The 55,195-nt window shown below is 68.2% G+C and carries 60 protein-coding genes and 2 pseudogenes (2 of these 62 running past the window's edge); 44 read left to right on the top strand and 18 right to left on the bottom strand.

From position 1 onward, the window contains the following. Nucleotides 1–600, top strand: partial view of an HNH endonuclease signature motif containing protein gene (locus AC5Y4C_RS13855; RefSeq protein WP_499963634.1) — the end only. It extends 774 nt beyond the left edge of the window; the window shows 600 of its 1,374 coding nt (coding positions 775–1,374); its start codon lies off the left edge, out of view; the stop codon is at nucleotides 598–600. Between the two features lie 10 nt (nucleotides 601–610). Here the strand turns inward: AC5Y4C_RS13855 and AC5Y4C_RS13850 are convergent, their stop codons facing one another. Next, entirely contained in the window at nucleotides 611–1,462 is an 852-nt protein-coding gene (locus AC5Y4C_RS13850) for an alpha/beta fold hydrolase (protein WP_499909660.1), read from the bottom strand. A gap of 105 nt (nucleotides 1,463–1,567) precedes the next feature. Between AC5Y4C_RS13850 and AC5Y4C_RS13845 the strand changes: the two genes are divergently transcribed. Further along, nucleotides 1,568–2,041, top strand: coding sequence for a VOC family protein (locus AC5Y4C_RS13845; protein ID WP_499947562.1), 474 nt, complete (start codon nucleotides 1,568–1,570; stop codon nucleotides 2,039–2,041). A 26-nt stretch (nucleotides 2,042–2,067) separates the two neighbouring features. After that, nucleotides 2,068–2,988 carry an alpha/beta fold hydrolase gene (locus AC5Y4C_RS13840; protein ID WP_499963632.1) on the top strand — a complete coding sequence of 307 codons (921 nt, stop codon included), beginning with the start codon at nucleotides 2,068–2,070 and terminating at the stop codon, nucleotides 2,986–2,988. Here AC5Y4C_RS13840 and AC5Y4C_RS13835 read toward each other — a convergent pair. Next, entirely contained in the window at nucleotides 2,985–3,791 is an 807-nt protein-coding gene (locus tag AC5Y4C_RS13835) for an SDR family NAD(P)-dependent oxidoreductase (RefSeq protein ID WP_499963630.1), read from the bottom strand. The genes AC5Y4C_RS13840 and AC5Y4C_RS13835 overlap by 4 nt on opposite strands. Nucleotides 3,792–3,795: 4 nt before the next feature. Between AC5Y4C_RS13835 and AC5Y4C_RS13830 the strand changes: the two genes are divergently transcribed. From AC5Y4C_RS13830 to AC5Y4C_RS13810, 5 genes are all read left to right on the top strand, one after another. Beyond that, nucleotides 3,796–5,040 (top strand): WS/DGAT/MGAT family O-acyltransferase, encoded by a 1,245-nt coding sequence (locus tag AC5Y4C_RS13830; protein WP_499963628.1) that lies wholly within the window; start codon nucleotides 3,796–3,798, stop codon nucleotides 5,038–5,040. 22 nt (nucleotides 5,041–5,062) lie between these two features. Next, complete coding sequence (locus AC5Y4C_RS13825; RefSeq protein WP_499909670.1) at nucleotides 5,063–6,796, top strand: DUF3556 domain-containing protein; 1,734 nt, start codon at nucleotides 5,063–5,065, stop codon at nucleotides 6,794–6,796. 67 nt (nucleotides 6,797–6,863) lie between these two features. Further along, nucleotides 6,864–8,009, top strand: coding sequence for a thiolase family protein (locus tag AC5Y4C_RS13820; RefSeq protein ID WP_499909672.1), 1,146 nt, complete (start codon nucleotides 6,864–6,866; stop codon nucleotides 8,007–8,009). Beyond that, nucleotides 8,006–8,794: a crotonase/enoyl-CoA hydratase family protein gene (locus tag AC5Y4C_RS13815; protein WP_499947549.1), complete on the top strand. Its 789-nt coding sequence runs from the start codon at nucleotides 8,006–8,008 to the stop codon at nucleotides 8,792–8,794. Before AC5Y4C_RS13820 ends, AC5Y4C_RS13815 begins: the two co-directional genes overlap by 4 nt. A gap of 3 nt (nucleotides 8,795–8,797) precedes the next feature. Beyond that, nucleotides 8,798–9,313 (top strand): gamma carbonic anhydrase family protein, encoded by a 516-nt coding sequence (locus AC5Y4C_RS13810; protein WP_499909676.1) that lies wholly within the window; start codon nucleotides 8,798–8,800, stop codon nucleotides 9,311–9,313. Here AC5Y4C_RS13810 and AC5Y4C_RS13805 read toward each other — a convergent pair. Further along, nucleotides 9,310–9,654, bottom strand: coding sequence for a DUF7882 family protein (locus tag AC5Y4C_RS13805; protein WP_499963626.1), 345 nt, complete (start codon nucleotides 9,652–9,654; stop codon nucleotides 9,310–9,312). The two genes, AC5Y4C_RS13810 and AC5Y4C_RS13805, sit on opposite strands and share 4 nt — an antisense overlap. Nucleotides 9,655–9,748: 94 nt before the next feature. On the opposite strand from AC5Y4C_RS13805, the gene AC5Y4C_RS13800 reads away from it, so the two are divergent. The 4 genes and pseudogenes from AC5Y4C_RS13800 to AC5Y4C_RS13785 all read left to right on the top strand — a co-directional run bounded on the left by AC5Y4C_RS13800 (nucleotide 9,749) and on the right by AC5Y4C_RS13785 (nucleotide 13,723). After that, nucleotides 9,749–10,897, top strand: coding sequence for an NAD(P)H-binding protein (locus tag AC5Y4C_RS13800; RefSeq protein ID WP_499963624.1), 1,149 nt, complete (start codon nucleotides 9,749–9,751; stop codon nucleotides 10,895–10,897). Beyond that, nucleotides 10,894–11,631, top strand: coding sequence for a CPBP family intramembrane glutamic endopeptidase (locus AC5Y4C_RS13795; RefSeq protein WP_499909682.1), 738 nt, complete (start codon nucleotides 10,894–10,896; stop codon nucleotides 11,629–11,631). Before AC5Y4C_RS13800 ends, AC5Y4C_RS13795 begins: the two co-directional genes overlap by 4 nt. Before the next feature lie 7 nt (nucleotides 11,632–11,638). After that, nucleotides 11,639–13,415, top strand: a pseudogene (locus AC5Y4C_RS13790) (N-acyl-D-amino-acid deacylase family protein). 44 nt (nucleotides 13,416–13,459) lie between these two features. Next, nucleotides 13,460–13,723, top strand: a complete 264-nt coding sequence (locus tag AC5Y4C_RS13785; protein ID WP_499909686.1) for a hypothetical protein — start codon at nucleotides 13,460–13,462, stop codon at nucleotides 13,721–13,723. Here AC5Y4C_RS13785 and AC5Y4C_RS13780 read toward each other — a convergent pair. After that, nucleotides 13,720–14,538, bottom strand: coding sequence for an enoyl-CoA hydratase (locus AC5Y4C_RS13780; RefSeq protein WP_499914360.1), 819 nt, complete (start codon nucleotides 14,536–14,538; stop codon nucleotides 13,720–13,722). The two genes, AC5Y4C_RS13785 and AC5Y4C_RS13780, sit on opposite strands and share 4 nt — an antisense overlap. 78 nt (nucleotides 14,539–14,616) lie before the next feature. Between AC5Y4C_RS13780 and AC5Y4C_RS13775 the strand changes: the two genes are divergently transcribed. After that, a complete protein-coding gene (locus AC5Y4C_RS13775; RefSeq protein ID WP_499909690.1) occupies nucleotides 14,617–15,390 on the top strand; it encodes a 3-hydroxyacyl-CoA dehydrogenase in 774 nt (257 codons plus the stop codon). 5 nt (nucleotides 15,391–15,395) lie between these two features. After that, nucleotides 15,396–16,394 (top strand): NAD(P)H-dependent flavin oxidoreductase, encoded by a 999-nt coding sequence (locus AC5Y4C_RS13770; RefSeq protein WP_499947541.1) that lies wholly within the window; start codon nucleotides 15,396–15,398, stop codon nucleotides 16,392–16,394. Between the two features lie 65 nt (nucleotides 16,395–16,459). On the opposite strand, the gene AC5Y4C_RS13765 is transcribed toward AC5Y4C_RS13770, so the two are convergent. Continuing rightward, nucleotides 16,460–16,591, bottom strand: coding sequence for a hypothetical protein (locus AC5Y4C_RS13765; protein ID WP_499909694.1), 132 nt, complete (start codon nucleotides 16,589–16,591; stop codon nucleotides 16,460–16,462). Between the two features lie 162 nt (nucleotides 16,592–16,753). Here AC5Y4C_RS13765 and AC5Y4C_RS13760 point away from each other — a divergent pair, with 162 nt between their 5' ends. Genes AC5Y4C_RS13760 through AC5Y4C_RS13750 form a run of 3 tightly spaced genes read left to right on the top strand, consistent with a single transcriptional unit; the run spans nucleotide 16,754 to nucleotide 20,331 of the window. After that, entirely contained in the window at nucleotides 16,754–19,015 is a 2,262-nt protein-coding gene (locus AC5Y4C_RS13760; RefSeq protein ID WP_499963622.1) for an MMPL family transporter, read from the top strand. Beyond that, complete coding sequence (locus tag AC5Y4C_RS13755) at nucleotides 18,996–19,697, top strand: TetR/AcrR family transcriptional regulator (RefSeq protein ID WP_499909698.1); 702 nt, start codon at nucleotides 18,996–18,998, stop codon at nucleotides 19,695–19,697. Before AC5Y4C_RS13760 ends, AC5Y4C_RS13755 begins: the two co-directional genes overlap by 20 nt. Then, the gene (locus AC5Y4C_RS13750) at nucleotides 19,690–20,331 is read left to right on the top strand and encodes a class I SAM-dependent methyltransferase (RefSeq protein ID WP_499963620.1); all 642 of its coding nucleotides are present in this window, start codon (nucleotides 19,690–19,692) and stop codon (nucleotides 20,329–20,331) included. Before AC5Y4C_RS13755 ends, AC5Y4C_RS13750 begins: the two co-directional genes overlap by 8 nt. Nucleotides 20,332–20,335: 4 nt before the next feature. Here the strand turns inward: AC5Y4C_RS13750 and AC5Y4C_RS13745 are convergent, their stop codons facing one another. Further along, nucleotides 20,336–21,049: an NAD-dependent deacylase gene (locus AC5Y4C_RS13745; protein WP_499947536.1), complete on the bottom strand. Its 714-nt coding sequence runs from the start codon at nucleotides 21,047–21,049 to the stop codon at nucleotides 20,336–20,338. 39 nt (nucleotides 21,050–21,088) lie between these two features. On the opposite strand from AC5Y4C_RS13745, the gene AC5Y4C_RS13740 reads away from it, so the two are divergent. Next, on the top strand, nucleotides 21,089–21,463 hold the full coding sequence (locus AC5Y4C_RS13740) for an Rv1152 family transcriptional regulator (RefSeq protein ID WP_499914370.1): 375 nt from the start codon (nucleotides 21,089–21,091) through the stop codon (nucleotides 21,461–21,463). Here AC5Y4C_RS13740 and AC5Y4C_RS13735 read toward each other — a convergent pair. Together AC5Y4C_RS13735 and AC5Y4C_RS13730 are read right to left on the bottom strand one after the other, a co-directional pair. Continuing rightward, nucleotides 21,460–22,299 (bottom strand): class I SAM-dependent methyltransferase, encoded by an 840-nt coding sequence (locus AC5Y4C_RS13735; RefSeq protein WP_499909706.1) that lies wholly within the window; start codon nucleotides 22,297–22,299, stop codon nucleotides 21,460–21,462. The two genes, AC5Y4C_RS13740 and AC5Y4C_RS13735, sit on opposite strands and share 4 nt — an antisense overlap. Before the next feature lie 12 nt (nucleotides 22,300–22,311). Further along, a complete protein-coding gene (locus AC5Y4C_RS13730; protein WP_499909708.1) occupies nucleotides 22,312–22,830 on the bottom strand; it encodes a DUF1697 domain-containing protein in 519 nt (172 codons plus the stop codon). A 41-nt stretch (nucleotides 22,831–22,871) separates the two neighbouring features. Between AC5Y4C_RS13730 and AC5Y4C_RS13725 the strand changes: the two genes are divergently transcribed. Further along, nucleotides 22,872–23,315, top strand: coding sequence for a PPOX class F420-dependent oxidoreductase (locus AC5Y4C_RS13725; protein ID WP_499914374.1), 444 nt, complete (start codon nucleotides 22,872–22,874; stop codon nucleotides 23,313–23,315). On the opposite strand, the gene AC5Y4C_RS13720 is transcribed toward AC5Y4C_RS13725, so the two are convergent. Next, on the bottom strand, nucleotides 23,312–24,499 hold the full coding sequence (locus AC5Y4C_RS13720; RefSeq protein WP_499909854.1) for an MFS transporter: 1,188 nt from the start codon (nucleotides 24,497–24,499) through the stop codon (nucleotides 23,312–23,314). The two genes, AC5Y4C_RS13725 and AC5Y4C_RS13720, sit on opposite strands and share 4 nt — an antisense overlap. Before the next feature lie 46 nt (nucleotides 24,500–24,545). Here AC5Y4C_RS13720 and AC5Y4C_RS13715 point away from each other — a divergent pair, with 46 nt between their 5' ends. Both AC5Y4C_RS13715 and AC5Y4C_RS13710 read left to right on the top strand, forming a co-directional pair. Continuing rightward, nucleotides 24,546–25,115, top strand: a complete 570-nt coding sequence (locus AC5Y4C_RS13715) for an HhH-GPD-type base excision DNA repair protein (RefSeq protein ID WP_499909711.1) — start codon at nucleotides 24,546–24,548, stop codon at nucleotides 25,113–25,115. 4 nt (nucleotides 25,116–25,119) lie between these two features. Continuing rightward, nucleotides 25,120–25,266 carry a DUF1059 domain-containing protein gene (locus AC5Y4C_RS13710; RefSeq protein ID WP_499909713.1) on the top strand — a complete coding sequence of 49 codons (147 nt, stop codon included), beginning with the start codon at nucleotides 25,120–25,122 and terminating at the stop codon, nucleotides 25,264–25,266. Between the two features lie 107 nt (nucleotides 25,267–25,373). Here the strand turns inward: AC5Y4C_RS13710 and AC5Y4C_RS13705 are convergent, their stop codons facing one another. Next, nucleotides 25,374–26,558, bottom strand: a complete 1,185-nt coding sequence (locus AC5Y4C_RS13705; protein ID WP_499909856.1) for an Rv1157c family protein — start codon at nucleotides 26,556–26,558, stop codon at nucleotides 25,374–25,376. Between the two features lie 150 nt (nucleotides 26,559–26,708). Here AC5Y4C_RS13705 and AC5Y4C_RS13700 point away from each other — a divergent pair, with 150 nt between their 5' ends. Next, entirely contained in the window at nucleotides 26,709–27,953 is a 1,245-nt protein-coding gene (locus AC5Y4C_RS13700; protein ID WP_499963618.1) for a mannosyltransferase, read from the top strand. Here AC5Y4C_RS13700 and AC5Y4C_RS13695 read toward each other — a convergent pair. Further along, the gene (locus AC5Y4C_RS13695; protein WP_499963616.1) at nucleotides 27,898–28,182 is read right to left on the bottom strand and encodes a 4a-hydroxytetrahydrobiopterin dehydratase; all 285 of its coding nucleotides are present in this window, start codon (nucleotides 28,180–28,182) and stop codon (nucleotides 27,898–27,900) included. The two genes, AC5Y4C_RS13700 and AC5Y4C_RS13695, sit on opposite strands and share 56 nt — an antisense overlap. Before the next feature lie 26 nt (nucleotides 28,183–28,208). Here AC5Y4C_RS13695 and AC5Y4C_RS13690 point away from each other — a divergent pair, with 26 nt between their 5' ends. After that, entirely contained in the window at nucleotides 28,209–28,616 is a 408-nt protein-coding gene (locus AC5Y4C_RS13690; RefSeq protein ID WP_499914382.1) for an NUDIX domain-containing protein, read from the top strand. On the opposite strand, the gene AC5Y4C_RS13685 is transcribed toward AC5Y4C_RS13690, so the two are convergent. Both AC5Y4C_RS13685 and AC5Y4C_RS13680 read right to left on the bottom strand, forming a co-directional pair. Then, nucleotides 28,603–29,136: a DUF488 domain-containing protein gene (locus AC5Y4C_RS13685; protein ID WP_499963614.1), complete on the bottom strand. Its 534-nt coding sequence runs from the start codon at nucleotides 29,134–29,136 to the stop codon at nucleotides 28,603–28,605. The two genes, AC5Y4C_RS13690 and AC5Y4C_RS13685, sit on opposite strands and share 14 nt — an antisense overlap. Beyond that, a complete protein-coding gene (locus tag AC5Y4C_RS13680) occupies nucleotides 29,130–29,345 on the bottom strand; it encodes a globin family protein (RefSeq protein ID WP_499963717.1) in 216 nt (71 codons plus the stop codon). The genes AC5Y4C_RS13685 and AC5Y4C_RS13680 overlap by 7 nt, the downstream gene beginning before the upstream one ends. A 16-nt stretch (nucleotides 29,346–29,361) precedes the next feature. Between AC5Y4C_RS13680 and AC5Y4C_RS13675 the strand changes: the two are divergent. The 11 genes and pseudogenes from AC5Y4C_RS13675 to AC5Y4C_RS13625 form a co-directional block, all read left to right on the top strand. Beyond that, nucleotides 29,362–29,481 (top strand): annotated as a pseudogene (locus AC5Y4C_RS13675) (hypothetical protein); the annotation flags it as partial. An 11-nt stretch (nucleotides 29,482–29,492) separates the two neighbouring features. Continuing rightward, nucleotides 29,493–29,774 (top strand): MarR family transcriptional regulator, encoded by a 282-nt coding sequence (locus tag AC5Y4C_RS13670; RefSeq protein ID WP_499963612.1) that lies wholly within the window; start codon nucleotides 29,493–29,495, stop codon nucleotides 29,772–29,774. 236 nt (nucleotides 29,775–30,010) lie between these two features. Continuing rightward, entirely contained in the window at nucleotides 30,011–31,894 is a 1,884-nt protein-coding gene (gene typA, locus AC5Y4C_RS13665; protein WP_499909725.1) for a translational GTPase TypA, read from the top strand. A 77-nt stretch (nucleotides 31,895–31,971) separates the two neighbouring features. After that, nucleotides 31,972–33,765, top strand: coding sequence for an ABC transporter family substrate-binding protein (locus AC5Y4C_RS13660; protein ID WP_499963711.1), 1,794 nt, complete (start codon nucleotides 31,972–31,974; stop codon nucleotides 33,763–33,765). A 14-nt stretch (nucleotides 33,766–33,779) separates the two neighbouring features. Then, a complete protein-coding gene (mshB, locus tag AC5Y4C_RS13655; protein WP_499909727.1) occupies nucleotides 33,780–34,661 on the top strand; it encodes an N-acetyl-1-D-myo-inositol-2-amino-2-deoxy-alpha-D-glucopyranoside deacetylase in 882 nt (293 codons plus the stop codon). A 128-nt stretch (nucleotides 34,662–34,789) separates the two neighbouring features. Further along, nucleotides 34,790–35,239, top strand: coding sequence for a hypothetical protein (locus tag AC5Y4C_RS13650; protein WP_499909729.1), 450 nt, complete (start codon nucleotides 34,790–34,792; stop codon nucleotides 35,237–35,239). Between the two features lie 52 nt (nucleotides 35,240–35,291). Further along, a complete protein-coding gene (locus tag AC5Y4C_RS13645) occupies nucleotides 35,292–37,865 on the top strand; it encodes a bifunctional FO biosynthesis protein CofGH (protein WP_499963611.1) in 2,574 nt (857 codons plus the stop codon). Nucleotides 37,866–38,027: 162 nt separating this feature from the next. Next, nucleotides 38,028–38,915, top strand: a complete 888-nt coding sequence (locus AC5Y4C_RS13640) for a type IV toxin-antitoxin system AbiEi family antitoxin (RefSeq protein ID WP_499963609.1) — start codon at nucleotides 38,028–38,030, stop codon at nucleotides 38,913–38,915. A gap of 158 nt (nucleotides 38,916–39,073) precedes the next feature. Continuing rightward, nucleotides 39,074–39,400, top strand: coding sequence for a ferredoxin (fdxA, locus tag AC5Y4C_RS13635; protein ID WP_499909736.1), 327 nt, complete (start codon nucleotides 39,074–39,076; stop codon nucleotides 39,398–39,400). Between the two features lie 37 nt (nucleotides 39,401–39,437). Next, nucleotides 39,438–40,526, top strand: a complete 1,089-nt coding sequence (gene dapC, locus AC5Y4C_RS13630) for a succinyldiaminopimelate transaminase (protein ID WP_499947528.1) — start codon at nucleotides 39,438–39,440, stop codon at nucleotides 40,524–40,526. Between the two features lie 41 nt (nucleotides 40,527–40,567). Next, the gene (locus tag AC5Y4C_RS13625; RefSeq protein WP_499963607.1) at nucleotides 40,568–41,737 is read left to right on the top strand and encodes an MFS transporter; all 1,170 of its coding nucleotides are present in this window, start codon (nucleotides 40,568–40,570) and stop codon (nucleotides 41,735–41,737) included. Between the two features lie 2 nt (nucleotides 41,738–41,739). Here the strand turns inward: AC5Y4C_RS13625 and AC5Y4C_RS13620 are convergent, their stop codons facing one another. Then, nucleotides 41,740–42,243: an Rv2253 family sensor-like surface protein gene (locus tag AC5Y4C_RS13620; protein WP_499963605.1), complete on the bottom strand. Its 504-nt coding sequence runs from the start codon at nucleotides 42,241–42,243 to the stop codon at nucleotides 41,740–41,742. A gap of 120 nt (nucleotides 42,244–42,363) precedes the next feature. Then, on the bottom strand, nucleotides 42,364–42,894 hold the full coding sequence (locus tag AC5Y4C_RS13615) for an NUDIX domain-containing protein (protein ID WP_499909744.1): 531 nt from the start codon (nucleotides 42,892–42,894) through the stop codon (nucleotides 42,364–42,366). A 41-nt stretch (nucleotides 42,895–42,935) separates the two neighbouring features. Between AC5Y4C_RS13615 and AC5Y4C_RS13610 the strand changes: the two genes are divergently transcribed. Next, nucleotides 42,936–44,339 carry an acyl-CoA synthetase gene (locus AC5Y4C_RS13610; protein WP_499963603.1) on the top strand — a complete coding sequence of 468 codons (1,404 nt, stop codon included), beginning with the start codon at nucleotides 42,936–42,938 and terminating at the stop codon, nucleotides 44,337–44,339. A gap of 81 nt (nucleotides 44,340–44,420) precedes the next feature. On the opposite strand, the gene dapD is transcribed toward AC5Y4C_RS13610, so the two are convergent. Beyond that, the gene (gene dapD / locus AC5Y4C_RS13605) at nucleotides 44,421–45,374 is read right to left on the bottom strand and encodes a 2,3,4,5-tetrahydropyridine-2,6-dicarboxylate N-succinyltransferase (RefSeq protein WP_499963601.1); all 954 of its coding nucleotides are present in this window, start codon (nucleotides 45,372–45,374) and stop codon (nucleotides 44,421–44,423) included. Between the two features lie 55 nt (nucleotides 45,375–45,429). On the opposite strand from dapD, the gene dapE reads away from it, so the two are divergent. Further along, nucleotides 45,430–46,491 (top strand): succinyl-diaminopimelate desuccinylase, encoded by a 1,062-nt coding sequence (gene dapE, locus AC5Y4C_RS13600; protein ID WP_499909860.1) that lies wholly within the window; start codon nucleotides 45,430–45,432, stop codon nucleotides 46,489–46,491. Here dapE and AC5Y4C_RS13595 read toward each other — a convergent pair. After that, on the bottom strand, nucleotides 46,476–47,732 hold the full coding sequence (locus AC5Y4C_RS13595) for a hypothetical protein (protein ID WP_499963599.1): 1,257 nt from the start codon (nucleotides 47,730–47,732) through the stop codon (nucleotides 46,476–46,478). The genes dapE and AC5Y4C_RS13595 overlap by 16 nt on opposite strands. Nucleotides 47,733–47,756: 24 nt before the next feature. Here AC5Y4C_RS13595 and log point away from each other — a divergent pair, with 24 nt between their 5' ends. The 7 genes from log (at nucleotide 47,757) to AC5Y4C_RS13560 (ending at nucleotide 53,206) form a co-directional block, all read left to right on the top strand. After that, nucleotides 47,757–48,323: a cytokinin riboside 5'-monophosphate phosphoribohydrolase gene (gene log, locus AC5Y4C_RS13590; protein ID WP_499909752.1), complete on the top strand. Its 567-nt coding sequence runs from the start codon at nucleotides 47,757–47,759 to the stop codon at nucleotides 48,321–48,323. Nucleotides 48,324–48,370: 47 nt separating this feature from the next. Continuing rightward, nucleotides 48,371–50,161 (top strand): long-chain-acyl-CoA synthetase FadD6, encoded by a 1,791-nt coding sequence (gene fadD6, locus AC5Y4C_RS13585; RefSeq protein ID WP_499963597.1) that lies wholly within the window; start codon nucleotides 48,371–48,373, stop codon nucleotides 50,159–50,161. A 136-nt stretch (nucleotides 50,162–50,297) separates the two neighbouring features. Beyond that, on the top strand, nucleotides 50,298–51,122 hold the full coding sequence (gene folP / locus AC5Y4C_RS13580) for a dihydropteroate synthase (protein ID WP_499909862.1): 825 nt from the start codon (nucleotides 50,298–50,300) through the stop codon (nucleotides 51,120–51,122). After that, nucleotides 51,119–52,060 (top strand): glucosyl-3-phosphoglycerate synthase, encoded by a 942-nt coding sequence (locus AC5Y4C_RS13575; RefSeq protein WP_499909756.1) that lies wholly within the window; start codon nucleotides 51,119–51,121, stop codon nucleotides 52,058–52,060. Before folP ends, AC5Y4C_RS13575 begins: the two co-directional genes overlap by 4 nt. Before the next feature lie 28 nt (nucleotides 52,061–52,088). Further along, nucleotides 52,089–52,406 carry a DivIVA domain-containing protein gene (locus AC5Y4C_RS13570; RefSeq protein WP_499963595.1) on the top strand — a complete coding sequence of 106 codons (318 nt, stop codon included), beginning with the start codon at nucleotides 52,089–52,091 and terminating at the stop codon, nucleotides 52,404–52,406. Further along, nucleotides 52,399–52,995: a DNA-3-methyladenine glycosylase I gene (locus AC5Y4C_RS13565; protein WP_499909863.1), complete on the top strand. Its 597-nt coding sequence runs from the start codon at nucleotides 52,399–52,401 to the stop codon at nucleotides 52,993–52,995. The genes AC5Y4C_RS13570 and AC5Y4C_RS13565 overlap by 8 nt, the downstream gene beginning before the upstream one ends. A 43-nt stretch (nucleotides 52,996–53,038) precedes the next feature. Further along, nucleotides 53,039–53,206, top strand: coding sequence for a DUF3117 domain-containing protein (locus tag AC5Y4C_RS13560; protein ID WP_003931055.1), 168 nt, complete (start codon nucleotides 53,039–53,041; stop codon nucleotides 53,204–53,206). A gap of 31 nt (nucleotides 53,207–53,237) precedes the next feature. On the opposite strand, the gene glgA is transcribed toward AC5Y4C_RS13560, so the two are convergent. Further along, nucleotides 53,238–54,401 carry a glycogen synthase gene (gene glgA, locus AC5Y4C_RS13555; RefSeq protein ID WP_499909763.1) on the bottom strand — a complete coding sequence of 388 codons (1,164 nt, stop codon included), beginning with the start codon at nucleotides 54,399–54,401 and terminating at the stop codon, nucleotides 53,238–53,240. A 117-nt stretch (nucleotides 54,402–54,518) separates the two neighbouring features. Between glgA and glgC the strand changes: the two genes are divergently transcribed. Beyond that, on the top strand, nucleotides 54,519–55,195 hold the 5' portion of the coding sequence (glgC, locus tag AC5Y4C_RS13550; RefSeq protein WP_499909765.1) for a glucose-1-phosphate adenylyltransferase. 538 nt of this gene lie beyond the right edge of the window; only the first 677 of its 1,215 coding nucleotides appear in the window; its start codon is at nucleotides 54,519–54,521; the stop codon falls past the right edge of the window.

The following is a 55,195-nucleotide window of genomic DNA, read 5'->3' as shown; positions in this document are numbered from 1 at the left end:
GCCGCCCAGCGCAACCACGACGCGCTCACCGCGATGGTGCGCTCGACGTTGATGTCGGGTGAGTTGGGTTCGCATCAGGGCCTGCCGGTCACCATTACCGCCACCGTCGCGCTCGACGACCTCCAACGTCGAGCCGGCAAGGCCCACACCGGCTCAGGCAGCTGGCTGCCGGTCACCGACCTGATCCGCATGGCTGCCCACGCCTACCACTATCTACTCGTGTTCGACCAGGCCAGACGGGTGCAGCTCTACAAGGGCCGCACCACCCGCCTGGGCACCCCCGAACAACGCCTGCTGCTCTACGCCTTAGAGCGCGGCTGCACCCACCCCGGCTGCGACGTACCGGCCTATTGGTGTCAAATCCACCACCTGCGCGACTGGGCCACCGGCGGCCCCACCGACATCGATAACCTGACCCTGTCCTGCGGACCCCACAACCGCGACGCCACCACTGGCTGGACCACCCGAAAACGCGCCGACGGCACCACCGAATGGATCCCACCCCCAGACCTCGATCACGGCCAGCCCCACACCAACACCTACTTCCACCCCGACCGCATGTTCGACGACGACGAAGACGATGAAAAAGAGTGTGGCTGAGGGCTTTTCGTCAGCGGGTGACGAACTGCACGACGGCGTCGGTGAAAGCGTCGTTGTCGTCTCCCGCTGCGGTGTGACCGGCGTCGGAAAGTTCGACGAATTCAGCAGTAGGGACCTTTTCGAGGAAATTTTTGACTCCCTCGACGCTGACCACGTCGGACAGCTTGCCGCGGATCAGCAGAATCGGAATGCGAAGGTCGATCGCCGCGCTTTCGAGTTTCTCGACACGCAGATGCGGATCGTCCTCCGGCTTGGTCAGCAGCTTCGGGTCCCAGTGCCAATACCAACGGCCGTTTCGTTGGCGCAGGTTCTTCTTCAAACCCTCCGGACTGCGCGGCCGCGTCCGGTGTGGCAGATATGCCGCGACCGCATCGGCAGCTTGCTCCAGGGAGTCGAAGCCGTGCACATGGCTGAACATGAAGTCGCGGATGCGTGCACTGCCGCTCTTCTCGAACCGCGGCACCACGTCGACGAGCACAAGCTTGCTCACCGTCGCCGGCCCGGCGGCATGGGCAGCAAGAATGCCGGTCAGCCCGCCCATGCTGGCGCCGATCAACGCGACGGGCCGGTCGATGGCGTCGATGACGCGCAGCACGTCGCCGCACAGTGTCTCGAGTGCGTAATCCGCGCCGGGCGCGCGATCACTGTCCCCATGCCCACGAGAATCGAGCGCCACCACATGGAAACCCTTGTCGGCCAATACCTGACCGGTGCTCTTCCACGAGAACCGGTTCTGCCCGCCGCCGTGGAGCATCAGAATCGAGGGCCGCCCGTCAGTGGACGCGTTGTGGTTCCACTCGTCGGCGACCAGCGTCACGTCGTTGACGCCGCAGTAGGTCACCACCTGAGGTGTGCTGCTCATCGGGTCACGGTAGCGGACCCGAGATCGACGGTCTCGTGGACGTCTGCCGCGATGAGTTTGGGTGACAGTGGCAGTCGATACCAGTGACCAGAGGAGGAGAACACCATGCCGTCCATCACCCCGTGCCTGTGGTTCGACGACAACCTCGAGGAGGCCGCGCAGTTCTACACGTCCGTGTTCCCGAACTCCAGAATCGAAGGCTTCGACCGCTATACCGAGGCGGGCCCTGGTACTCCCGGCCAGGTGGCGTCCGGCACATTCGTGCTCGACGGCACCCGCTTCACCGGCCTCAACGGTGGCCCGGTCTTCTCCTTCACCGAGGCGGTGTCGTTCATGGTGCACTGCAGGAACCAGGAGGAGGTCGACTACTACTGGGACCGGCTCGTCGACGGCGGCGAGGAATCGCAATGCGGGTGGTTGAAAGACCGCTTCGGTTTGAGTTGGCAGATCGTGCCTGACCGCCTCTTCGAATTAGTCAACGATCCGGACCCGGCTCGCGCTGCGGCCGCCACCAAGGCGATGCTCGGCATGCGCAAGATCGTGATCGCCGAATTGGAGGCTGCTGCCGCCGACGACTGACTCGGCGGTCCCGTTAAGCTGCCGCCATGGGTGAGCCCGGCTGGGTCGAGGTCGACGCGCCGACGGTAACGCTGCGCGGGCTTGCGTGGAGTCCTCGCCAGGGGGCCGGTGATGCGCCAATTGCATTGTGTCTTCACGGTTTTCCTGACACCGCGCATGGCTGGCGCAAAATCGCGCCGAAGCTCACGGCGGCTGGCTGGCGAGTGGTCGCCCCGTTCATGCGGGGATACGCACCGTCGACGATCCCGTCCGACGGCAGCTACCACGTCGGCGCACTGATGGACGACGCGTTGCGTGTCCTCGACGCTCTAGGCCCGACCGGGCGTGACGTGGTCATCGGCCATGACTGGGGCGCGATCGCCGGCGTGGGGCTGGCTGCGATGCCGGACAGCCCGTTCGCCAAAGCCGTCGTCATGTCGGTGCCGCCGCCCGCATCGTTTCAGCCGCTCGGCCGCATTCCGCACACCGGGCGGCTGGCCGCGCAGCTACCGCGTCAGCTGGCTCGCAGCTGGTACATCATGTACTTCCAGCTGCCGATGCTTCCCGAGCGCTCGGCGTCTTGGGTGCCGCGTCGCCTGTGGCGGCAATGGTCGCCGGGCTATCGCGCCGACGAAGATCTCCGCCATGTCGACGCGGCGATCGGCACCCCTGAGAGTTGGCGCGCCGCGCTGGGCCCCTACCGCGCCACCGTCCGCAACACCCGGCCACCCGAGCAGTACGCCGAGTTGCATCGGTACTGGCTCCAGGCGCCGACGCTGCCCACCCTCTACCTGCACGGTAGAGACGACGGCTGCGCTACCGCCGCATACACCGAGTGGGCGCAACGAATCTTGCCGCCAGGCAGCGCCGCACACGTCGTCGACGATGCCGGTCATTTTCTGCAACTCGAACAACCCGACGTCGTGGCCGGCCGCATCGTCGACTTCATCGGCCCGGCTGAGAGCTAAGAGCCCTTCAGTCCTGGGTGCTGACGAGCCACCAAGCCCACGATCAGTTCGCGCGGCGCGAAGCGCGGAAGCAACGCGGCGGCCCGGTTCGCCACCCCCGGCACCACCACCCCCTTGCCCGCCGCCAGGCCCTTGATTCCGGCGAGTGCCACCTCCTCGGCGGTCTTCCACATCACCCGCGGCAGCGCCGCCTCGGCCTCTTCGTCGGGAATTCCGGCGGCCTCCCCGAAGCCGGTTTTCACCGGCCCCGGGCACAACGTCGTCGCGCTCACCCCGGTGCCGCGCAGCTCCCCGCGCAACGCATCGGTGTAGGACAGCACAAACGCCTTCGCCGCGCCGTACGACGCCTGACCGGGCACCGGAGCGAACGCGCCGGCCGACGCCACGTTCAGCACGGCACCCCGGCGCCGCTGCACCATGCCCGGCACGAACCGGCAACAGAGGTCGACGACCGCGGCCACATCGACCTCGACCACGTTGAGTTCCTTCTCCGCAACGGCTTTCGCGATCGGGCCGACCGTCGCCAACCCGGCGCTGTTGACCAGGATGTCAACCGTCAGGCCCAGCGCGGCCACCCGTTCCGGCAGCGCAGCTCGCTCAATGCGATCCGACAGGTCGGCGGGCAGCGGATGTGCCGGCGTGTCGAGTTCGCCGGCGAGTGCCTCCAGCTCCGCGGCGCGCCGGGCCACCAAGACGACGCGATGTCCACGCCGCGACAGCTCGCGGGCAATCGCCTCACCGATTCCTGACGACGCGCCGGTGATGAGCGCGGCGCTGCGTTCCGCGGGTCCTGGAAGAGTCATTCGTATGACCGTAGCCCTGACCGCCACCGACGCGCAGGTCCACTGGATGTCGGCCAAGATCCCCAACGACCAGTTCCTGCTCTACGCATTCGACGGCGAGCCAGCCGAACTCACCAGCGCTGTGGCGCAATGCATTCGGCGCGCCAGCGCCTGTTCAGACCTGAGGCTGCGCGTCGACGACAGCTGCCCGCTGACATATCCCAGATGGATCGCCAACGACGTCACCGCCGAGCAGGTGGTGGTCCACGGCGCGGCCGTCAGCTGGCAGCACTGCCTGGACGCGGTCACCGAACTGGGCCCCGACCAGCTCGACCTTCGCGGCGCCGCGTGGCGGCTGCACGTGTTCTGCCCGGTGCAGGGCGTGCCGGGTGCCTCGATGGCGTCGACGGTCGCGGTGGTCCAGATGGGTCACGCGCTCGGCGACGGCGTGCGCTCGTCGGCCCTCGCAGCCGTGCTGTTCGGGCGATCCTGCGACGCCGTGCCAGCCGTCACCCGAGGGCGCCGAGGATGTCTTGTGACGCGCGCTCTCGCTGCCGCCCGGGCGCGACGTCAACTCGACCGTGACACCGCCGCGGGCCTCGTCGCGCCGCCGCCACCACCGCGGCCCGCGTTGAGCGTCAACCGCAAGCCTGAAGGCACACCGGCGATCCGCACCTTCACCCGGCCCCGCGGTCAGCTGACTCCTACCGTCACCAGCGCAGTCCTCTCCGCGGTGTCCGAGGCGCTCTGGGCCTACCTGCGTGCCCGCGGCGAGGACCCGTCGACCCTGGGCGCCGAGGTGCCGATGGCCAAACCCGGTGTGCGCTATGCGAACAACCACTTCGGCAATGTCGGCGTCGGGCTGTACCCAGAGCTCCCGCGGACCAGCCGCGCGACGCGGATCGCCGCAGAGTTTGACCATCGTCGGCGCCGAGCCCGACATCCGGCGTTCGCCGCAGGCGACGCCGCGCTGGAAGCCGTTCCCGCCGTGTTGTTGCGCTGGGGCGTCGGGCAATTCGATGCGGATATCCGCTCGCCCGTCGTCATCGGCAACACCGTGGTCTCCAGCGTCAACCGTGGCGCAGCCGACCTGACCTTCGGCGGGCGGCCTGTGCTGCTCACCGCCGGCTACCCGGCGTTGTCACCGATGATGAGCCTGACCCACGGGGTGCACGGCATCGGCGACACGATTGCGATCAGTGTCCATGCCGCCGGATTGGACCTCGACGAGTACGTGAACAGGCTGTCGATGGCATTGCCGCAACACTAGAACACGTTCTAAATTCTGCCTCATGGGATTTCTGAAACCGGAACTGCCCGTCGTCGACTTCGAGGAATGGAGCAAGGGCACCCGCAGCGAAAAAATCCGGCCGATGGCCCGGCACTGGGCCGAGGTGGGCTTCGGCACACCCGTCGCAATGCACTTGTTCTACGTGGTCAAGATCCTGTTGTACATTCTCGGCGGCTGGCTGTTCGCGCTGGCCACCAAGGGCATCGACGGGTTCACCAACGTGGGCGCGTGGTGGTCGGAGCCGATCGTCTTCGAGAAGGTCGTGCTCTACACGATGCTGTTCGAAGTGGTGGGACTGGGCTGCGGCTTCGGGCCGCTGAACAACCGCTTCTTCCCGCCGATGGGCTCGATCCTGTACTGGTTGCGGCCGAAGACGATTCGGCTGCCGCCCTGGCCCAATCGAGTGCCGTTCACCAAGGGGGATAGCCGCACACCGGTCGACGTGCTGCTGTACGCAGCGCTTCTGGTGATGCTGCTGTGGGCGCTGCTGTCCGACGGCACCGGCGGCGTGCCGGGACTGCTGCCGACGTGGCAGATCGCCGTCATCCTCGGGCTCCTGGCCGTCGCGGGCCTGCGCGACAAGGTGATCTTCCTGGCCGCCCGCGGCGAGGTGTACGCAAGCTTTGCGGTGACCTTCCTGTTCGCGAGCGACGACATGATCGTCGCCTCCAAGCTCGTCTTCCTCGTGATCTGGATCGGCGCCGCCACGAGCAAACTCAACAAGCACTTCCCGTTCGTGATCTCGACGATGATGTCGAACAACCCGCTGATCCGCGCCAAGTCGATGAAGCGCAGATTCTTCGAGCACTTCCCCGACGACCTGCGGCCGGGGCGGGTGTCGCGGGTGATCGCACACGTCAGCACCGCGATCGAGATGCTGGTGCCCTTGGTGCTGTTCTTCTCCCACGGCGGCTGGCCGACGGCCATCGCAGCGTTCGTGATGGTGTGCTTCCACTTCGGCATCCTGTCTGCGATCCCGATGGGTGTGCCGCTGGAGTGGAACGTCTTCATGATCTTCGGGGTGCTCAGCCTGTTCGTCGCCCACGCCGACGTCGGTCTGGGTGACGTGAAAAACCCTGTCCCGGTTGCTCTTTTGGTCCTGGTGCTGGCCGCAACGGTGGCCCTGGGCAACCTGTTCCCGCGCAAGATCTCGTTCTTGCCCGGTATGCGGTACTACGCCGGCAACTGGGACACCTCGCTGTGGTGCCTCAAGCCGTCGGCGGCCGAGAAGATCGAACGCGGACTGGTGGCGATCGCCAGCATGCCGCAGAAGCAACTGGAGCGGTTCTACGGCAGCCCCGAGGCCGCGCAGATCCCGATCTACATGGGGTATGCGTTCCGGGGCTTCAACACTCACGGCCGCGCACTGTTCACGCTCGCGCACCGGGCGATGGCCGGACAGAACGAGGACGACTACGTGATCACCGACGGCGAGCGCATCTGCAGCACCGCGATCGGCTGGAACTTCGGCGACGGCCACATGCACAACGAGCAGCTGATCGCGGCGATGCAAAAGCGATGCCACTTCGAACCCGGCGAGGTGCGGGTCGTGCTACTGGACGCCCAGCCCATTCACACGCAGACGCAGCGGTACCGGCTGGTCGACGCGGCCACCGGGGAGTTCGAACGAGGTTACGTGAGAGTCGCCGACATGGTCGTCCGGCAGCCGTGGGACGACGACGTGCCCGTGCACGTCGACGAGTCCTCGACAGGGGCGTCGGCAAGCAGGAAGTGACCCCGCCGCAACCGCCTTCGCAGCCTGGTTGACAATCGACACACGTCAACTTTCGAAGGAGAAGCTCATGGCTGAAGCCGTCATCGTCGAAGCAGTACGTTCGCCGATCGGCAAGCGCAACGGCGGGTTGTCGGGTGTGCATCCCGCCGATTTGTCCGCGCAAGTCCTCAACGCGCTGGTTCAGCGGGCCGGGGTGGACCCCGAGATCGTCGACGACGTCATCTGGGGCTGTGTGATGCAGGCCGGTGAGCAGAGCATGGACATCGCGCGCACGTCACTGCTGGCGGCAGGATGGCCGGAGAGCGTGACCGGCGTGACCGTGGACCGCCAGTGTGGGTCCAGCCAGCAGTCGATCCACTTCGCCGCAGCCGGCGTGGTTGCCGGGCACTACGACGTCGTGGTGGCCGGCGGCGTCGAGTCGATGTCGCGGGTCCCGATGGGCGCCTCTCTGGCCGGCGGCGGAAACCCGTTCCCGCAGGCGTTCATGGACCGCTACGGTGTGCACCCGAACCAGGGGATCGGTGCGGAGATGATCGCCGAGCGGTGGGGCTTCGATCGCACCGCGCTCGACGAGTTCTCCCTCGGTTCGCACGAAAAGGCCGCTGCTGCACAGGATTCCGGCGCGTTCGACGACCAGATCACCCCGATCAAGGACCAGGACGGCAACCCCGTGCTCAAGGACGAGGGCATCAGGCGCGGCACCCCGATGGAGAAGATGGCGCAACTGAAGCCCGCGTTCAAAGAGGACGGCGTGATCCACGCCGGCAACTCGTCGCAGATCTCCGACGGCGCGGCCGCAGTGCTGATCACCACCGACGAGAAGGCGAAGTCGTTGGGGCTCAAGCCCATTGCGAAGATCCACACCGCCGTCCTGGCCGGTGCCGACCCGGTGATCATGCTGACCGCGCCGATCCCCGCGACGCAGAAGGCCCTCAAGAAGTCTGGCCTGAGCATCAATGACATCGGCGTGTTCGAGGTCAACGAGGCGTTCGCGCCGGTTCCGCTGGCCTGGCTGCACGACATCGGTGCCGACGAGAAGAACCTGAACCCCAACGGCGGCGCGATCGCGCTGGGCCACCCGCTCGGCGGGTCAGGCGCCCGGATCATGACCACGATGGTTCATCACATGCGCGACAAGGGAATTCGCTACGGACTGCAGACCATGTGCGAAGGCGGCGGCCAGGCCAACGCCACCATCGTGGAACTTCTGTGAGCGAGCCTGCGGCGCTCGTCGAGCGTCGCGGCAACGTCGAGGTGATCACGATCAACCGTCCCGAAGCCCGCAATGCGGTCAACGGGGCGGTGAGCACCGCGGTCGGAGATGCGCTGGAACACGCCAACAACGACCCCGACGTGTGGGCGGTGGTGATCACCGGCGCAGGGGACAAGTCGTTCTGCGCCGGAGCAGACCTCAAGGCCATCGCCCGCCGCGAGAACCTGTACCACCCCGAGCGCGGCGAGTGGGGCTTCGCCGGGTACGTACACCACGTCGTCGACAAGCCGACGATCGCGGCCGTCAACGGCACCGCCCTCGGCGGCGGCACCGAGATCGCCCTCGCCAGCGACCTGGTGGTGGCCGACCAGAGCGCGACATTCGGTCTGCCGGAGGTCAAACGGGGACTGGTCGCCGCGGCGGGTGGGGTGTTCCGGATCGTCGACCACCTGCCGCGCAAGGTGGCGCTCGAGATGTTGTTCACGGGCGACCCGATCTCGGCGGCCGACGCCGCGCGGTGGGGCATGGTCAACGAAGTCGTGCCGGACGGGACGGCGCTGGAGGCGGCGCTGGCACTGGCGCAGCGCATCACCGTCAACGCGCCGCTGGCCGTTCAGGTGAGCAAGCGGGTGGCCTACGGCGTCGACGACGGCGTGATCACCGACGAAGAGCCGAAATGGGCGCGGCTGTTCAACGAAGTCAGAACGCTGATGAAGTCGCAGGACGCCAAGGAGGGGCCGCTGGCGTTCGCCGAGAAGCGCCAGCCCGTGTGGAAGGCCAGGTAGCGCATGCCGTTGATCGTGCCCGTGCGAGGCCGGACCCCGCACATCCATCCCGAGGCCTGGGTGGCCCCGAACGCTTCGGTGATCGGCCAGGTGACGGTCTCGGCCCGCGCCAGCGTCTGGTATTCGGCGACGCTGCGTGCCGAGGCCGAACCGATCCACGTCGGCGCCGGCACCAACATCCAGGACGGCGTCACCGTCCACGTCGATTCCGAATATCCCGTGCACATCGGAACCGGTGTGAGCATCGGCCACAACGCGGTGGTCCACGGCTGTGAAGTGGCGGACCACGTGCTGGTGGGCATGGGCGCGATCATCATGAACGGCGCGGTGATCGGCACCTGCTCGCTGATCGCCGCCGGCGCACTGGTGCCGCAGGGCATGGTGGTCCCGCCACGGTCGTTGGTGACCGGGGTGCCCGGACGCGTGCGGCGCGAACTCAGCGACGCCGAGGTGGCCACCAATCAGCAGAACGCGGCGGTCTACGAACGCCTCGCCGAGTTACACCGCGGAGCGTCTTAGAGCTTCTCGCGGAACGTCACCCAGACATCCCCGGTGTCGTGCACGCCGACGGGCCGGCTCATCGCATCCAAGATCGCGTCGACCTCCTTGTAATCCAGCTCGACGGGAGGCAGCCGGTCGCCGTTGTCGTCACGGACGTCGTACTCGAACACCAGCTCGGCGAGCGGGTGCAGCCAGTGCGACACCGTCACCTCCTTGCGGTCGCCGTTCTGGTACGTACCGGTCAAGAAGAAGCCGCCGCCATGCTGGAAGCGGCGATGGATCGCGGCCTGCAGATGAGCCAGGAAATGGTTGGTGAACTGAAGCGGCAGCTCGCGATCTCCGCTACGCAGCGTGGCCAATCTGACGTCTCCTTCCGTGGGCAACTCAGCACAGCACTACCCACAGCCTAGGAAGACGGTGTCGCGGCCCGGCGAAATTGGGTAATCGCCTACGGTGACCAATGTGCGTGCTCTCGTCACCGGAGCCACCGGATATGTCGGATCGCGGCTCGTCGCGGCGTTGCTCCGCGACGGCCATCAGGTCGTTGCAGCGAGCCGAAATCTGGCCTCGCTCAAGCGGTTTGGCTGGTATGACGACATCCAGCCGGTCGCCCTCGACGCGGCGAACCTCGACGCGACCCGGGCGGCGTTGGCCGATGCCGGGCCCGTCGATGTCGTCTACTACCTGGTGCACGGCATCGGACAGCCGGGCTTTCGTGACGCCGACAACCGTGCGGCTGCCAACCTCGCGACCGCTGCCAAAGAAGCCGGAGTGCGGCGCATCGTCTACCTCGGCGGATTTGTGCCCGACGACGACGACCTCTCCGAGCACCTGACCAGCCGCGCCGAGGTGGCGGCGTCGCTGTCGGTCGACGGTGGTGCGGAAGTGGTCTGGCTCGGCGCGGCGATGATCATCGGGGCGGGGTCGACGTCGTTCGAGATGCTGCGGTACGTCGGCGACCGCTTCCTGCTCTTTCCGCTGCTGCCGTGGGCGGCCAATCCGATGGATCCGATCTCAATCCGCGACGTCCTGTACTACCTTGTCGCCGTGGCCGACTCCGACCGCGTGCCCGCGGGCGGCTACGACATCTGCGGGCCGGAGACAACGACGTACCGCGACCTTCTGTTCGACTACGCCCGCGCGACCGGCAGCTGGCGGGCCGGGCTGCCTGTGCGCGGGGTCGACACGGCTTTGGTGTCGCGGGTGACGGCGGTCGCGCTGCCGGTTCCCGGTGGTCTCGCCGCCGACCTCGTCGAGTCGCTCGACCACCCGATGACCGCCTCCGAGCACCGGCTGAGCGACCTGGTGCCCGACCCCCCGGGTGGGCTGACCCCGATCGCGGACGCGATCGCCGCGTCCGTCACCACTCGCACGCCTCGGCCGGTCAACGAGCTCGCCGACCCGCATCACCTCGCCGATACCGACCCCGACTGGGCGGGCGGCGACGTGCTCGCGCTGCAGCGGCGGGTCCGCGCGGTGACCCCGGCGGCCGCCCGGCCAGCCCTGGAACTGGTCAACCTGGTGCCCGGCCCCGTGGCCGGGGTGCTTCGCACGGGGCTGGACATTCTTGCCGATCTCACGCCGAACGGAAAATCTGCATGACGCAACAGGCGCCGGAAACCACACGGCCCGGACTGCTGGGCGAAATCAAAGAGATCGCGACCACGGTCGCGGTTCCGTACCACGAGCCCCCCGCGGTGGTCGTTCGGCGGCGCATCGTCGTCGCGGTGTTCTTGGTGATCGGTGCCGTGGTGCTCGGGTTCTCGCTGAAACGGCCCGCCGGCGACGACTCGTTCTATTGGTCGACGTTCCTGCTGGCCGGAGTGTGGTTCGCCGGCGCATTGTTGTCGCGGCCGCTGCACCTCGGCTGCATCAAGTTCCGCGGTCGCAACCAGCGACCGGTCATCACCGGCACAGTGGTCGGACTGGCGCTGGGCGGTGCGTTTCTGCTCGGCGGCTTGGGCGCGCGCGAGATCCCGGCGGTCAACGACTACGTCACCCGCGTTCTCGAGTTCGCCGACCGCGGCTCGCTGCCGCTGGTTCTGATGATCACGCTGATCAACGGCATCGCCGAAGAATGCTTCTTCCGGGGAGCGTTGTACTCGGCGTTGGGCCGGTTCTATCCAGTGGTCTTCTCGACGCTGCTGTACATCGCCGCGACCCTGGCCAGTGGCAACCCGATGCTCGGCTTCGCCGCGGTCATCCTGGGCACGGTGTGCGCCCTTGCGCGCCGCGCGACCGGCGGAGTGCTGGCGCCCATCCTCATCCACTTCTGGTGGAGCGTGCTGATGGTGCTGGCGCTGCCGCCGATCTTCGGCCTCTCGGCAGGACGGTGACCGATTCATGACCTACGACGTCGTCGTCCGCAACGGCCTGTGGTTCGACGGAACCGGCGCCGCGCCTTCGCTTCGCACCATCGGCGTGCGCGACGGCATCGTCGCGCAGGTGTCCGCAGAGCCGCTGGACGAGACCGGCTGCCCAGAGGTGATCGACGCGGCCGGCAAGTGGGTGGTCCCCGGGTTCATCGACGTGCACACCCACTACGACGCCGAGGTGCTTCTGGATCCCGGCTTGCGCGAGTCCGTGCGGCACGGCGTCACCACCGTGCTGCTGGGCAACTGCTCGCTGTCGACCGTCTACGCCGACGCCGCCGACGCGGCCGATCTGTTCAGCCGCGTGGAGGCGGTGCCGCGCCAGTATGTGCTCGATGCGCTGAACGCCAAGAAGACGTGGTCGACGCCCGCCGAATACGTGCGGGCGCTCGACGACCTGCCGCTGGGGCCGAATGTCGCCTCGATGCTTGGCCATTCGGATCTGCGCACCTCGGTGCTCGGGCTGGGGCGCGCCACCACGGGCGACGTCAGGCCCACCGACGCCGAACTGGACAAGATGGCTCAGTTGCTCGAGGAGGCTCTGGACGCCGGGCTTCTGGGCATGTCCGGGATGGATGCGCCGATCGACAAGCTCGACGGCGACCGGTACCGCTCGCGAGCGCTGCCGTCGACCTTCGCGACGTGGCGTGAACGGCGCCGGCTGATCGCGGTGCTGCGCAAGCGTGACCGCCTACTGCAGAGCGCACCCAACGTCGAGAATCCGCTTTCGGGGCTGTTGTTCTTCGCCTCCAGCAGCCGAATGTTCGGCCGGCGCAAGGGCGTTCGGATGAGCCTGCTGGTATCGGCGGACGCCAAGTCGAACCCGGGCGCGGTGAAGGTGTTCGGGCCGCTGACCCGGCTGCTCAATAAGCTGTTCGACGCGAGCATTCGGTTCCAGCACCTGCCGGTGCCGTTCGTGCTCTATTCCGACGGCATCGATCTGCCGGTGTTCGAAGAGTTCGGCGCGGGCACTGCCGCATTGCACCTGCGGGATCAGTTGCAGCGCAACAGCTTACTGGCCGACACCGAGTACCGTCGCCGCTTCCGTCGGGAATTCGACAAGGTCAAGCTCGGACCGACGTTGTGGCATCGCGACTTTCACGATGCGGTGATCGTCGACTGCCCTGACGTCGGCTTGGTGGGCAAGAGCTTCGGGCAGATCGCGGACGAACGCGGTCTGCACCCGCTGGATGCGTTCCTCGACGTGCTCGTCGAGAACGGCGAGCGCAACGTGCGGTGGACCACTGTGGTGGCCAACCACCGGCCCTCGCAGCTGGACAAGCTGGCCGTCGAGCCGACCGTGCACATGGGGTTCTCCGATGCTGGTGCGCATCTGCGCAACATGGCGTTCTACAACTTCCCGCTGCGGCTGCTCAAGCGTGTGCTGGACGCGCAGCACGCCGGAAAGCCGTTCATGACCGTCGAGCATGCGGTGCACCGGCTGACCGCCGAGGTGGCCGACTGGTTCGGACTGGACGCGGGCACTCTGCGCGGGGGCGACCGCGCGGATTTCGTGGTGATCGATCCGGCTGGGCTCGACGACTCCGGTGGACGGCTACTACGAGGAGCAGGTGCCGTTCTACGGCGGGCTGAGCCGAATGGTCAACCGCAACGACGCCGCCATCGTGGCCACAGGGGTCGGGGGCGCGGTGGTCTACCGCAGCGGCGTGTTCCGGGACGGGTACGGCACCACCTCCAAGTCGGGACGATTCCTGGGTGCGGAAGCCCAAGAGTCTGCCTTCACCTGAGGTGAGCGCGGGATCGCACTGCACGATCGGCTACCGTCGGCGTCATGTCTGAGGTTTCCGGTCACGACCGCATCGACGACGTCGCGCCAGGCGACATCATCGCGCTCGACCGCGGCACGGGAGAGCATCCGTACAAGGTGGTGTTCAAGGACGCCAACGACGGCGGGTACGTCGTCACGCTGGAAGGCGACGACGGTGAGACGTTCCAGGTAGACCTGAGATCCGGCACGACGGTCAAGCGGTCGCTGGCGGCCAAGTGGGAATCGTCGCAGAGCCCGACACCACACTCGGACGCCGGCGGCTCCTAGCGGTCCTTGAACGTGGGCGAGCGCCGCTGCTGGAATGCGGTTGTGCCCTCGATGAAGTCGTGCGACGTGATCAACACCGACTGGCCTTGCTTCTCGCGTTCGAACGCCGCCTCGAGCTCGGTCAGTGTCGCGGCGTTGATGGCCTCTTTGGTCTTGCGGAACGCCACCGCCGGCCCGTTGACCAGGGTCGCGACGACCTTGTCGACCTCGGCGTCGAATTCGCCGGCGGGATAGACGGCGGTGACCAGGCCCCAGTCCACCGCCTCGCGGGCGGAGATCCGTTCAGCCAGTAGTGCCATGCGCATCGCCCGTAACCGGCCGGCCGCCGCGGCCACCAGCGCAGACGAGCCACCGTCGGGCATCAAGCCGATCTTGGTGAACGCGAGCATGAAAAACGCGTTCTCCGAAGCCAATACGACGTCGCAGCCGAATGCCAACGAGGTCGCGACACCGGCCGCCGGGCCGTGCACCACCGCGACGGCCGGCTTCGGCAGCCTGGTGATGGCGCGAACCGCGCGGTTCGCTTCGTCGATGATCTTCGTGGGAGAGCTCGCGCCACCGCCCTTTTGATCTTCCTCGCTGATGCCCGCGCCGGAACTGAACCCGCGGCCGGCCCCGCCGAGGCGCACCACGCGCACGCGGTCGTCGTCACCCGCCTGTTCCACCCAGTCGGCGATCCCGGACAGCATCGCCTCGGTGAGCGAGTTCAGGCTTTCCGGACGGTTCATCGTGATCGACAGCACGCCACCGGCGAGCTCGAGCGAGAGGCCGTTGACAGCTCGATAGGCCTCGGTGCTGGAATCGAGGGTCGTCATGGCTACACCTTATGGCTCTGTTAAGTTCGACCAACCAGTGGGTCGGTTCGGTGAGCGACCCAGGAAAGGAAACGATCAGTGGAGATCAAAGACGCCGTAGCACTCGTCACCGGCGGTGCGTCAGGCCTCGGGCTCGCGACGGCGAAGGCGCTGCTCGACGAGGGTGCCCAGGTGGTGATTCTCGACCTGCCGACCAGCAAGGGCGAAGAGGTGGCCAAGGAACTGGGCGACCGTGCTCGATTCGCACCTGCCGACGTCACTGACGAGGCGGCGGTAACCAAGGCGCTCGACCTCGCCGAGTCGCTGGGCCCGGTGCGGATCAACGTGAACTGCGCGGGCATCGGCAGCGCGGTGAAGACGCTGAGCAAGAACGGCCCGTTTCCGCTGGACGTGTTCACCAAGACCGTCCAGGTCAACCTGATCGGCACTTTCAACGTGCTGCGCCTCGCCGCCGAGCGCATCGCAAAGACCGAGCCCGTGGGTCCGCCGGACAGCCCTGAGCGCGGCGTGATCGTCAACACCGCCTCGGTCGCGGCGTTCGAAGGGCAGATCGGCCAGGCCGCCTACTCGGCGTCGAAGGGCGGCGTGGTCGGAATGACCGTGCCGATCGCGCGTGATCTGGCCCGCGAGTTGATCCGGGTGTGCACGATCGCGCCCGGTCTGTTCAAGACGCCGCTGTTGGGCTCGCTGCCCGAGGAGGCGCAGAAGTCGCTGGGTGCGCAGGTTCCGCACCCGGCCCGCCTGGGCGATCCTGCCGAGTACGCCGCGTTGGCCGTGCACATCGTCAAGAACCCGATGCTCAACGGTGAGGTGATTCGCCTCGACGGTGCGATCCGGATGGCCCCGAGGTAGGCGGGATGATCAAAACCAAATTCACCGACGCCTTCGGTGTCGAGCACCCGATCGTCCAGGGCGGCATGCAGTGGGTTGGTCGGGCGGAACTCGTTGCTGCCGTCGCGAATTCGGGTGCACTGGGCTTCATCACCGCGTTGACGCAGCCCACCCCGGCGGATCTGGCCAACGAGATCGCCCGCTGCCGGGAGCTGACCGACAAGCCGTTCGGGGTCAACCTGACGATTCTGCCGACGATCAATCCGCCGCCGTACGACGAATACCGCAAGGTGATCGTCGACTCGGGCATCAAGATCGTCGAGACCGCGGGCTCCAACCCGGCGCCGCACCTGCCGATGTTCCACGACAACGGGATCAAGGTGCTGCACAAGTGCACGTCGGTGCGGCACGCGGTGAAGGCGCAGAGCCTGGGCGTGGACGGCATCAGCATCGACGGGTTCGAATGCGCGGGACATCCCGGCGAGGACGACATTCCGGGGCTGGTGCTCATTCCCGCGGCCGCCGACAAGATCGAGATTCCGATGATCGCCTCCGGTGGTTTCGCCGACGGCCGGGGCCTGGTGGCCGCGCTGGCGCTCGGCGCCGACGGCATCAACATGGGCTCGCGGTTCATGTGCACGGTGGAATCGGGAATCCATCAGAACGTCAAGGAAGCGATCGTCGCCGGGAGTGAGCTCGACACCGAGCTGATCTTCCGGCCGCTGCGCAACACCGCGCGGGTGGCCAGCAACGCGGTGTCGCGCGAGGTGGTGCAGATTCTCGACAATGGCGGCCAGTTCGAGGACGTCAAGGATCTGGTCGCCGGCGTGCGCGGGGTCAAGGTGTTCGAGAACGGCGACCTCGATGCGGGCATCTGGTCGGTGAGCACGGCGATGGGGCTGATCAACGACATCCCGACCGTCGGCGAGCTGGTGTCACGGATTGTGACCGAGGCGGAAGAACTGATCAGCGGGCGACTGGCCCGGATGATCGGATCGGACGAAGACGAGAAGGTTCCGGCATAGCCGGCTCGATCGGCATGAGCTGTCAGTAAGGCCGGCGCCGAGCAAACTTCGGCGCCGGCCTTCGGTCAGACGGCGGGTGCCAGCGGATGCCAGTCGTCGAGTTGCTCTGAGGTGTCGCCTTCTACCAACAGATCACCGTGGTAGAGGGCGTCGAAGTCAACTTTGATGACGTCGGCGCTGGTGTCATCGATCCACATGCCAGTGAGCGTATGGGCCGCCTCTAAGAAGACTTTGAGTCACGTTTCGGAAAACGGTGGCAATTCTTACCGACGGGTAGGGTCGAGCGGTTTGCCGTTGACCGCCATGAGTTATCGCTGATAAGTTACCGCCGATACGTATGTAGGGCGGAAGGACGTTGCGTGCTCGCCGGAATCGCTCGAATGGCCATCGCGGCGCCGCGGCGCGTCATCGCCGTCGCACTGCTCGTCATGGTGGGCACCGCGGTGTTCGGCATTCCCGTCACGAAGAGCCTGTCGGCGGGCGGTTTCCAGGACCCCACGTCGGAGTCGGCGCAGGCCGCGACCATGCTGTCACGCACCTTCGGGCAAGGCGACATGGAACTGGTGGTCAGCGTCACCTCCCCTGCGGGTGCTCAAAGCCCACAGGCACGCGCGGCCGGCCTCGACATCGCACGCCAGCTGCAGGAGTCACCGTTCGTCGCGCAGGTGACCTCGGCGTGGACGTCGGGTCCTGCCGCGGCGCCGGCGTTGATCAGCAAGGATGGCCAGACCGGGTTGATCGTCGCCGGCATCTCCGGCACCGAAAGCGAAGCCCAGCAGCGTGCCAAGGCCTTGGCCGCCCAGGTGGCCCATGACCGCGACGGCGTGACCGTCAAGGCCGGCGGCGAAGCCATGATCTACGTGCAGATCAACGGCCAGAGCGAAAAAGACCTGCTGCTGATGGAATCGATCGCGATCCCGCTCAGCTTCCTGGTCCTGGTGTGGGTGTTCGGCGGGCTGCTCGCGGCCGCGCTGCCGCTGGCGGTCGGCGGGTTCGCGATCCTCGGCTCGATGGCCGTTCTTCACGCGATCACGTTCGCCACCGACGTTTCGATCTTCGCGCTGAACCTGACCGTCGCGATGGGACTCGCGCTGGCCATCGACTACACCCTGCTGATCATCAGCCGCTACCGAGACGAGCTCGCCGACGGCCGTCCGCGCGACGAGGCCCTGATCCGGACGATGGCCACCGCGGGACGCACTGTGCTGTTCTCGGCGATGACGGTCGCGCTGTCGATGGTCGCGATGGTGTTGTTCCCGATGTACTTCCTGAAGTCGTTCGCCTACGCCGGTGTCGCGGTGGTGGCATTCGCCGCGGCGGCCGCGATCGTGGTGGCGCCGGCGGCTATCGCGCTGCTGGGCGAGCGGCTGGACTCGCTGGACGTGCGCAAGCTCAGCCGCCGAATTTTGGGGCGGCCGGAACCCGTCGCGAAGCCGGCGCAGCAGACGTTTTGGTACCGCTCGACGAAATTCGTTATGCGCCATGCCATTCCGGTAGGCGTCGTGATCATCGTGCTGCTGCTCGCGCTCGGTGCGCCGTTCCTGGGCGCCAAGTGGGGCTTCCCCGACGATCGCGTGCTGCCGCAGTCCGCGTCGGCGCGCCAGATCGGCGACAGCCTGCGCAGCGACTTCGCGGTGGACAGTGCCATGAACGTGACCGCGGTGATCCCCGACATGTCCGGGGTCAGCCCACAAGAGCTGGGCCGCTACGCCGCCGAATTGTCGACGGTGCCGGACGTCTCGTCGGTCTCCACGCCGGTCGGTACCTTTGTGCGTGGTGCGCCGGCCGGGCCGCCGTCCGCCGCCACCGGGATGAAGGACAACAGCGCGTTCGTCACGATCGGCAGTACCGCGCCGCTGTTCACCGCGGCCTCGGAAACGCAGCTCGACCGGCTGCACGCCGTCACCGGCCCCGGCGGCCACGACTTGCTGCTGACCGGTACCGCGCAGATCAACCGGGACAGCAGCCATGCGGTCACGTCTCGTATCCCCGCGGTGCTCACAGTGATCGCGGTCATCACGTTCGTGCTGCTGTTCATGCTCACCGGCAGTGTGGTGCTACCGCTGAAAGCCTTGCTGCTCAACGTCTTGTCGTTGACCGCCGCGTTCGGTGCACTGGTGTGGATCTTCCAGGAGGGCCACCTCGGGGCGTTCGGCACCACACCCACCGCCACGCTCGTCGCCAACATGCCGGTGCTGCTGTTCTGCATCGCGTTCGGGCTGTCGATGGACTACGAGGTGTTTTTGGTCTCGCGGATCCGCGAGTTCTGGCTGCAATCGCCGCAGACGCGCACCGACAACGACGAGAGCGTCGCGCTTGGTCTCGCCCGCACCGGCCGCGTGGTGACGGCCGCGGCGCTGCTGATGTCGATTTCGTTCGCCGCGCTGATCGCAGCGCAGGTGGCATTCATGCGGATGTTCGGCGTGGGTCTCACGTTGGCCGTGCTGGTCGATGCGACGCTGGTGCGGATGCTGTTGGTCCCGGCGTTCATGCATGTGTTGGGGCGGGCGAACTGGTGGGCGCCCAAGCCGTTGGCGCGTCTGCACGCGCGGTTCGGAATCAGCGAATCGCCCGCGCCCGCGACGAGCGAGACGAAACCGCGTGTCCAGTCCCGCGCCTAGTTCCGATCGCAGGCGCCGATCTCCGCGCGGCGCCGGTGACCAGCTGCGCGACGAGATCCTCGACGCTGCCACCGAGCTGCTGCTGAAAACCGGTCAGGCCAAAGCGGTTTCGATCCGTTCGGTGGCCCAGCGCGTCGGCGTTACGCCACCGTCGATCTACCTGCACTTCAAGGACAAGGACGCACTGCTCGACGCGGTGTGCGCACGGTATTTCGAGAAGCTCGACGAAGAGATGCAACGAGCGACGATAGGGCAGACGACCACGATGGACGTGCTGCGCGCCCAGGGTCAGGCCTATGTGCGGTTCGCGTTGCAGACGCCCGAGTTGTACCGGATCGCCACGATGAGCGAGGGCCGCCCCGGCAGCGACGTGGATCTCACCCTCAACAGCTCGGCGTTCACCCACATGCGTGCCACCGTGCAAGCGTTGATGGACCAGGGCATCTACGTCCAAGACGACGCGACCACCACAGCGCTCGAGATGTGGACCGCCGCGCACGGCGTCGCGGCGCTGCTGATCGCCAAACCGTATCTGCCGTGGGGTGACGTGGAGCAGTTCACCGACCGGGTACTGCGCGCGGTGTGCTGCGGCCAGATCGTCAGCGGGATAATCGGCTACGACGCCAGCCCACAGGACGCCATCAACACGATCATGAAAATCAAAGAGGCAGAACATGAGTGACGAAGCCATCCGCGTCGAGAACCCGCTGTTCGCCCGGATCTGGACGGTGCTGTCGCGCCATGAGCCGCCGAAACTGCGGGAGCTGCGTCGGCGAAACCTCGCCGGGCTCACCGGCCGGGTGCTGGAAGTGGGTGCAGGCACCGGCTCGAATTTCGTGCACTACCCGACCACGGTCGAGGAGGTGATCGCCGTGGAGCCCGAGCCGCGGCTCAATGCGATCGCCCGCCGAAGCGCGCGCACGGCGCCGGTGCCCATCACCGTCGTGGATTGCGCGATCGAAGACTTGACGTCGGGCGCGCCGTTCGACGCCGTGGTGTGCTCGCTGGTGCTGTGTTCGGTCGAAGACCCCGAAGCCGTACTGCGGCAACTGTTTTCGATGCTGCGGCCGGGTGGCGAGCTGCGCTATCTGGAACATGTGGCCAGCGGCGGTGTTCGCGGCCGGATGCAACGGCTGGCCGACGCGACGATCTGGCCGCGGCTGGCCGGCAACTGCCACACGCACCGCGACACCGAGCGGGCGATTGCCGCCGCGGGCTTCGTGCCGCAGACGGCCCGGCGCGAGTGGACGCTTCCGGGATGGGTCCCGGTGCCGGTGTCCGAGCACGCGCTGGGCCGGGCGGTGCGGCCCGCGTAGGTGCTCAGCCGACCAGCTCCACGATGCGGTCGAGCAACGTCGGGAGCGCACGCGCGGCGGTGTCGCGGACCGTGACGGTCGCGAAGTCAGACAGTGGCGTGGCGTCGGGGTTGACTTCGATGACGGGGATGCCCTGGGCCAGTGCAGCCGACGGCAAACCCGCTGCCGGGTAGACGATCCCGGACGTGCCCACCACGATCACCACGTCGGCGGCTGCCACAGCGTCGACGGCCTGCTGCCACGGCTCGTCGGGCAGTGGCTCGCCGAACCACACCACGCCAGGACGGATCCGGCCGCCGCAGTCGCACAACGGCGGGTCCACGGCGCCGACGGGTTCGGTCATCTGTGGCAGATCGCCGCGATACTCCTTGCCGCATTCCGAGCAGCGGAACTCGAACAGACTGCCGTGCAAGTGGGCGACGTGGCGGCTGCCCGCACGCTCGTGCAGGTTGTCGATGTTCTGGGTAACGACGCGCACGTCGGCGTGACGCTGCCAGTCGGCGACGGCGTAGTGGCCGGGGTTGGGCTCGACGGACCGCACGAGGTGGTAGCGCCACAAGTACCACGCCCACACCACGTCGGGCTGTCGCAGCCACGCGGCCGGGCTGGCGAGCTCTTCAGGGTCGAAGGTCTCCCACAGGCCGGTCTGGGCGTCGCGGAACGTCGCAACGCCGCTTTCGGCCGACATCCCGGCGCCGCTGAGCACCGTTACACGCACGGAATCCACGGTAGCGGCAGGTCGCGCTATGTTGAGCAGGTGTCCGAGTTGGCCGACTGGGTGCGGCTGGACAGCACGGCGGGCACACCGCTGTTCGATCAGTTGAGGACCCAGATCATCGGCGGCATCCGGGACGGCCGGCTGGCCGCGGGCACCCGGCTGCCGACGGTGCGCGCCTTGGCGAGGCGGCTCGGGCTGGCGGTCAACACCGTGGCGCGGACCTACCGCGAACTCGAGCTGGCAGGGTTGGTCGAGACGCGCGGCAGGCACGGCACTTTCGTTTGCGGCGCCGATCCCGGCGAGGCGGCGATGGCAGCGGCCGCGCGGTCATTCGTCGACGCGGCGCGTGCGCTGGGGGTCGGCGAGCAGGAGGCCCTGCGCTACGTCGAGACAGCGTTCCGGTCGCAGGGCTAACCGAACTCCAGCAGCGTCAGCGTCGGCCGGAACGGATCGAACAGCGGGAGTCGTTGCAGCGTCCACACCAGCACGTTGAACACGGGTCCGCGCCCGCGCGGCAAAGGCAAGTCGTGCACGGCCCGCACGCCCGGCACCGTGTTCACCAGCTCGGCGATCTGCGCCACCGACAAGCTGAACGGCATCGGGGGCACCCGGTAGCGCAGCGAGGTGCGAAAGCCGCGGCGGATCAGCGTGGTAGCCGAGTGCGGCGGCAGGTCGAACATCATCTGGCCGCCGGGGAATCGGCGCGCGCACTCGGTGATCAGGCCCATCGCCTCGTCGGGCTGCAAGTACATCAGCAGACCCTCGGCGGTGATGAACACGCCCGGCGCGGGGTCGACGTCGTCCATCCAGGAAAAGTCCAGTGCCGACTGCGCGCGTTCGGTGATCCGCTCGGAGCGCGGCAGCAACCGTCGGCGCAACTCGATCATCGGCGGCAAATCAACAGTGAGCCAACGGAATTCGTGACCGACGTCGGACGCGTCGAGCCGCCAGAAGCTGGTTTGCAGACCTTCGGCGAGCGCCACGACAGTGGCCGACGGATGCGCGGCGAGATAGCGCCGGGCGTTGTTGTCGAAAGCCAGCGCGCGCACCGCGACGTCTTGGCGCGGGCCCATGCCGAACTTGGCGAAGTCGTAGTCGATGGAGTCCATCAGCTTGATCGCCATCGGGTCGTCGATGATCCGATCCGGCCTGCGGGCTTCGTTTGCGCGCGCCCGCAACGTCATCAGTGCCGTCTCGGAGACGCCGGTCAGCGCGGTCGCGTCGGCGCGGTGGCCGTTCAGGGAGCTCATCGTCGCGCCAGTTTACCGGCGCAGGACCTTCTCGAGCGTGCGCAGGTTGCGGGTGGTGGTCGACGACTTGTAGCGCTTTTTGCCCATGGTCTTGCCCATCGCGCTGTCGAGTGTCTTCGACCGCGGCACTTGCCAATAGATCACGCCGTTGCCGCGTTGAATCCGTTCGCCGGGGCCGGGGGACAGCGCTGCGAGTTCGTCGAGCACGTCGGGATCGGAGACGAACGTGACGTACGAGTGGGTGTCGGCCACCTCGCGTTCGAAGGGATAGCTGTCGGAGATCTCTTGCAAGGTGTCGAGGTCGTAGACCAGAACCCACGCGTCGTAGCCGAAGTTCTCGCGCAGCGCGGCCTCGGCGTTGGTGCGCACCGTGGCCGCTTTGGCCTTCGATTCCAGCAAGACATTCCCGCTCGCCAGGATGGTCTGCACCTTGTCGAAGCCCGCGTCGGTGAGCGCTTTGGCCACGTCGGCCATCTTGAGGTTGACCCCGCCGACGTTCACGCCTCGCAAGAACGCGGCGTAGCGAGTCATTGGGTCATCGTAAGCGCGGCACTTGGACGTAGGCTCGCACTATGGCGCCCCAGGCTTTCGACGACAAGCTGCTCGCCGTGATCCGCGGAAACTCGCTGGGCGTGCTGGCCACCATCAAGCGCGACGGGCGGCCGCAATTGTCGAATGTCTCCTACTACTTCGATCCGCGCACCGCGGTGATCGAGGTGTCGATCACCGAGCCGCGGGCCAAGACCCGAAACCTGCGCCGCGACCCGCGGGCGTCGATTCTGGTGAGCGCCGACGACGGCTGGTCCTATGCGGTGGCCGAGGGGACCGCAGAACTGAGCCCGCCGGCCGCGGACCCGCACGACGACACGGTCGAGGGCTTGATTGCGTTGTACCGCAACATCGCCGGCGAGCATCCCGATTGGGACGACTACCGCCGGGCGATGGTCACCGACCGCAGAGTCCTGATGCGGCTGCCGATCTCGCATGTGTACGGCATGCCGCCCGGGATGCGTTAGCGGCGCTGGGTCTCGCGGTGCTGCTGCACCAGGATCGCGCCAAGGCACACCGCAGCCAGCGCTGCGACCGCGACCGCGAAAGCTATTCCGGCAGTGCGCAATCCCCACGTCTCAGCCGCGAAGCCCTCGCCGATCACGGGCAGCGAGATCGCGATGTAGGCGACGACGAAGTACGTCGAACTCACCTCTGCGCGTCGATCCGGTGGCGTCTGCTCGGCCACGGCGGCCAGACCGCGGGTGAAACTGACGCCTTGCCCGGCGCCCGCCACCACGGCGCCGACAATCAGCAGCGGCAGGCTCGAAAAGCCAAGGGCCGCGGCGATGATCAGCATCCCGAACGCCAACGTCGCGCAGCCGACAGCCACCGCGCGCTGCGGGTCGATCCGCCCGGACATCAATTGGGCGATTGCCGACGCCGCGAAGATCGAGCACACGACCGCCCCAGCCACCGCATGGTTGCCGACGTCGATGATGCCTGCCAGAAACGACGGCGACACCGCGGTGAACAGGCCGAGCACGGCGAAACCCGCGAACCCGGCGGTGGCCGCGACGGCGAACACCGCGCGGACATGAGGCGGCACTGCGAGCCGCTGAAGGCCAATGCGGCCCGAGCGCGGGCTGGTTTCGGGCGCGACGAGCACACCGGCGGCGGCGAGCGTCATCAGCACGATGTGCACCGCGAACGACAGCGCCAGCGGAGCGGGCGCGTACTGCACCAGCAGTCCGGCCAGCAGCGGCCCGACGCCGAGGCCGCCGATGTTGGCGACGGTCGCGATCCCCGCCGCGCGGCCGCGCCAGTGTTCGGGTGCCGCCTCGATGACGGCGGCGGTGGCGGTTCCGGTGGCCACCCCCGCCGACAGGCCCGAGAGCAACCGGCCGAGCAGCAGGTCGTCGACGCCGTTGGCGGCCAGGAATGCGACTGCGCTACCGACCGCAAAAGCGATGGCCAACAACAACATCGGGCGTCTGCCCACCGCGTCGGACCAGCGGCCGAACAGCAGCAGTGCGGCCAGCACCCCGCCGGCGTACGTTGCGAACACCACGGTGGTGGTCAGCACCGAGAAGTGCATGCGCTCGGAGTACAGCGCGTACATGGGCGTCGGCAGCGTAGTGCCGAGCATGAGCGCGGCGAACACGTACGCCAACAGTGGAAAGGCGAACGTGGTCCGCCGGCTGGTATTCAGCGCCTGATACTCCTGTCGTCCTGGGTCGGGGCTCTAGACTAAGCCGGTGCCGAAGCTGCAGTTGGTGGGTGATCCGGCCGCCGATGCGTTGCTCGACGACAACCCGATGGCGCTGCTGATCGGGATGCTGCTGGATCAGCAGGTGCCGATGGAGACCGCGTTCGCCGGGCCGAAGAAGATCGCCGAGCGCATCGGCGGCATCGACGCCCGCGAGATCGCCGACTACGACCCGGAGAAGTTCGCCGCGTTGTGCGCGGAACGGCCTGCCGTGCACCGATTTCCGGGCTCGATGGCAAAGCGGATCCAGGCGCTGGCCCGCGAGATCGTCGACCGCTACGACGGCGACGCGGCCGCACTGTGGACGCAAGGCGATCCCGACGGCGCCGAGGTGTTACGCCGGCTCAAGGAGCTGCCGGGGTTCGGCGAGCAGAAGGCGCGGATCTTCCTTGCGTTGCTGGGCAAGCAGTACGGCGTCACGCCGAAGGGCTGGCGTGCGGCTGCGGGTGAGTACGGCAAGGCCGGCAGCTACATGTCGATCGCGGACGTGGTCGACGCCGGCTCGCTGGAGAAAGTGCGGTCCTACAAGAAGCAGTTGAAGTCGGCAAAGAAGGGCTAGCTGAATGAAGACGCACATCAACTGTCCGTGCGGGGAAGCCATCACCGGTAAGGACGAGGACGACCTCGTCGAGAAGACTCAGGCGCACCTGGCCGAGGCGCATCCCGGCCTGGAATACGACCGCGACGCCATTCTGTTCATGGCGTACTGACGCCGGTTCGGTCCCGACGCGCGTTCGCATTCCCGCGAGCGTGCCCTCCTGCACACAAAGCGCCGGCGTGTCGCCGTGCAGACACGCCCGCTCGCGGGGATGAGGGGTTACGGCACGACTGTCGAGCCGATCGTCGGCAAGAACGTGCACTGCCGCTCGACGGTGGTGACCTGGCCGAAGATCGTCGACATGATGCTGCCTGAGCCGGTGTCGGCGATCGCCATCAACGTGGTCGGCCCGTTCGGGTTGATGTCGGGGTTCGGCTTGAGCGTCTCGGTGCCTGACTTGCCGGTGGTCAGGTTGACCCAGGTGACGTTCAGCGGAAGCTTCTGCTCGGCCGCCGGGCCCGGCGTGCCGACCGCAGTGAACACGTACGCGGTCTGACCCGCCTTCGGGCCGGGTTTCGGAATCGACGCCGGACCGGCCACCGAGATCGCGGTCGCGATCGCGTTGCCGCCGTCGGCCAGGCAGCCGTTGCCGATCGACGGGTACATGAACTCCTGCGTCGGCGGGGCGTCAGGCCCGAACGCAGCGGGCGCCGGGCCAGGCGCTGGGGCAGGTGTTTCCGGAGCCGGAGCCGGTGCAGGCGCTGCGGCCGCGGGTGCAGGCGCAGGGGCCGGGGCCGCGGCCGCAGCGGGCGCCGCGGGGGCTGCCGCGGGAGCTGGAGCGGCCGGGGGTGCAGGCGCACCGGGTGCCATCGCGGTCAGGGCCCGGCCGGTGGGGTCGGGCGCGGCCCCGGGCGCCGGTGCGAGCGCATTTCCGGTGGCCGGCCCGACGACATGGGCCGGATCGATCCCGGTGGGCAGATGCGGCACGGTTCCGGGCTCGACACCAGCCGGGGGAACGTGCACCAGCGGGCTTCCGACCGCAGGTTTGTCGGAGGGCGAACTAGGCGCCGACGGAAGCAGTTGGTTCAGGTTGCCGGGCAGGTTCACGTTGTTCGGCAACTTGATCGAAAGGCCCTGCGGCGGCGGGCCGCCGGGACGGCCCGGCTGCTGCACGAACTGGTTGACCGACGACGCCACCTGGCGCGAATCCGCCGGGGCGCCCGCATTGCTGGCGAATGCGGACGCGGCGTTCATCAGCATCGACGCGGCGCTGTCCGGGTTGGCTGCCGCCTGCTGAAGAACCGGGCTCAGCTGCTGGATCGCGGGCAGGCCCGGGGCCTGGGCGATGTCGATCGGGATCGGCGGCGGCAGCGGGTCGGCCGATGCCACCCCGGAGGTCGCCAGACCACCTATCGCCGCGGCCAGCGCGGCGATACCCGCGAACAGCTTCTGGGTGCAGGACACAGAACGTCTCTCGGTCTCGGTGGCAGGCATGCCTGCGAACGTATCGCGATACAGGAGTGACTCAAGTGACACATGTGTCGTTTATGCGACCGTTACGCACCTGAGTGCCTTCGGTGATGTCGGGTCCGACGGAAACCGGTCGCTAAAGTCATGCCGGTAGAAACCATCACTTCTGCCCCGGCCCCCATGCGCGCCCGGTTGGCCACCACCGTCCCGCCGCTGCTGCTTCTGCTGAGCATCGCCGTGCGGCTGGGATGGACCTACCTCGCACCCAACGGCGCCAACTTCGTCGACCTGCACGTCTACGTCGGCGGCGCAGCGACGCTGGGCACCGGCCAACCGCTCTATGACTTCGTCTACGCCGACCAGACGCCGGATTTCCCGTTGCCGTTCACCTACCCGCCGTTTGCCGCGGTCGTCTTCTACCCACTGCACCTGGTGCCGTTCGGCCTTCTGTCGTTCGCCTGGACCGTCGGGATCATCGCGGCGCTCTACGGCGTGGTCCGCGTCAGTCAGCTGCTCATCGGGCGGGGCGGCCACCGCGCGGCGATGTGCTGGACCGCCGTCGCCATCTGGATCGAGCCGTTGCGCAGCACCCTGGACTACGGCCAGGTCAACGTGATCCTGACGCTCGCGGTGTTGTACGCCGTCTACAGCAGGCGGTGGTGGTTGTCGGGGCTTCTGGTCGGACTGGCGGCCGGCATAAAACTGACCCCAGCGATCAGCGGTCTTTACTTCCTCGGCGTAAAGCGTTGGGCCACGGCGGTTTTCGCGGGCATCGTGTTCGCCGGCAGTGTCGTCGTCTCACTGTTGGTGGTCGGCGAGCAGGCCCGCTACTACTTCACCCATCTGATCTTCAACGCCGACCGGGTGGGATCAGTGGCCACCTCGTTCAACCAGTCCTGGCGCGGCGCCATCAGCCGGATCGTGGGGCACGACGCCGGATACAGCCTTCCGGTGCTGGTGGCGATCGCCGCGACCGCGGTCCTGGCGGTGCTGGCGTGGCGTGCGATCGGCGCGGGCGATCCGCATCAGCCGGACCGTCTCGGCGGAATCGTCGTCGTGGAACTGTTCGGCTTGCTGTTGTCGCCCATCTCGTGGACGCACCACTGGGTGTGGCTGGTGCCGACGATGATCTGGCTGATCCACGGCCGGCTGCGCGATCGCCGCGGGGCCCAGGTGCTGGGCTGGGGCTGGCTGGCGCTGACCGTCATCGGGCCGCCGTGGCTACTGAGTTTCGCGCAGCCGACGATCTGGCAGACCGGTCGACCGTGGTACCTGGCGTGGGCCGGCCTGGTCTACGTCGCGGCCGCGGTCGCGACGCTGGCGTGGGTGGCCACTACTGGCCGACGATCTCGTCGATCTCTTTCGCCAGCGCCAGATCCTTCTCCGTGATCCCGCCCTCGGAGTGCGTCGAGAGCGCGAATGTGACTGTGCGCCAACGGATGTCGATGTCGGGGTGATGGTCGGCGGCTTCGGCGCGCTCCGCGATGCGCCGGACCGCCTCGATGCCCGCAAGGAACGAGGGAAACTTCACGGAGCGGCGCAGCGCGTTGTCGACGCGTTCCCAGCCGCCGAGGTCGGACAGCGCGGCGTCCACTTCGTTGTCGGAGAGCACGGCCATACTGCGACCGTATACCGTTTGCGGCCATGGGACAGACACTCGTCGTGGCGGGTGCGCTGATCGTCGACGGGGCTCTTCTGGTGGCACAGCGGGCCCGGCCGCCCGAGCTGGCCGGATGCTGGGAGTTGCCGGGCGGCAAGGCGGGTCCCGGCGAGACGGACGCCGCAGCGCTGGCCCGCGAGCTTGCGGAGGAACTGGGCATCGAGGTGTCCGTCGGCCCGCAGGTCGGCGACGACGTCGCCCTCGGCGACACGATGACGCTGCGCGCTTACCGGGTCACGCAGACATGCGGCCGCCCCGTACACGCGCATGACCACCGCGCGTTGCGCTGGGTGCGCGCCGCCGAACTGGGCGAGCTGAATTGGGTGCCGGCCGACCGGGCGTGGATTCCCGAGCTGACGCGGCTGCTGTCAGCAGACATCACGACCCGGTAGCGCGGTCCCACACCACCTGGCCGTCGGCGCGCAGACGCGCTCCCTGCGCCGGAGAATGGCGGACGAGCCGGCCGTCGTGCATGAGGTGCTCGACGGGTACGCCGCAGCGCAGCACCGCGACATCGGCGACAAGCCGCCGGTGACACCGCCACCACACGCTTTCGCTGCACATCATCGCCGTCTGCTGTCGGCCGGCTTCGTCGAGCAGACCCGTCAGCGCCTCGCTGAATTCGGCGGTCCGCGTGTACGCCGCGTACGCAGCGAACTGCGCCACCTGCCACCACGTATCTTCGGGCACCGCACCTGAAGGCAGTCGGCGTCGGCCGCCCAGCCGAGGCTCCCAGCGATAGTGGATACCTATGTCAGACAACCAGATACGCAATTCGTCAGCCGCGACGTCGGGGTTGCGCCGGCTGTTCGGATAACGCCGAATATCCACCAGCGCTTCGACATTCGCGTCGCGCAGCAGTTCGCCCAGCGCATCGCGGCCCAGGGCGCCATGGCCGACGGAGATCAGCACCGCAGCGCGTGGGCCCGAGTCAGTAACGCATCGAGCTGCGGAGCATCGGTCCCGGCGAGCCGACGATGCGTGGCCGCGGCGACCCGGGCCGCCTGCAGCTCGGCGCGCTCGGCCGGCCCGCGGTACATGTGGTCGACGGTAGCTGTCCACAGGGTCAGCCAGCGCACCAAGTGCTCGGCGGACAACGGCGTGCGGTGGTGGACGGGCAAGCCTGTTGACGCCTTGGCGCTACAGGGCTGGAACGCGCCCGTGACCGTCGACCGGCTGGACCCGTTCGTCGAACCGGATGCGTGTGTGGCGCGCCTGGGGCGCCGACTGAGTTCGACGCCGGCGGTCGCGGCCTAGGGTCTGGAGTCATGGGCTTGCCCGACGAGGTGTACACGCGACTGCTGGCGCTGCGCACCGAGTTGCGCCGCTTCGAGCGGTGGAGCGCCGAACAGGCGCAATCGGCCGGGCTGACGCCGATGCAGCACCAGTTGCTGCTCGCGATCCGCGGCCACGCGGACCGGCGCGGCCCGACCATCGGCGAGGTCGCCGAATACCTGCTGTTGCGTCCGCACAGCGCAAGCGAGTTGGTCAATCGTGCCGTCGCCGCAGGCCTCGTCGACCGCGTGCGCGACAGCACCGACCAGCGGTGATGCGGTTACAGCTCACCGAGGCGGGCGCGCAGCGCCTCGAGTCGCTGACGGCCATGCACGTCGAAGAATTGCAGCGGCTGGCCCTGCAGGTGCCCGAACCGTAAGCCGCTCAGCTCTGGTATCGCTCGTGGCAGACGACCTCCCGCAGCTGCATTACATCGTAATACGATATTTCTCGGCTCGGTCAGGTCGGCACGTGGCGGGGGCCACTTTCGCAGGGCTGCCACAATTTGCGGGTGGACTTCCGGAATGTCGCGATCGTCGCGCACGTCGACCATGGGAAGACAACGCTGGTCGACGCGATGCTGCGGCAGTCCGGCGCGCTCAGCCATCGCGGCGACGACGCGCTCGAGCGCGTTATGGACACCGGTGATCTCGAGCGCGAAAAAGGCATCACAATCCTGGCCAAGAACACCGCGGTGCACCGTCACCACAAAGACGGCAGCGTCACGGTCATCAACGTCATCGACACGCCCGGTCACGCCGACTTCGGCGGCGAGGTGGAGCGCGGACTGTCCATGGTCGACGGGGTGCTGCTGCTCGTCGACGCGTCCGAAGGCCCGCTGCCGCAGACCCGCTTCGTGCTGCGCAAGGCGCTGGCCGCGCACCTGCCGGTGATCCTCGTCGTCAACAAGACCGACCGGCCCGACGCGCGCATCGCCGAGGTCGTCGACGCCAGCCACGACCTACTGCTCGACGTCGCCTCCGACCTCGACGACGACGCCCAGAAGGCCGCCGAACACGCGCTCGGCCTGCCGACGCTCTACGCGTCGGGTCGTGCGGGCATCGCCAGCACGGTGGCACCCGCCGACGGCAACGTGCCCGACGGAACCAACCTCGACCCGCTGTTCGACGTGCTGCTCGAGCACATCCCGCCACCGTCCGGAGACCCCGACGCGCCGCTGCAGGCTCTGGTCACCAACCTCGACGCATCGGCGTTCCTGGGTCGGCTGGCGTTGGTGCGCATCTACAACGGCCGGCTGCGCAAGGGCCAGACCGTCGCGTGGCTGCGCGAAGACGGCGTCACGAGCGCCAAGATCACCGAGTTGCTCGCCACCGAGGGGATCGAACGAAAACCCACCAATGAGGCGCAAGCGGGCGACATCGTCGCGATCGCCGGCATCCCCGACATCATGATCGGCGACACGCTCGCCGACCCCGACGCGCCAAAAGCATTGCCGCGCATCACCGTTGACGAGCCGGCGATCTCAGTGACGATCGGCACCAACACCTCGCCGCTGGCCGGGAAAGTGCCGGGGCACAAGCTGACCGCACGGATGGTGCGGGCCCGTCTCGACCAAGAGCTCGTCGGCAACGTGTCGATCCGGGTCGTCGACATCGGCCGCCCGGACGCGTGGGAGGTGCAGGGCCGCGGGGAGCTGGCGCTCGCGGTGCTCGTCGAACAGATGCGCCGCGAAGGCTTCGAGTTGACCGTCGGCAAGCCGCAGGTGGTGACCAAGATCATCGACGGCAAACTGCACGAGCCGTTCGAGGCGCTGACCATCGACTGCCCGGAGGAGTACGTCGGCGTGGTCACCCAGCTGATGGCCGCCCGCAAGGGCCGGATGGTCGAGATGGTCAACCACACCACCGGCTGGGTGCGGATGGAGTTCGTCGTGCCGAGCCGAGGACTGATCGGGTTCCGCACCGACTTCTTGACCGAGACCCGCGGCACCGGAATCGCCAACGCGGTGTTCGACGGCTACCGGCCCTGGGCCGGGGAGATCAGGTCGCGGCACACCGGGTCGCTGGTGTCCGACCGGGCGGGCACCGTCACCCCGTTCGCGTTGCTCCAACTTGCCGACCGCGGAACGTTTTTCGTCGAACCCGGCCAGGACACCTACGAGGGCATGGTCGTAGGGGTGAACCCGCGCGCCGAGGACCTCGACGTCAACGTCACCCGCGAGAAGAAGCTGACGAACATGCGCAGCTCGACCGCGGACGTCATCGAGACGCTGGCCAAACCGATCGAACTGGACCTCGAGCAGGCCATGGAGTTCTGCGCAGCCGACGAATGCGTGGAAGTGACGCCGGAAATCGTGCGCGTGCGCAAGGTCGAGCTGGACGCCACGGCCCGCGCACGTGCGAAGGCGCGCGCGAAGGCAGCCAACCGCGGATAGCGGACCGTCGTCATTACCCTGTAGTCGTGCCGGCCCCTACGCTCCGCGTTGTCGTCGCTCTTGCCGGCGCACTCGCGATGCTCTCGGCCTGCACCGTCAGCCCGCCGCCTGCGCCGCAGAGCACGGACACGTCGCAGAATCCGGCGCCTCCGCCGGCGCGAGCCTTCCAGATCATCATGGGCATCGACTCGATCGGCGCGGGCTTCAACCCGCACCTGCTGTCAGACCAGTCGCCGGTGAGCGCCGCCGTCGCCGCGCTGGTGCTGCCGAGCACATTCCGGCCAGTGCCCGACCCGACCACAAGCACCGGCTCGCGCTGGGAGATGGACACCACGCTGCTGCAATCGGCCGAGGTCACCAACACGAATCCGTTCACGGTCACCTACAAGATCCGGCCGGAGGCGCAGTGGACCGACAACGCGCCGATCGGTGCCGACGACTTCTGGTACCTCTGGCGCCAGATGGTCAGCCAGCCCGGGGTGGTCGATCCCGCCGGCTACAACCTGATTACTGCGGTGCAGTCGATCGACGGCGGAAAGCAAGCGGTGGTGACGTTCTCGTCGCCGTATCCGGCGTGGCGTGAACTGTTCAGCGACATCCTGCCGGCGCACATCGTCAAGGACGCTCCCGGCGGGTTCCCGGCCGGGCTGGCTCGGGCCATGCCGGTGACCGGCGGACAGTTCCGCGTGGAGAACATCGACCCGCAGCGCGACGAAATCCTGCTGGCCCGCAACGACAGGTTCTGGGCGGCGCAGGCGCTGCCGGACCACATCCTGCTGCGCCGCGCGGGCGCCCCGGCGGCGCTGGCCGACTCGATGCGCAACGGCGACACCCAGGTGGCCCAGGTGCACGGCGGCGCCGCCGCCTTTGCGCAACTGTCCGCGATTCCCGGGGTGCGCACAGCCCGCATCATGACGCCGCGGACCATGCAGATGTCGCTGCGGGCGGTTACCCCCAAGCTCGCCGACGCGCGGGTGCGCAAAGCGATCCTGGGGCTGCTCGACGTGGACCTGCTGGCTGCCGTCGGCGCAGGTAGTGACAACACCGTCACGCTCGCGCAGGCGCAGGTGCGCTCGCCGTCGGATCCTGGTTACGTGCCGACCGCGCCGCCTGCGCTGAGCAAGGACGCCGCACTGAGCCTGTTGACCCAGGCCGGATACGACATCGACACCGACGCGACCGTGCCGACGGCCTCGACTCCGCCGTCGGCCGGATCGCGCACGAACGAGCCGCCGCCGCCCACCCCGGAGTCGACGCGCGGGCGGATCAGCAAGGACGCCGTGCCGCTGACGTTGGTGATCGGTGTGGCAGCCAACGACCCGACCTCCGTGGCGGTCGCCAACACGGCCGCCGACCAGCTGCGCAGCGCAGGAATCGCGGCGTCCGTGCAACCCCTGGACCCGCCGGTGCTCTACGGCGACGCGGTGCCCAACAACCGGGTCGACGCCGTCGTCGGCTGGCACCGGGCAGGAGGCGACCTGGCCACCGAGCTGGCGTCACGCTACGGGTGCACGGCGCTGCCGGGGCCCGCGGCCAACGGCACCACCACCACGACGTCGCCCGCGGTCACCCCCGCATCCGGAACCGAGGGTGATCCGAGCGCTCCCATCCAGGTGCCCAACAACATCACCGGCCTGTGCGATCCGTCGCTTCAGCCGCGCATCGACGCAGCGTTGATGGGCCACGTCCCGATCGGCGAGGTGGTCAACTACGTCGAGCCCAGGCTGTGGGAGATGTCGACCGTGTTGCCGATCCTGCAGGACGCCACGATCGTGGCCGCCGGCCCGCGCGTCGAGAACGTCAGCTTGTCCGGCGCCGTGCCCGTGGGCATCGTCGGCGACGCGGGCCGCTGGGTGAAGATGCCGCAATAGGTCGCAGGTCTTCGATGTCTGACTCCGAACGTCGCCGGCCTTCCGGCTCCGACACACCACGGCTGCTGTTCGTCCACGCCCATCCCGACGACGAGACGCTGACCACCGGCGCGACGATCGCCCATTACGCCAGCCGTGGCGCCGACGTGCGGGTGGTCACCTGCACGCTGGGTGAGGAGGGTGAGGTGATCGGCGAGCGCTACGCGCTGCTGGCCGTCGACCACGCCGACCAACTCGGCGGCTACCGCATCGCCGAGCTGACGCGGGCGCTGGCGGCGCTGCGTGCCGGCGAGCCGACTTTTCTCGGCGGCGCGGGCCGGTGGCGCGATTCCGGGATGGCCGGTACGCCGCCGCGACGCCGGCAGCGGTTCATCGACGCCGGGGACGCGGCGGTGGCCGAGCTGACTGCGCTCGTCGAGACGTTGCGGCCGCACGTCGTCGTCACCTACGACCCCGGCGGCGGTTACGGCCACCCGGACCACGTCCACACCCACTCCGTGACCGCGGCGGCCCTCGCGCGCTCCGCGTGGGCCGTGCCGAAGTTCTACTGGACGGTGCTGTCGTCGTCGGCGGTCGACGCCGGCCTCGCAGCGCTCGGGGACGTTCCCGACGGCTGGATCAAACCCGCGCCGGGCGACATCACGTTCGGGTACCCCGACCACGAGATCGACGCGGTCGTCGACGCCAATGATCATCTGCCCGCGAAGATCTCGGCATTGCGCGCGCACGCCACCCAGGTCAGCGTCGCGCCCGACGGGCGGTCGTGTGCGCTGTCCAACAACATGGCGCTGCCGATCAGCGGCCAGGAACACTACGTGCTGGCGACGGGCACGGCCGGGCCGCGCGACGGCCGGGGCTGGGAAACCGACCTGCTGGCCGGGCTCGACCTTGGCTAGCAACCTTGGCTAGCCGCAGGCGCGCCGCGTAAGCTTCGACCACACCAGCGCCGCAAGGGAGGGACTGGCATGGACCCGGATCTGGATCCGCAACTGGAGTACTGGCAGTGGCATGCCGACAGCTTCCAGTGGGTGATCGGCTCGCTGGTGAGCGTTCTCGACAGCATCCCGACCTGACCGGTTCTCCCGGTGCCGCCGGCCTGCGTGGCCGGGCGGGTTCTGCCGTGCGCGCTGTCGTGCTGGTGCTGCTTGCGGTCGACGGCGTGATCTCCGCGGTGCTGGGTGCGATCTTTCTGCTCGTCTACCTCGGCAAGGTGCCGTTTCCCATCAGCGCGCTGGTCAGCGGGCTCGTCAACGCGGTGCTGGTCTGGGCCGCTTCGCAGTGGACGTCGTCGCGGGCCCTTGCGGCGCTGCCGCTGTGGACGTTTCTGTTGACGCTGGCCGTGATGACGTTCCCCGGCCCGGGCGGTGACGCATTCTTCGGCGGGCCCGGTTTCGGTCAGTGGGCGCCGGCGCTGCTGTTGATCCTCGGGGTCGTGCCGCCCGCGATCATGCTGCGACGCCGCCTACTACGCTGACATCCATGCCTGGCGCCCGGAAGATTTTGCATCCCACAGGAGTTACACCACCGTGGCGTTGACCCCCGGCGACGATCTCCCCCTGCTGCCCACCCCCGTGGTGCCACCCAAACCGACCGCGTCGGCGTTGCGTCGCGTATTGCGGCGGGCCCGCGATGGCGTGGCGCTCAACGTCGACGAAGCCGCTCTTGCGATGACGGCCCGCGGGGCGGACCTCGCCGACCTGTGTGCCAGCGCGGCCCGCGTTCGCGACGCCGGATTGCGGGCCGCCGGGCGGCTCGGACCGTCGGGGCGGCTGCCGATCAGCTATTCGCGCAAGGTGTTCATCCCGGTCACGCACCTGTGCCGCGACCAGTGTCACTACTGCACGTTCGTGACCGTGCCGGGAAAGCTGCGGGCCGCGGGCATGGGCATGTACATGGAGCCCGACGAGATCGTCGACGTGGCCCGCCGCGGAGCCGAATTAGGCTGCAAGGAAGCACTTTTCACGCTCGGTGACCGGCCCGAACAACGGTGGCCGGAGGCCCGGCAGTGGCTGACCGAACGTGGCTACGACAGCACCTTGGACTACGTGCGGGCGATGGCGATCCGGGTGCTCGAGGACACCGGACTGCTGCCGCACCTGAACCCCGGCGTCATGTCGTGGGCGGAGATGTCGCGGCTCAAGCCGGTCGCGCCGTCGATGGGCATGATGCTGGAGACCACGTCGCGGCGGCTGTTCGAGACCAAAGGCCTGGCGCACTACGGCAGCCCGGACAAGGATCCGGCGGTGCGGCTGCGCACACTGACCGACGCGGGGCGGCTGTCGATTCCGTTCACCACCGGATTGCTGGTCGGCATCGGCGAGACGTTGGTGGAGCGGGCGGAGACGCTCTTCGCAATTCGCAACGCGCACAAAGAGTTCGGGCACGTCCAGGAAGTGATCGTGCAGAATTTCCGGGCCAAGCCGGCGACCGCGATGCGCGCGGTGCCCGACGCCGACATCGACGACTTCGTCGCGACAATCGCCGTGGCCCGGCTGATACTGGGCCCGAAAATGCGGATTCAGGCGCCCCCGAACCTGGTGTCGCGCAACGAATGTCTGGCTCTTCTCGGTGCCGGCGTGGACGACTGGGGTGGGGTGTCGCCGTTGACCCCCGACCATGTGAACCCCGAGCGACCGTGGCCGGCGCTGGACGAGCTGGCCGCGGTGACCGCGGAGGCGGGCTTCGAGCTCGTGCAGCGGCTCACCGCGCATCCGCCCTACGTGCTGGCCGGTGCGGCGTGGATCGATCCGCGGGTGCGCGGGCACGTCGCGGCGCTGGCCGACCCCGCGACTGGGTGGGCGCGTGACGTCAATCCGGTTGGGCGCCGGTGGCAGGAGCCCGACGCAGCGCTGCAGTCCAGCGGGCGGGTGGATCTCAATGCGGCGATCGACACCGAAGGCCGGTTGACGGAGGCCCGCAGCGACTTGGGCAGCGCGTTCGGCGACTGGGAGTCGGTGCGGCAGAAGGTCGCCGAGCTGGCGGCCCGCGCGCCGGAGCGGGTGGACGCCGACGTGCTGGCGGCATTGCGCTCAGCCGAGCGGGACCCGGCCGGCTGCACCGACGCGGAGTATCTCGCGCTGGCAACGGCCGACGGCCCTGGCTTGGATGCCGTTGCGGCATTTGCCAATTCGCTTCGGCGCGACGCCGTCGGGGACGACGTGACGTTCGTCGTCAACCGCAATATCAACTTCACCAACATCTGCTACACCGGCTGCCGGTTCTGCGCGTTCGCCCAACGCAAGGGTGACGCCGATGCCTACACGCTGTCCTACGACGAGGTGGGTGAGCGGGCGCACCAGGCGTATCTGGACGGTGCCACCGAGGTATGTATGCAGGGCGGCATCGACCCGGAGTTGCCGGCCACTGGATACGCGGAACTGGTGCGTGCCGTGAAGAAGCGGGTGCCTGACATGCATGTGCACGCGTTCTCGCCGATGGAGATCGTCAACGGAGCGGCGAAAAGCGGTGACAGCATTCGCGATTGGCTGATCGGCCTGCGCGAGGCCGGGCTCGACACCATACCGGGCACAGCCGCTGAGATCCTCGACGACGAGGTCCGCTGGGTGCTGACCAAAGGGAAGCTGCCGACATCGGCGTGGATCGAGGTGGTGACGACAGCGCACGAGGTCGGGCTACGGTCCAGCTCGACGATGATGTACGGCCACGTCGACACCCCCAAGCACTGGGTCGGGCACCTGCGGATCCTGCGTGAAATACAAGACCGCACAGGCGGTTTCACCGAGTTCGTGCCGCTGCCGTTCGTTCATCAGAACTCGCCGCTGTACCTGGCCGGTGGTGCCCGTCCCGGCCCCACCCACCGCGACAACAGGGCGGTGCACGCATTGGCGCGGATCATGTTGCACGGCAGGATTTCTCACATCCAGACCAGCTGGGTCAAGCTGGGGGTCGAGCGCACGCAGGTGATGCTCAACGGCGGCGCGAACGACCTGGGCGGCACGCTGATGGAGGAGACGATCTCACGGATGGCCGGCTCTGAATACGGCTCGGCCAAGACCGTGGCCGAGCTCGTCGAGATCGCCGCAGGCATCGGCCGGCCGGCACGCCAGCGGACAACGACGTACCTGCCGCTCGCCGCTTAGTCCCTCCCTTTGCCGCGAGCGTGCGTGTCTGCGCATCGACACGCCGGCACCTGCGTACCGGAGCGCACGTTCGCGCCGCGTCCGTTGTGCACATTTGCGCATTCATCCACAGGCTGACCGTCCGTATCCCTATGACGGGCAACGGCGATCGACGATGTGGTGATGGACGAAGATCTCAGGCGGCTGTTCTCGGACCAGCGAGGAGTGGCCACCAGCGGGCAGATTTTGCGGCTGGTCAGCCGAAGGACACTGGATCGGTTGGTGAATACCGGTGCGGTGGAACGCATGTGGACCGGCATCTACTGTCTGGGCGAACCGGATGACATCGCTCGATTGCGCGGCCTCGACCTGTCGTGCGGGACCGTCGTTCCGGTCTGCCTGGCAACCGCCGCGGCACTGTATGGCTTCGACGTGCAGGAGGACGCCGATCTGCATGTGCTGAATCCGCCGGGGCACCAATTGCGTTGCGCCGACGGCCTTGTGGTGCATCGCCGCGACGGCGCGCCTCTTCGGATCGTCGACGGACGCCCAGCCACGTCGCCGGCATGGACGGCTATTGAGGTGGCCCGCAGCCTGCGCCGCCCACGAGCTCTGGCAACCCTCGACGCGGCGCTGCGCAGCGGCGCGTGCAGTCGTCCCGACCTATGGCGCGCGGCAATCGAGCAGGCCGGCCGTCGAGGCATCGTCGCGGTCCGCGATCTGCTGCCACTCGCCGATCCTCGAGCCGAGTCGCCGATGGAAAGTGAAGCGCGGCTGGCCATGATCGACGGCGGCTTGCCGATGCCCGAGCTGCAGTACGAGATCGTCGACGCCAACGGCGAGCTGCGTCGAGTGGACTTCGCATGGCCTGAGCAACGGGTTGCAGTCGAATACGAAGGGCTGGACTGGCACAGCGGCGCGGAGGCGATGCGCAGGGACCGCAGACGCCAGATTGCCCTGATGGACGTGGGCTGGGTGGTCGTCGCGATCGTCTTCGACGACGTCAGGCATCGGTCGTGGGACTTCGTCGCGGCGATCGACCGACAGTTGCGTCGCACTCGTGCCGCGTGAGGGTGCGCTGGGGTGCGGCGCTGCTCGGCGCGTCGGCGCACAGACACGCACGCTCGCCGATACGAGGCGCCTGCGACAGTGCCAGTAGATGCAACGTCTAGTATCACGTACCAAGCAGCCCACGCCGAACATCGAGAAGAACTCTTGAGGAGAGCTCTGTGACGTACGTGATCGCCGAACCCTGCGTCGACGTCAAGGACAAGGCGTGCATCGAGGAATGTCCTGTCGACTGCATCTACGAGGGCGCCCGCATGCTCTACATCCACCCCGACGAATGCGTGGACTGTGGTGCGTGCGAGCCGGTCTGCCCCGTGGAGGCCATCTACTACGAGGACGACGTGCCCGACCAGTGGTCGCAGTACACCCAGTACAACGCCGACTTCTTCGAGGAGCTCGGCTCACCGGGCGGTGCGTCGAAGGTCGGCCTGACCGAGAACGATCCGCAGCCGGTCAAGGATCTGCCGCCGCAGGGCGAAAGCGCCTAGCCTGACCGACGCACGTCGCCCCATCGGCCGGCACAGGGTGTCGGCAGCACTGCCGGTGTTTCCGTGGGACACGCTCGCCGACGCGTGGGCGCAGGCCGCGGCGCATCCCGACGGCATCGTCGACCTGTCCGTTGGCACTCCGGTCGATCCCGTCGCGCCGGTGATCCGCGAAGCGCTGGCGGCGGCGAGCGCATCGCCGGGCTATCCGACCACGGCGGGCACCCCCGCGCTGCGCGAGGCGGCGGTCGCGGCGTTGGGCCGCCGATACGGGGTCGGCGGCCTCACCCCGGACGCGGTGCTGCCGGTGATCGGCACCAAAGAGCTGATCGCCTGGTTGCCGACGCTTCTGGGCCTGGGTCCCGACGACCTCGTCGTCGTCCCCGAGCTCGCCTACCCCACCTATGAAGTCGGCGCTCAGCTGGCCGGCGCGCGGGTGGCGTTCGCCGACTCGCTGACGCAGCTCGGCCCGCAACGACCGGCGATGGTGTACCTCAACTCGCCGAGCAACCCCACCGGCCGGGTGCTCGGCGTCGACCACCTTCGCAAGGTTGTCGGGTGGGCCCGTCAGCGCGGGGCGCTGGTGGTGTCCGACGAGTGCTACCTCGGCCTGGGCTGGGACGCCGAGCCGGTGTCGCTGCTCGACGACGCGGTGTCCGACGGCGACCACACCGGCCTGCTGGCCGCGCACTCGCTGTCGAAGAGCAGCTCGCTGGCGGGCTATCGGGCCGGTTTCGTCGCCGGAGACGCGGCGGTAGTGGCCGAGCTGCTGGCCGTGCGCAAGCACGCCGGGATGATGATGCCGACACCGGTCCAGGCCGCAATGGTTGCAGCGTTGTCCGACGACGCGCACGAACAGCAGCAGCGCGACCGCTACTCCCGGCGCCGCGACGTCTTGCTGTCCGCGGTGCGTGCGGCGGGCCTGACCGTCGACCACTCAGAAGCCGGCCTGTACCTGTGGGCCACTCGCGGCGAGCCGTGCCGCGACACCGTGTCGTGGTTCGCGCACCGCGGCATCCTCGTTGCGCCGGGGGAGTTCTACGGTGCGCGCGGGCGCCAGCACGTGCGGATTGCGCTGACCGCGACCGACGAGCGGATCGCCGCCGCGGCTGACCGGCTCGCGGCATAGCACCCATGTCGCCGAACCGCGGGCTGAGGCAGACTCTCGCAGTGACCGTTGACAGTCGGCGGACGTGGCTCACCCGCAACGTGCGCGTGCTCGCACTCGTGTCGTTTCTGCAGGACGCCGCCAGCGAGCTGCTCTACCCACTGCTGCCCATCTATTTGACCGGCGTGCTCGGTGCCCCGCCCGGGGTGGTCGGTGCCGTCGAGGGCGCTGCAGAAGGCGCCGCGTCGTTGACCAAGATCGCTGCCGGCCCGCTGGGCGACCGGTTCGCGCGGCGCCCCTTGATCGCCACCGGCTACGGCATGGCGGCGCTGGGCAAGGTGATCGTCGCTATGGCCGCCGCATGGCCGGGCGTGCTGGCGGGCCGGGTGGTGGACCGGTTGGGCAAGGGACTGCGGGGCGCGCCGCGCGACGCGCTGCTGGTCGACGGCATCGATCCGGCCGCGCGCGGCCGCGCGTTCGGATTCCACCGCACCATGGACACGGCCGGCGCGGTGGTCGGGCCGCTGCTGGGGCTGGCCGGCTACGAGCTGCTTGATCACCAGATCGCTCCGGTCCTCTACCTGGCCGTCATCCCCGCGGTGCTCTCGGTGCTGATGGTGTTCTGGGTGCGCGAACGCGTCCACGCGCGAGTGGCGAGACCGCCTGTGTTCGCCAACGTGCGGCAACTTCCCAGCCGCTACTGGAAGGTGACGGCCGCGCTGGTGGCGTTCAGTCTGGCCAACTTCCCCGACGCACTGCTGCTGTTGCGTCTCAACGACATCGGGTTCGGCGTGGCCGGCGTGGTACTGGCCTATGTCGGCTACAACGCGGTGTACGCACTCGCCAGCTACCCGGCTGGCGCGCTAGCCGACAAGTTCACCCCGGCAACGGTTTTCGGCATCGGGCTGGCGTTCTTCGCGATCGGTTACCTCGGATTGGGGCTGACCACCGACGCGGCCCTGGCGTGGCTGCTGATCGCGGTGTACGGCGTATTCACCGCCTGCTACGACGGTGTCGGCAAAGCGTGGATTTCGACGCTGCTTCCCGACGAGCTGCAATCCAGCGGGCAAGGGGTCTTCCAGGGACTCAACGGTTTTGCGATCCTGTTCGCCGGCCTCTGGGCCGGCCTGTTGTGGGGTGCGGCCGGACAGCTGCCGTTGTTGATATCCGGCGGCGTCGGAGCGGTCTTCGCGATCGCTTTACTGCTCTTCGGCGCGCGACGCCGCCGCTGAGATCACGCGGGGAACGCCGCCACCGGCATCCATACGCTGCCCTCGCACGGTCCGCCGTAGATCTCCGTCATCCAGGTTCCGCTCAACGTTCCATCCGGCTGCGGTACGTAGTACGTCCACGACCGGGCCGGACTCCACACCTTGGGGACGCCGTCACCGACGAAACAATCCCATTGCCAGTCATAGACATTGGCCCATCGGCCGCCATCCCAGGTGTAGCGCTCGGGCAGCGGGACGGTGGGGTTGGCGGGACGCGGCCCGTCGACCACGGTCGCCACGCACGACGACCTCGAGCACTGCGTGACAAACGTCAGCTGTCCGCTGAACGGAGGTTCGGCTTGTTTGGCCGCTCGGCTGTTGCCGGTCTTCTGGTCGGCGTAGCCGACGAGCGTGTATTTGCCGTTCCATGAAGGTGTTTGCGCGTCGGCCGGTGCCGGACTCGAAGCGAGCACGACGAACAAGACCGCGCCGAGCTGCGCAGCCCATCTCCGCCAGAAGACACACATGATGGGCGAGTTTATGTGGCGTAACTGCCGACTCACGCCTCGCCGCCACGTCGTCGACGTCCCAGTTGGGTCACAATTCGAGTACGCCACAGCGCATTTCGGCTGCCGCCAAGCCGTCGGTCAGCGCAGCATGAACATCGCGAACGCGGCGATCGACTGCGCGTCGACGATCCCTCCGGAGCGGATCATCGACACCACGTCCTCGTGGGAGAACCACGCGCTGCGCATGTCCTGCTCCTCATGCTCACGGTCGGCTTCCCCTTCGGTGATCCCGGTGGCCAAAAACACCCAGCCGCGTTGGCTCGACATGCCCGGTGCGACGTCGAGCTGGCCGAGCCGCTCGAACGACTCGGCCCGCAGCCCGGTTTCCTCGCTGAGCTCGCGGCGGGCGAGCTCGGTCGGTTCAGCCTCCGCTAGATCCGGGGCAGTTCCTTGGGGGAACTCCCAGCGCCGCGCGCCAACGGGGTAGCGGAACTGCTCGACCAGACGAAATCGCTTGCCGTCGTAGGGGATCACGAGAGCGTAGGTGGGCTTGTCGATCACCCCGTAGATGCCCACGCTGCCGTCCGGCCGGCGGATGTCGTCCTCTCGCACCACCATCCACGGACTGCGGTAGACCTCCCGGGAGCCGATGCGCTCGATGTGTGCCACGCCCGTCAGTATCGCGGGTTGCGGCGGGTAGCCTCGCTGGCGTGCTGCTGGCGTCGTTGAACACCGGTCCTGACGTCCACGACGCCGTGCGGATCGGCTCCCCGGAAGGACCCGTCGCGCTGAGCCGTGGCGACCTCGTCGGCGCCGCCACATCGGTGGCGGAACGGGTCGGCGGTGCGCACCGGGTCGCGGTGCTGGCCACCCCCACCGCACAGACCGTGCTGGCCGTGACGGGCTGCCTGATCGCCGGGGTGCCGGTGGTGCCGGTGCCGGCTGACGTCGGCCACGCGGAACGTCGCCACATCCTGACCGACTCCGGTGCACAGGCGTGGCTGGGCGAGGCGCCAGCGGACGCCGAGGGGCTGCCGAACATCCCGGTGCGGCTGCATGCCCGCTCGTGGCACCGCTATCCGGAACCGTCGCCCGACGCCGCGGCGCTGATCATGTACACCTCGGGAACCACCGGACCGCCGAAGGGCGTCCTGCTGTCCCGCCGTGCGATCGCCGCGGACATCGACGCGCTCGCCGAGGCGTGGCAGTGGACCGCCGACGACACGCTGGTGCATGGGTTGCCGCTGTTCCACGTCCACGGCCTGGTCCTCGGCCTGCTTGGCTCGCTGCGGGTGGGCAACCGGTTTGTGCACACGGGCAAGCCGACTCCCGAGGCGTATGCGCAGGCGCGCGGCACGCTGTATTTCGGGGTGCCGACGGTGTGGTCGCGGATGGTCGCCGACCGGTCCGCCGCCGAGGCGCTGCGGCCGGCGCGGTTACTGGTCTCCGGCAGCGCACCGCTGCCCGTGCCGGTATTCGAAAGGCTCGCTTCGCTCACCGGGCACGAGCCGGTAGAGCGGTACGGCAGTACCGAATCGCTGATCACGCTGAGCACCCGCGCCGACGGCGAGCGACGCCCCGGCTGGGTGGGTCTTCCGCTGCGTGGGGTGAGCACGCGGCTGGTCGACGACGACGACGCGCCAGCCCCCCACGACGGTGAAACCGTGGCGCGCCTGCAGGTGCGCGGGCCGATGGTGTTCGACGGGTACCTGGGCCGGCCCGATGCAACGGCTGCGGCGTTCACCGACGACGGCTGGTATCGCACCGGCGACGTCGCGGTGATCGACGCCGGCGGCATGCACCGCATCGTCGGGCGCGAGTCCACCGACCTGATCAAAAGCGGCGGCTACCGCATTGGGGCAGGCGAGGTGGAGACCGCGTTGCTGGGCCATCCCGCTGTGGCTGAGGCCGCGGTGGTCGGTCTGCCCGACGACGACCTGGGCCAGCGCATCGTCGCATTCGTGGTCGGCGACGTCGACTCGGCAGAGTTGATCGACTATGTCGCACAACAGCTTTCGGTCCACAAGCGGCCGCGTGAAGTCCGGCTGGTGGACGCGCTGCCCCGCAATGCGATGGGCAAGGTGTTGAAGAAGGAGCTCGCGACGTGGGGTTGAGCTCTGCGCGAGCGTGCGCCGCGTGTCAGTCTCACCGGCGTGTCGCTGGCACGACACGCACGCTCGCGGTGGTCGAGGGAGCTAGTTGGCGTGCAGGGCGTCGTTGAGCGCGATGCCTTCGCGGTCGCGCGACACCACCTCGACCGCACCGGTCACCGAATTGCGGCGGAACAGTAAGTTGTTGGCGCCGGACAGGTCTCGCGCCTTGACCGTGCCGCCGTCCGGCGTCGCGACCTTGGTACCCGCAGTCACGTACAGCCCCGCCTCCACCACGCAGTCGTCGCCAAGGGAGATCCCCAGCCCCGCGTTGGCGCCGAGCAGACAGCGCTTGCCGATCGAAATCACTTGTTTCCCACCGCCGGACAGTGTGCCCATGATCGACGCGCCGCCGCCTATGTCGGATCCGTCGCCCACCACCACGCCTGCGGAGATACGACCTTCTACCATCGACGCGCCCAGCGTGCCCGCGTTGAAATTGATGAAGCCCTCGTGCATGACGGTCGTGCCGGGCGCCAGGTGCGCGCCGAGCCGCACCCGGTCGGCGTCAGCGACGCGCACTCCCGTGGGCAGCACGTAGTCGACCATGCGGGGAAACTTGTCGACGCCGTAGACGGTCACCGGGCCGCGCCGACGCAGCCGCGCCCGCACGGTGTCGAAACCCTCGACGGCACAGGGGCCGTGGTTGGTCCACACCACATTGGTCAGCACACCGAAGATGCCGTCGACGTTCGCCCCGTGCGGCTTGATCAGCCGGTGCGAGAGCAGATGCAACCTCAGGTAGGCGTCATACGCGTCGGCGGGCGGATCGGCCAGCGCGCCGATGACCGTGCGCACCAGCACGGTTTCGACGGCGCGGTCGTCGTCGCGTCCAGCCAGCCCGGCGAGGTCGGCAGGCACCTCGGCCACCGACAGCCGCACCGTGCCGGCCGGATCGTCCACGTCGAGTTCCGGTGCCGGAAACCAGACGTCGAGCACCGCCCCGTCGGCGGCGATGGTCGCCAAACCCACACCCGCAGCAGAGGTCACGAGGCTCAACGTTACTGTGTGGCACTCGCAGCCGAATCGCCCGGCTAGCCTGATCCTCGTGGGCCTGAACTTGCGTGGCGATCCGGTGACGCTGACCGCCGCGCTCGTCGACATCCCGAGCGAGTCGGGGCGTGAGGCCCGCATCGCCGACGAGGTCGAGGCCGCGCTGCGTGACCAGACGAGCGGATTCGAAATCGTCCGTAACGGCAATGCGGTGCTGGCGCGCACCCACCTTGGGCGGCCTACCCGGGTGCTGCTGGCCGGTCACCTCGACACCGTCCCGATCGCCGGCAATGTACCCAGCCGCTTGACCGACGGGCAGTTGCACGGCTGCGGCACGGTCGACATGAAATCCGGCGACGCAGTGTTCTTGCACCTGGCCGCCACGCTTGTCGAACCGGCTCGTGACCTGACTCTGGTGTTCTACGACTGCGAGGAGATCGAAGCGGCGGCAAACGGTTTGGGCCGCATCGAACGCGATCTGCCTGACTGGCTGGCGGCCGACGTCGCGATCCTCGGCGAACCGTCCGGCGGCTACATCGAAGCGGGCTGCCAAGGCACGCTGCGCGTGGTCGTGACGGCCAATGGCACCCGCGCCCATTCGGCCCGACCATGGATGGGGGACAACGCAATTCACAAACTCGGCGCGGTACTGGACCGGCTCGCGGCATATCAGCCGCGACACGTCGACATCGACGGCTGCACCTACCGTGAAGGGCTCAGCGCGGTGCGCATCGACGGCGGCATTGCCGGAAACGTGATCCCCGACAAGGCGTCGGTGACCGTGAACTTCCGCTTCGCCCCGGACCGCAGCCTCGATCAGGCGCTCGCTCACGTACACGAGGTGTTCGACGGGCTCGACGTGCGGATCGAGCAGACCGACGCAGCGGCGGGGGCGCTGCCGGGGTTGTCGCATCCGGCCGCGGCCGCGTTGGTGGGTGCTGCGGGCGGACGGGTGCGCGCGAAGTTCGGCTGGACCGACGTGGCCCGGTTCGCGGCGCGCGGCATCCCGGCCGTCAACTACGGACCCGGCGACCCGAGCCTGGCCCACCGCGCCGACGAACGCGTGCCCGTCGAGCAGATCACCGCGGCCGTCGAGATGCTGCGCGACTACCTGAGCGCCTGACCCTGCCGCGCCGCGTCGGCGGCCACGGACTCGAGCCCGACGGCCGCCAGCTCCTCGGCGACCTCCCCGAGCGCGGCCGCGTCGCCGTCGGTCAAGGCTTGCGCGTGGGCCAGCGTGAGCCGTCCCAGCACACAGTCGACCTCCCCGGCCAGCCGCTGCGCGCGATAGATCGCCCGGGTGTCGCCCAGCCGCACCGAGTCCTGCAGCGCGCGCAGCGCTATCGCTGATTGCCCGCCGCGTTCGGCCGCCTGCACCGCCTCGCGAGCCGCATCGAGGGCCTCGGCCTTGTCGCCGCGGGCGAACTTCGTCCAGGCGCGGGCCAGTGCCAGTTCCGGCGTGAACAACGCCGACTTCATTCCGTGCCGCGACTCGGCCGCGCTCAGCGCCTTCGCCGCGCCTTTCTGGTCGCCCTGCTGGCCCAGAGCCTGCGCCAGCAGCATGAAGGCCAGCGGACCCCAGGAGTAGCCGGTCGGCGCCAGCGCGTTCGAGGCGACGTCGAGGACCTGCACAGCCGTACTGAATTTCCCCTGCGCGGTCGCGACGTACCCCAGGAGCACCTCGCCGATCGCGCTGGCCGGTTGCTGGCCTTCGGCGGAGTCGGCGTAGCGCTGCGCCAACGACGCCGCCTCGTCGAGCCGGCCCGACATCAGCCGCGCCGTGATGCGGCCGAACCCGCTGGTGAACAGCAACAGCCCAGGGTGGCCGGCAGACACCGCCCGGGCCGCGAGCTCGTCGACGCGGCCGAACCGCCCGACTCGCGCCGACGACAACGCGGCCGCCGACGCCGCCCAGCCCACCGCCTGGTCGTCGGCGTGCGGTGACGCCAGCACCTCGTCCGCGAGCCGCAACGCGCGCAGCGGGGTACCGGCATTCATCGCGAACGTGGCGGCGAGCGCGTCCAGCGTGACCCGCGCCCCCGGCGCCGACACCCGGTTGCGCACGGTCTGTAGAAACGCGGCGGCCTTGGTTGGCTCCGAAAGCATCCAGAACTGGTTGGCGGCCCGCGGCAGCGCCCACGCCATCAGCTCGGTTTCGGACAGCTGCTGCGGGTCGACGGCGGCCAGCACTTCGTCGGCTTCACGGCCCCGACCCTGCCATGCCAGAGCTTGAGCGAGCACCAGCCGCGCGTCCAGCGACTCCGACTCTTGCAGCGCGGCCCGGGCTAACCGCTCGCCGGCTTCCATGTCGCCGCGCCGCAACGCCTCGGCGGCCGCGGCCCCCGCGTCGGTCACCTGCTGCATGCTATGGAGGCTAGTTTGTCGGATGTGTCGGAGTCGGCGGAGTCGCGGGGTGAGTGGGCGGTTTGTGTGTACTGCGCGTCGGGCCCGCGCCACCCGGAGCTGTTGGCGCTGGCGGCCACAGTGGGCAAAGCGATCGCCGACCGGGGATGGACGTTGGTGTCGGGCGGCGGCAACGTGTCGGCAATGGGTGCGCTGGCCGACGGAGCACGTGCGCACGGCGGCCGCACCGTCGGCGTGATTCCGAAGGCGTTGGTGCACAAGGAAATGGCCGACGTCGACGCCGACGAACTCGTCGTCACCGACACGATGCGTCAGCGCAAGCAGGTGATGGAGGAGCGCTCCGACGCGTTCATCGCGCTCCCGGGCGGCATCGGCACGCTCGAGGAGCTGTTCGAGACCTGGACCGCCGGCTACCTCGGCATGCACGACAAGCCCGTGGTGCTGCTCGACCCCGACGGCCACTACGACGGGCTGTGGGCATGGCTCGAAGGACTGGTCGAGAAGGGATACGTCCACCCGGGTGCGATGACGCGCATCGTGGTGGCCCGTGACGTCGACGGCGCACTAGCCGCCTGCGCCCCTGCTGACTAGGCTTTCCGCCAGTTTGCGCCCGGCCTGCAGAGGGAAGATGAACCGTTATGGCGGAAAATGGCGAAGCGAAGGACAAATCAACCGTCGGTTTGCTTGACATAGCGACCCGGTTGCCCGGATTGATCATGGATGCCCCGGCCATCGTGCAAGGGGTGCTGACCGGGTTCATGGCCCGGCCCTCGGCGAAGACCTCGATCGGCAAGGTCTTTCAGGAACGCGCTGCCCGATACGGCGACAAGGCGTTCATCAGGTTCCAGGACGAGACCGTCACCTACCGCGAGGCGAACGAGACGGCCAACCGCTATGCGGCGGTGCTGGCGGCGCGCGGCGTCGGCCGCGGTGACGTCGTCGGGATCATGCTGAAGAACTCGCCGCGCGCGGTGCTGCTGATGCTGGCCGTGGTCAAGCTCGGCGCGATTGCGGGCATGCTCAACTACAACCAGCGCGGCAAGGTGCTGGCCCATAGCGTCGGGCTGCTGGACGCCAAGGTGCTGATCGGCGAGGACGAGCTGCTGGAGGCGGTGCAGGAGTCCGGCGCCGACACCAACGAGACGCTCTCGGTCACCGAGCTGGACCGGCTCGCCGCCGACGCGCCTACCGACAACCCCGCCGTCACGTCGTCGATCCTGGCCAAGGACAAGGCGTTCTACATCTTCACCTCGGGCACCACCGGGATGCCGAAGGCCAGCGTGATGACGCACTACCGCTGGCTGCGCGCACTCGGTGGTTTCGGCGGCATCGGCATGCGGCTGAACAGCAACGACACCCTGTACTGCTGTCTGCCGCTGTACCACAACAATGCGCTGACGGTCGCGGTGTCGTCGGTGCTGAGCGCCGGCGCGACGCTGGCGCTGGGCAAGTCGTTCTCGGCGTCGAAGTTCTGGGACGAGGTGATCCGCTACGACGCGACCGCGTTCGTCTACATCGGCGAGATCTGCGGCTATCTGCTCAACCAGCCGGAGAAAGACACCGACCGCAAGCACAAGGTGCGGGTGATCGCCGGCAATGGGCTGCGGCCGGGCATCTGGGACGAGTTCACCAAGCGGTTCAACATCCCGCGGGTGTGCGAGTTCTACTCGGCCAGCGAGGCGAACACCGCGTTCGTCAACGTCCTCAACATCCCCAAGAGCGCCGGTATCTGCCCGACGCCGGTGGCGTTCGTCGAATACGACAACGAGACCGGCGACCCGGTGCGCGACGAGAACGGTCGGGTGAAGAAGGTCAAGAACGGCGAGCCGGGGCTGCTGCTATCCAAGGTGAGCAACTTCCAGCCGTTCGACGGCTACACCGACAAAGAGGCCACGGAGAAGAAGCTGGTCCGCGACGCCTTCAAGAAGGGCGACGTCTGGTTCAACACCGGCGACCTGATGCGCGCGCAGGGCTTCGGGCATGCCGCGTTCGCCGACCGCCTCGGGGACACGTTCCGGTGGAAGGGCGAAAACGTCGCGACCACGGAGGTCGAGCACGCCGTGGCCCAAGACAGCAACGTCGAGGAAGTGACGGTCTACGGGGTCGAGGTCGAAGGCGCCGGCGGCAAGGCCGGGATGGCGGCGATCCAACTCAAGGAGGGCGCGGAGTTCGACGGTAAGGCGCTGGCCAAGACCGTCTACGAGAACCTGCCGCCCTACGCGATGCCGTTGTTCGTGCGTGTGGTCAAAGAGCTCGAGAAGACCTCGACGCAGAAGGTCAAGAAGGTCGACCTGGCCAAGCAGGGCTACGCCTCCGACGACGTCGAAGATCCGATCTACGTGCTCAAGAGCCGCGAGGAAGGCTACGTCGAGTTCTACGACTCCTATCCCCAGGAAGTGAAGGACGGCAAGGTCCCCAAGAGCAAGTAGCCTCGGCGATTTCGGTGCGAAAACCGGCGCTGAGCGCCTGAAATCGCACCGAAATCGCGCGGGCGAGCGAGCCTGGCACCCTTGAGGGGTGCAAACGTTCTGCGGGCGACCGGTGGCGGGCGACCGAGCGCTGATCATGGCGATCGTCAATCGCACGCCCGACTCGTTCTACGACCGCGGCGCCACGTTCGCCGACAACGCCGCGAAGCAGGCCGTGCACCACGCGATCGAGCAGGGCGCCGACGTGATCGACGTCGGCGGAGTCAAGGCCGGACCGGGCCGGGCGGTGGACGCCGACGAAGAGATCGCCCGGGTGGTGCCGTTCATCGAATGGCTGCGTGGCGCGTACCCCCAGCAGCTGATTAGCGTCGACACCTGGCGCTCGGCGGTGGCCAAGCAGGCCTGCTCGGCGGGCGCCGACCTGATCAACGACACGTGGGCCGGCGCCGACCCGTACCTGCCCGATGTCGCCTCGGAGTTCGGCGCCGGTCTGGTGTGCTCGCACACCGGCGGCGCAGTCCCACGCACCCGCCCGTTCCGGGTCAGCTACGGCCACACCACCCGCGGCGTCGTCGACGAGGTGATCGCCGAAGTGAGCGCCGCAGCCGAGCGCGCGGTGCAAATCGGCGTGCCGCGCGACCGAATCCTCATCGACCCGACGCATGATTTCGGCAAGAACACCTTCCACGGGCTCGCTTTGTTGCGCCATGCGGAAGATCTTGTTAACACCGGGTGGCCAGTGCTCATGGCGCTGAGCAACAAGGACTTCATCGGGGAAACTTTGGGTGTGGGTCTGACTGAACGCCTGGAAGGCACGCTGGCCGCGACTGCGCTCGCAGCGGCGGCCGGGGTGCGGATGTTCCGGGTGCACGAAGTGGGCGCCACTCGGCGCGTGCTGGAGATGGTCGCGGCGATCCAGGGTGTGCGCCCGCCGACGCGCACGGTGAGGGGACTGGCATGACGACTGCTCCGGAATTGACCGACGTCACCATCGTCGACAAGTGGCTGGCCGAACGCAGCTGGAACCGGCCCAGCTGGACCGTGGCCGACTTGCAAGCCGCCAAGGCGGGCCGCACGGTCTCTGTGGTGCTGCCCGCGCTCGACGAGGAAGAGACCGTCGGCGGCGTCGTGGAGAGCATCGCGCCGATGCTCGGCGGGCTCGTCGACGAGCTGATCGTGCTGGACTCCGGCTCCACTGACGACACCGCGATCCGCGCCCTTGCGGCCGGCGCACGGGTGTTCAGCCGCGAGCAAGCGGTACCCGAGCTGCGCCCGCAGCCCGGCAAGGGTGAGGCGCTGTGGCGTTCCCTGGCCGTCACCACCGGCGACATCGTCGCATTCGTCGACTCCGACCTGATCGACCCCGATCCGATGTTCGTGCCGAATCTGATCGGGCCGCTGCTGACCACCGACGGCGTGCACCTGGTCAAAGGCTTCTACCGTCGCCCGCTGCGGGTCAGTGGCCGAGAAGACGCCAACGGCGGCGGCCGGGTCACCCAGCTGGTCGCCCGCCCGCTGCTGGCCGCGCTGCGGCCGGAGCTGTCCGCGGTGTTGCAGCCACTCGGCGGCGAGTACGCGGGCACCCGCGAACTGCTCACGTCCGTGCCTTTCGCGCCGGGCTACGGCGTCGAGATCGGCCTGCTCATCGACACCTACGACAAGCTCGGTCTCGATGCGATCGCGCAGGTGAACCTCGGTGTGCGGGCGCACCGCAACCGGCCGCTGACCGAACTGTCCGCGATGAGCCGGCAGGTGGTGGCCACGTTGCTGTCGCGCTGCGGCGTCAGCGACTCCGGGGTGGGGCTGACGCAGTTCTTCGCCGACGGCGCCGAGCTCACCCCGCGCGTGTCGGAGGTGTCGCTGGCCGACCGCCCGCCGATGAACACGCTGCGGCCGTAGCGGTTGCGCCGATGGCAGGATCGGTGACGTGACGCTGATCCTGCTCTACCTGCTGGTACTGGTGCTCGTCGCCGGGCTGCTGTTCGTGATCGCCAGCGCGGTGTTCGGCCGCGGCGAGCCACTGCCGCCGCTGCCGCGGGCCACGACCGCCACCGCGCTGCCTGCATCCGGCATCACCGGCGACGACGTGGACGCGGTCAAGTTCACGCAGACCCTGCGCGGCTACAAGACCAGTGAGGTGGACTGGGTGCTCGACCGGCTCAGCCGCGAGATCGAGCTGCTGCGCGGGCAGGTCTCGGCGTTGCAGGCGTGCACCGATGACGACGCCGAAAAGTCACGTGACTGACGACGGCCGCGTGCGGTGCCCGTGGGCGAACAGCGGCGGCGCGCACGCGGCGATGTACCGCGACTACCACGACTACGAGTGGGGCCGCCCGCTTCATGGACGGGACGCACTGTTCGAGCGAATGTCGTTGGAAGCGTTCCAAAGTGGACTGTCCTGGCTGACGATCCTGCGCAAGCGGGAGAACTTCCGGCAGGCATTCTGCGGCTTTGCCGTCGAGAAGGTGGCGCGCTACACCGACCGCGACGTCGCGCGGTTGATGGCGGACACCGGAATCGTGCGCAACCGCGCCAAGATCGACGCGACGATCGCCAACGCGCGTGCGGCCGCGGCGCTCGACGTCGACCTGTCCGAGTTGCTGTGGTCGTTCGCGCCGTCGGGTTCGCGGCCGCGGCCGGCCACGCCCGCCGAAGTGGCGGCACTGAGCCCGGAATCCACTGCGATGGCCAAGGAGTTGAAACGCCGCGGATTCAGGTTCGTCGGCCCCACCACGGCGTACGCGCTGATGCAAGCCACCGGCATGGTGGACGACCACCTGCAGTCGTGTTGGGTGCCGCCTGCGGGGTCTTTGCACACCAACGCTCGCGGATAAGGAACAATGGGGGCGTGAACGTGCAGTCTGGAGGGAGCGCTCGATGGCCGCGATGAAGCCCCGGACCGGCGACGGTCCATTGGAAGCAACCAAGGAGGGGCGCGGCATCGTCATGCGAGTACCGCTGGAGGGCGGTGGCCGCCTCGTCGTCGAACTCACTCCCGAAGAGGCCGCCGCGCTGGGCGACGAATTGAAGGGCGTCACCAGCTAACTCACGCTGTTGCGCTCCTCGCGCGCCCGGCTTAGGAGCTCACCTTGCGGTAGATCTCCAGCGTCTGTTCGGCGATGTGGGTCCACGAGAACTCGTCGATGCACCGTTGCCGGCCCGCCCGGCCGAACTGCTCCGCACGCGCAGGGTCGGCGACCAGCGAGTTGACGGCGTCGGCCAGTCCGACCTCGAAATCCGAAGGCGCGCCGGGGTCGTAATGCACCAGCAACCCGGTCTGGCCGTCCGACACCACTTCTGGGATTCCGCCCACGTCGGAGGCGACCACCGCCGTCGCGCATGCCATCGCCTCCAGATTGACGATCCCTAACGGCTCGTACACTGACGGGCACACGAAAACCGTTGCGGCGGAGAGTATTTCGCGAACCTTGCCGATCGGTAGCATCTCGCGCACCCAGAACACGCCGTGACGTGCCCGCGACAGGTTCTGCACGGCCTCGGTCACCTCGGCGGCGATCTCCGGCGTGTCGGGTGCGCCCGCGCACAACACCAGCTGCACGTCGTCGGCGAAGCGGTGCGCAGCCGCCAACAGATGCGCCACCCCTTTCTGGCGGGTGATGCGCCCGACGAACGCGACGATCGGCTTGCCGAGGTCCACACCCAATTCCGCGAGCACCGATTCGCCCGGCGCGGGCGGGGCGGGATGCCATACGTCGGTGTCGATCCCGTTGCGCACCACATGCACCCGGCTGGGGTCCAGCGCGGGATAGGTGGCCAGCACGTCGTCACGCATGCCCGAACTCACCGCGATCACCGCGGCCGCCGCCTCGATCGCGGTGCGTTCCACCCACGACGACACCCGGTAGCCGCCGCCGAGCTGCTCGGCCTTCCACGGCCGCCGCGGCTCCAGCGAATGCGCGGTGAGCACGTGCGGGATCCCGTACAGCAGGGCGGCCACATGGCCGGCCAGCCCGGTGTACCAGGTGTGCGAGTGCACGACGGTGGCGTCGTACGCGGCGTTGGCCATCACGAGGTCCGCTGACAGCGTGGACAAAGCCGGATTGGCGCCGCGCAGTGCGGGATCGGGCTGGTGAACGAACACGCCGTGCCGCGGAGCGCCCATGCAATGCACGTCGACGTCGCATAGTTTGCGCAGCTGCGCGACGAGCTCGGTGACGTGCACACCGGCGCCGCCGTAGACCTCTGGCGGATACTCCCGAGTCATCATCGCCACCCGCATGATGTGAACGTAGTGCCGCTCGGCGGCCGATGTACAACGCCGTTCGCTCTGGCGTTTGGAGCGCCCCAAATGGGGGGAATTCTGGTGGCAGCCAACAGTGACCGATAGGTTTGTCCCATGAGGGAATTGCCACATGTGCTGGGCATTGTCCTCGCCGGTGGAGAAGGCAAGCGGCTGTATCCGTTGACCGCAGACAGGGCAAAACCGGCAGTTCCCTTCGGGGGCGCTTACCGGCTGATCGACTTCGTGTTGTCCAACCTGGTGAATGCCAGGTATCTCCGGATCTGCGTACTCACGCAGTACAAGTCCCATTCCCTGGACCGGCACATCTCGCAGAATTGGCGGCTTTCCGGTCTGGCCGGCGAGTACATCACGCCGGTGCCCGCGCAGCAGCGGCTGGGGCCGCGCTGGTACACCGGCAGCGCTGACGCGATTTACCAGTCGATGAACCTGATCTACGACGAGGATCCCGACTACATCGTGGTGTTCGGAGCCGACCACGTGTACCGGATGGATCCCGAGCAGATGCTGCACTTCCACATCGAAAGCGGAGCGGGCGCCACGGTGGCGGGCATCAGGGTCCCGCGGGCGGAGGCAACGGCGTTCGGCTGCATCGACTCAGACGAGTCGGGCCGCATTCGCAACTTCATCGAGAAGCCGGCCGAGCCGCCCGGCACGCCCGACGATCCCGACCAGACGTTCGTGTCGATGGGCAACTACATCTTCACCACCAAGGTGCTCATCGACGCGGTGCGCGCCGACGCCGACGACGACACCTCCGATCACGACATGGG

This window comes from Mycobacterium sp. NGS35, from assembly GCF_059812855.1.
This window is presented reverse-complemented; position numbering and strand designations above follow the sequence as displayed.

Coding starts and splice junctions, on each gene's coding strand:
- AC5Y4C_RS13730 (WP_499909708.1), bottom strand. CDS start 22,830: ATGACTCGCTACGCCGCGTTCTTGCGAGGCGTGAACGTCGGCGGGGTC.
- AC5Y4C_RS13575 (WP_499909756.1), top strand. CDS start 51,119: ATGACGACTGCTCCGGAATTGACCGACGTCACCATCGTCGACAAGTGG.
- AC5Y4C_RS13820 (WP_499909672.1), top strand. CDS start 6,864: ATGGCTGAAGCCGTCATCGTCGAAGCAGTACGTTCGCCGATCGGCAAG.
- AC5Y4C_RS13795 (WP_499909682.1), top strand. CDS start 10,894: ATGACGCAACAGGCGCCGGAAACCACACGGCCCGGACTGCTGGGCGAA.
- AC5Y4C_RS13670 (WP_499963612.1), top strand. CDS start 29,493: ATGGGCTTGCCCGACGAGGTGTACACGCGACTGCTGGCGCTGCGCACC.
- AC5Y4C_RS13835 (WP_499963630.1), bottom strand. CDS start 3,791: ATGACTCTTCCAGGACCCGCGGAACGCAGCGCCGCGCTCATCACCGGC.
- fadD6 (WP_499963597.1), top strand. CDS start 48,371: ATGGCGGAAAATGGCGAAGCGAAGGACAAATCAACCGTCGGTTTGCTT.
- AC5Y4C_RS13660 (WP_499963711.1), top strand. CDS start 31,972: ATGCTCTCGGCCTGCACCGTCAGCCCGCCGCCTGCGCCGCAGAGCACG.
- AC5Y4C_RS13810 (WP_499909676.1), top strand. CDS start 8,798: ATGCCGTTGATCGTGCCCGTGCGAGGCCGGACCCCGCACATCCATCCC.
- AC5Y4C_RS13825 (WP_499909670.1), top strand. CDS start 5,063: ATGGGATTTCTGAAACCGGAACTGCCCGTCGTCGACTTCGAGGAATGG.
- AC5Y4C_RS13785 (WP_499909686.1), top strand. CDS start 13,460: ATGTCTGAGGTTTCCGGTCACGACCGCATCGACGACGTCGCGCCAGGC.
- AC5Y4C_RS13560 (WP_003931055.1), top strand. CDS start 53,039: ATGGCCGCGATGAAGCCCCGGACCGGCGACGGTCCATTGGAAGCAACC.
- AC5Y4C_RS13640 (WP_499963609.1), top strand. CDS start 38,028: ATGGACGAAGATCTCAGGCGGCTGTTCTCGGACCAGCGAGGAGTGGCC.
- AC5Y4C_RS13695 (WP_499963616.1), bottom strand. CDS start 28,182: ATGGCCGTGCTCTCCGACAACGAAGTGGACGCCGCGCTGTCCGACCTC.
- AC5Y4C_RS13595 (WP_499963599.1), bottom strand. CDS start 47,732: ATGCAGCAGGTGACCGACGCGGGGGCCGCGGCCGCCGAGGCGTTGCGG.
- AC5Y4C_RS13710 (WP_499909713.1), top strand. CDS start 25,120: ATGAAGACGCACATCAACTGTCCGTGCGGGGAAGCCATCACCGGTAAG.
- AC5Y4C_RS13830 (WP_499963628.1), top strand. CDS start 3,796: ATGACCGTAGCCCTGACCGCCACCGACGCGCAGGTCCACTGGATGTCG.
- AC5Y4C_RS13845 (WP_499947562.1), top strand. CDS start 1,568: ATGCCGTCCATCACCCCGTGCCTGTGGTTCGACGACAACCTCGAGGAG.
- AC5Y4C_RS13850 (WP_499909660.1), bottom strand. CDS start 1,462: ATGAGCAGCACACCTCAGGTGGTGACCTACTGCGGCGTCAACGACGTG.
- folP (WP_499909862.1), top strand. CDS start 50,298: ATGGCGATCGTCAATCGCACGCCCGACTCGTTCTACGACCGCGGCGCC.
- AC5Y4C_RS13750 (WP_499963620.1), top strand. CDS start 19,690: ATGAGTGACGAAGCCATCCGCGTCGAGAACCCGCTGTTCGCCCGGATC.
- glgA (WP_499909763.1), bottom strand. CDS start 54,401: ATGCGGGTGGCGATGATGACTCGGGAGTATCCGCCAGAGGTCTACGGC.
- AC5Y4C_RS13700 (WP_499963618.1), top strand. CDS start 26,709: ATGCCGGTAGAAACCATCACTTCTGCCCCGGCCCCCATGCGCGCCCGG.
- mshB (WP_499909727.1), top strand. CDS start 33,780: ATGTCTGACTCCGAACGTCGCCGGCCTTCCGGCTCCGACACACCACGG.
- AC5Y4C_RS13780 (WP_499914360.1), bottom strand. CDS start 14,538: ATGACGACCCTCGATTCCAGCACCGAGGCCTATCGAGCTGTCAACGGC.
- AC5Y4C_RS13770 (WP_499947541.1), top strand. CDS start 15,396: ATGATCAAAACCAAATTCACCGACGCCTTCGGTGTCGAGCACCCGATC.
- AC5Y4C_RS13620 (WP_499963605.1), bottom strand. CDS start 42,243: ATGTGTGTCTTCTGGCGGAGATGGGCTGCGCAGCTCGGCGCGGTCTTG.
- AC5Y4C_RS13690 (WP_499914382.1), top strand. CDS start 28,209: ATGGGACAGACACTCGTCGTGGCGGGTGCGCTGATCGTCGACGGGGCT.
- AC5Y4C_RS13725 (WP_499914374.1), top strand. CDS start 22,872: ATGGCGCCCCAGGCTTTCGACGACAAGCTGCTCGCCGTGATCCGCGGA.
- AC5Y4C_RS13735 (WP_499909706.1), bottom strand. CDS start 22,299: ATGAGCTCCCTGAACGGCCACCGCGCCGACGCGACCGCGCTGACCGGC.
- AC5Y4C_RS13765 (WP_499909694.1), bottom strand. CDS start 16,591: ATGTGGATCGATGACACCAGCGCCGACGTCATCAAAGTTGACTTCGAC.
- AC5Y4C_RS13840 (WP_499963632.1), top strand. CDS start 2,068: ATGGGTGAGCCCGGCTGGGTCGAGGTCGACGCGCCGACGGTAACGCTG.